This is a genomic window from Arthrobacter sp. P1_B3 (assembly GCF_056406615.1).
Genome location: NZ_JBFTZV010000011.1, coordinates 1 through 56,254, shown reverse-complemented (window position 1 = coordinate 56,254; position 56,254 = coordinate 1). Strand labels below are relative to the sequence as shown.

Annotated in this window: 53 protein-coding genes, 1 tRNA gene and 2 riboswitches (1 of these 56 cut by a window edge); of the genes, 20 read left to right on the top strand and 34 right to left on the bottom strand. The window is 67.0% G+C overall.

Annotated elements, in window-relative coordinates; all coding sequences use genetic code 11:
• The 3 genes from AC1D2F_RS13465 to AC1D2F_RS13455 all read right to left on the bottom strand — a co-directional run.
• Positions 1-193, bottom strand: the 5' portion of a protein-coding gene (locus AC1D2F_RS13465) for a Cgl0159 family (beta/alpha)8-fold protein (RefSeq protein WP_364747600.1). It extends 788 nt beyond the left edge of the window; 193 of the gene's 981 nt are visible here — the first part of the coding sequence; its start codon is at positions 191-193; the stop codon falls past the left edge of the window.
• Positions 190-1,191: a 5-dehydro-2-deoxygluconokinase gene (iolC, locus tag AC1D2F_RS13460; RefSeq protein WP_476966923.1), complete on the bottom strand. Its 1,002-nt coding sequence runs from the start codon at positions 1,189-1,191 to the stop codon at positions 190-192. The genes AC1D2F_RS13465 and iolC overlap by 4 nt, the downstream gene beginning before the upstream one ends.
• Positions 1,192-1,404: 213 nt before the next feature.
• On the bottom strand, positions 1,405-1,809 hold the full coding sequence (locus tag AC1D2F_RS13455) for a tautomerase family protein (protein ID WP_364747598.1): 405 nt from the start codon (positions 1,807-1,809) through the stop codon (positions 1,405-1,407).
• Positions 1,810-2,078: 269 nt separating this feature from the next.
• Between AC1D2F_RS13455 and AC1D2F_RS13450 the strand changes: the two genes are divergently transcribed.
• Together AC1D2F_RS13450 and AC1D2F_RS13445 are read left to right on the top strand one after the other, a co-directional pair.
• Positions 2,079-2,441: an ArsR/SmtB family transcription factor gene (locus AC1D2F_RS13450; protein WP_476966922.1), complete on the top strand. Its 363-nt coding sequence runs from the start codon at positions 2,079-2,081 to the stop codon at positions 2,439-2,441.
• Complete coding sequence (locus AC1D2F_RS13445; protein ID WP_476966921.1) at positions 2,438-2,920, top strand: SRPBCC family protein; 483 nt, start codon at positions 2,438-2,440, stop codon at positions 2,918-2,920. The genes AC1D2F_RS13450 and AC1D2F_RS13445 overlap by 4 nt, the downstream gene beginning before the upstream one ends.
• A 196-nt stretch (positions 2,921-3,116) precedes the next feature.
• Here AC1D2F_RS13445 and sucD read toward each other — a convergent pair whose 3' ends face one another.
• From sucD to AC1D2F_RS13425, 4 genes are all read right to left on the bottom strand, one after another.
• Positions 3,117-4,019 (bottom strand): succinate--CoA ligase subunit alpha, encoded by a 903-nt coding sequence (gene sucD / locus AC1D2F_RS13440; RefSeq protein ID WP_018776033.1) that lies wholly within the window; start codon positions 4,017-4,019, stop codon positions 3,117-3,119.
• Between the two features lie 12 nt (positions 4,020-4,031).
• On the bottom strand, positions 4,032-5,201 hold the full coding sequence (gene sucC, locus AC1D2F_RS13435; RefSeq protein WP_476966920.1) for an ADP-forming succinate--CoA ligase subunit beta: 1,170 nt from the start codon (positions 5,199-5,201) through the stop codon (positions 4,032-4,034).
• 404 nt (positions 5,202-5,605) lie between these two features.
• The gene (gene pcrA / locus AC1D2F_RS13430; RefSeq protein ID WP_414645543.1) at positions 5,606-8,119 is read right to left on the bottom strand and encodes a DNA helicase PcrA; all 2,514 of its coding nucleotides are present in this window, start codon (positions 8,117-8,119) and stop codon (positions 5,606-5,608) included.
• A 523-nt stretch (positions 8,120-8,642) separates the two neighbouring features.
• Positions 8,643-9,500, bottom strand: a complete 858-nt coding sequence (locus AC1D2F_RS13425) for an inositol monophosphatase family protein (RefSeq protein WP_476966919.1) — start codon at positions 9,498-9,500, stop codon at positions 8,643-8,645.
• Positions 9,501-9,577: 77 nt separating this feature from the next.
• On the opposite strand from AC1D2F_RS13425, the gene AC1D2F_RS13420 reads away from it, so the two are divergent.
• On the top strand, positions 9,578-10,228 hold the full coding sequence (locus tag AC1D2F_RS13420) for a hypothetical protein (RefSeq protein WP_476966918.1): 651 nt from the start codon (positions 9,578-9,580) through the stop codon (positions 10,226-10,228).
• A 136-nt stretch (positions 10,229-10,364) separates the two neighbouring features.
• Here AC1D2F_RS13420 and AC1D2F_RS13415 read toward each other — a convergent pair whose 3' ends face one another.
• Positions 10,365-11,387: a tetratricopeptide repeat protein gene (locus AC1D2F_RS13415; RefSeq protein WP_229993790.1), complete on the bottom strand. Its 1,023-nt coding sequence runs from the start codon at positions 11,385-11,387 to the stop codon at positions 10,365-10,367.
• Between the two features lie 217 nt (positions 11,388-11,604).
• Here AC1D2F_RS13415 and AC1D2F_RS13410 point away from each other — a divergent pair, with 217 nt between their 5' ends.
• The gene (locus AC1D2F_RS13410; protein ID WP_229993791.1) at positions 11,605-11,754 is read left to right on the top strand and encodes a hypothetical protein; all 150 of its coding nucleotides are present in this window, start codon (positions 11,605-11,607) and stop codon (positions 11,752-11,754) included.
• An 89-nt stretch (positions 11,755-11,843) separates the two neighbouring features.
• Here the strand turns inward: AC1D2F_RS13410 and AC1D2F_RS13405 are convergent, their stop codons facing one another.
• The 3 genes from AC1D2F_RS13405 to AC1D2F_RS13395 form a co-directional block, all read right to left on the bottom strand.
• Positions 11,844-13,376, bottom strand: a complete 1,533-nt coding sequence (locus tag AC1D2F_RS13405; RefSeq protein WP_476966917.1) for a putative bifunctional diguanylate cyclase/phosphodiesterase — start codon at positions 13,374-13,376, stop codon at positions 11,844-11,846.
• Entirely contained in the window at positions 13,366-13,920 is a 555-nt protein-coding gene (locus AC1D2F_RS13400) for a DUF7793 family protein (RefSeq protein ID WP_364747589.1), read from the bottom strand. The genes AC1D2F_RS13405 and AC1D2F_RS13400 overlap by 11 nt, the downstream gene beginning before the upstream one ends.
• Before the next feature lie 403 nt (positions 13,921-14,323).
• Positions 14,324-15,133, bottom strand: a complete 810-nt coding sequence (locus tag AC1D2F_RS13395) for a DUF998 domain-containing protein (protein ID WP_476966916.1) — start codon at positions 15,131-15,133, stop codon at positions 14,324-14,326.
• A gap of 88 nt (positions 15,134-15,221) precedes the next feature.
• On the opposite strand from AC1D2F_RS13395, the gene AC1D2F_RS13390 reads away from it, so the two are divergent.
• The 3 genes from AC1D2F_RS13390 to AC1D2F_RS13380 all read left to right on the top strand — a co-directional run bounded on the left by AC1D2F_RS13390 (position 15,222) and on the right by AC1D2F_RS13380 (position 16,260).
• Positions 15,222-15,294 (top strand) — tRNA-Arg (locus tag AC1D2F_RS13390).
• Between the two features lies 1 nt (position 15,295).
• Positions 15,296-15,853 carry a DUF6314 family protein gene (locus AC1D2F_RS13385; RefSeq protein ID WP_476966915.1) on the top strand — a complete coding sequence of 186 codons (558 nt, stop codon included), beginning with the start codon at positions 15,296-15,298 and terminating at the stop codon, positions 15,851-15,853.
• Positions 15,850-16,260, top strand: a complete 411-nt coding sequence (locus AC1D2F_RS13380; RefSeq protein WP_229993796.1) for an NUDIX hydrolase — start codon at positions 15,850-15,852, stop codon at positions 16,258-16,260. Before AC1D2F_RS13385 ends, AC1D2F_RS13380 begins: the two co-directional genes overlap by 4 nt.
• A 75-nt stretch (positions 16,261-16,335) precedes the next feature.
• Here AC1D2F_RS13380 and AC1D2F_RS13375 read toward each other — a convergent pair whose 3' ends face one another.
• Entirely contained in the window at positions 16,336-18,246 is a 1,911-nt protein-coding gene (locus AC1D2F_RS13375) for an ABC transporter ATP-binding protein (protein WP_476966914.1), read from the bottom strand.
• Positions 18,243-19,910 (bottom strand): ABC-F family ATP-binding cassette domain-containing protein, encoded by a 1,668-nt coding sequence (locus AC1D2F_RS13370; protein ID WP_476966913.1) that lies wholly within the window; start codon positions 19,908-19,910, stop codon positions 18,243-18,245. The genes AC1D2F_RS13375 and AC1D2F_RS13370 overlap by 4 nt, the downstream gene beginning before the upstream one ends.
• A gap of 277 nt (positions 19,911-20,187) precedes the next feature.
• Between AC1D2F_RS13370 and AC1D2F_RS13365 the strand changes: the two genes are divergently transcribed.
• The 3 genes from AC1D2F_RS13365 to AC1D2F_RS13355 are packed head-to-tail and all read left to right on the top strand — an operon-like array spanning position 20,188 to position 22,449.
• A complete protein-coding gene (locus AC1D2F_RS13365) occupies positions 20,188-20,934 on the top strand; it encodes a hypothetical protein (RefSeq protein ID WP_364747577.1) in 747 nt (248 codons plus the stop codon).
• On the top strand, positions 20,931-21,662 hold the full coding sequence (locus AC1D2F_RS13360; RefSeq protein WP_229993800.1) for a hypothetical protein: 732 nt from the start codon (positions 20,931-20,933) through the stop codon (positions 21,660-21,662). The genes AC1D2F_RS13365 and AC1D2F_RS13360 overlap by 4 nt, the downstream gene beginning before the upstream one ends.
• 43 nt (positions 21,663-21,705) lie before the next feature.
• Positions 21,706-22,449 carry a hypothetical protein gene (locus AC1D2F_RS13355; RefSeq protein ID WP_229993801.1) on the top strand — a complete coding sequence of 248 codons (744 nt, stop codon included), beginning with the start codon at positions 21,706-21,708 and terminating at the stop codon, positions 22,447-22,449.
• A gap of 244 nt (positions 22,450-22,693) precedes the next feature.
• On the opposite strand, the gene AC1D2F_RS13350 is transcribed toward AC1D2F_RS13355, so the two are convergent.
• The 9 genes from AC1D2F_RS13350 to AC1D2F_RS13310 form a co-directional block, all read right to left on the bottom strand.
• Positions 22,694-25,729, bottom strand: a complete 3,036-nt coding sequence (locus AC1D2F_RS13350; protein ID WP_476966912.1) for an alpha-mannosidase — start codon at positions 25,727-25,729, stop codon at positions 22,694-22,696.
• An 89-nt stretch (positions 25,730-25,818) separates the two neighbouring features.
• On the bottom strand, positions 25,819-26,691 hold the full coding sequence (gene fdhD, locus AC1D2F_RS13345) for a formate dehydrogenase accessory sulfurtransferase FdhD (protein ID WP_476966911.1): 873 nt from the start codon (positions 26,689-26,691) through the stop codon (positions 25,819-25,821).
• A gap of 100 nt (positions 26,692-26,791) precedes the next feature.
• Complete coding sequence (locus AC1D2F_RS13340) at positions 26,792-28,315, bottom strand: molybdopterin molybdotransferase MoeA (protein ID WP_476966910.1); 1,524 nt, start codon at positions 28,313-28,315, stop codon at positions 26,792-26,794.
• Complete coding sequence (locus AC1D2F_RS13335; protein WP_229993805.1) at positions 28,312-28,599, bottom strand: DUF6457 domain-containing protein; 288 nt, start codon at positions 28,597-28,599, stop codon at positions 28,312-28,314. Before AC1D2F_RS13335 ends, AC1D2F_RS13340 begins: the two co-directional genes overlap by 4 nt.
• Positions 28,600-28,620: 21 nt before the next feature.
• On the bottom strand, positions 28,621-29,298 hold the full coding sequence (gene mobA / locus AC1D2F_RS13330) for a molybdenum cofactor guanylyltransferase (RefSeq protein WP_476966909.1): 678 nt from the start codon (positions 29,296-29,298) through the stop codon (positions 28,621-28,623).
• Between the two features lie 61 nt (positions 29,299-29,359).
• Positions 29,360-29,860, bottom strand: a complete 501-nt coding sequence (locus AC1D2F_RS13325) for an HNH endonuclease (RefSeq protein WP_229993807.1) — start codon at positions 29,858-29,860, stop codon at positions 29,360-29,362.
• Positions 29,861-30,079: 219 nt separating this feature from the next.
• Complete coding sequence (locus AC1D2F_RS13320; RefSeq protein ID WP_229993808.1) at positions 30,080-30,838, bottom strand: NlpC/P60 family protein; 759 nt, start codon at positions 30,836-30,838, stop codon at positions 30,080-30,082.
• Between the two features lie 295 nt (positions 30,839-31,133).
• A riboswitch (cyclic di-AMP (ydaO/yuaA leader) is annotated at positions 31,134-31,303 on the bottom strand.
• 137 nt (positions 31,304-31,440) lie between these two features.
• On the bottom strand, positions 31,441-32,262 hold the full coding sequence (locus AC1D2F_RS13315) for a M23 family metallopeptidase (protein ID WP_229993809.1): 822 nt from the start codon (positions 32,260-32,262) through the stop codon (positions 31,441-31,443).
• A 4-nt stretch (positions 32,263-32,266) separates the two neighbouring features.
• A riboswitch (cyclic di-AMP (ydaO/yuaA leader) is annotated at positions 32,267-32,486 on the bottom strand.
• 145 nt (positions 32,487-32,631) lie between these two features.
• Positions 32,632-33,327 carry an iron-dependent transcriptional repressor DtxR gene (locus tag AC1D2F_RS13310; protein WP_229993810.1) on the bottom strand — a complete coding sequence of 232 codons (696 nt, stop codon included), beginning with the start codon at positions 33,325-33,327 and terminating at the stop codon, positions 32,632-32,634.
• Between the two features lie 359 nt (positions 33,328-33,686).
• On the opposite strand from AC1D2F_RS13310, the gene serC reads away from it, so the two are divergent.
• Entirely contained in the window at positions 33,687-34,817 is a 1,131-nt protein-coding gene (gene serC / locus AC1D2F_RS13305; protein ID WP_476966908.1) for a phosphoserine transaminase, read from the top strand.
• Positions 34,818-34,882: 65 nt separating this feature from the next.
• Here serC and AC1D2F_RS13300 read toward each other — a convergent pair whose 3' ends face one another.
• From AC1D2F_RS13300 to AC1D2F_RS13290, 3 genes are read right to left on the bottom strand one after another with little or no spacing between them, the layout of a single operon-like run.
• A complete protein-coding gene (locus tag AC1D2F_RS13300) occupies positions 34,883-36,226 on the bottom strand; it encodes an MFS transporter (RefSeq protein WP_476966907.1) in 1,344 nt (447 codons plus the stop codon).
• A 44-nt stretch (positions 36,227-36,270) separates the two neighbouring features.
• Positions 36,271-36,939 carry a DUF3027 domain-containing protein gene (locus tag AC1D2F_RS13295; protein ID WP_476966906.1) on the bottom strand — a complete coding sequence of 223 codons (669 nt, stop codon included), beginning with the start codon at positions 36,937-36,939 and terminating at the stop codon, positions 36,271-36,273.
• Positions 36,940-36,947: 8 nt separating this feature from the next.
• Complete coding sequence (locus tag AC1D2F_RS13290) at positions 36,948-37,331, bottom strand: cold-shock protein (protein WP_476966905.1); 384 nt, start codon at positions 37,329-37,331, stop codon at positions 36,948-36,950.
• Between the two features lie 177 nt (positions 37,332-37,508).
• On the opposite strand from AC1D2F_RS13290, the gene AC1D2F_RS13285 reads away from it, so the two are divergent.
• From AC1D2F_RS13285 to AC1D2F_RS13260, 6 genes are all read left to right on the top strand, one after another.
• Positions 37,509-37,742, top strand: coding sequence for a hypothetical protein (locus AC1D2F_RS13285; RefSeq protein ID WP_229993814.1), 234 nt, complete (start codon positions 37,509-37,511; stop codon positions 37,740-37,742).
• A gap of 10 nt (positions 37,743-37,752) precedes the next feature.
• Positions 37,753-40,242: a helicase-associated domain-containing protein gene (locus AC1D2F_RS13280; RefSeq protein WP_476966904.1), complete on the top strand. Its 2,490-nt coding sequence runs from the start codon at positions 37,753-37,755 to the stop codon at positions 40,240-40,242.
• The gene (locus tag AC1D2F_RS13275) at positions 40,239-41,885 is read left to right on the top strand and encodes a DNA repair helicase XPB (RefSeq protein WP_229993816.1); all 1,647 of its coding nucleotides are present in this window, start codon (positions 40,239-40,241) and stop codon (positions 41,883-41,885) included. Before AC1D2F_RS13280 ends, AC1D2F_RS13275 begins: the two co-directional genes overlap by 4 nt.
• Before the next feature lie 108 nt (positions 41,886-41,993).
• Complete coding sequence (locus AC1D2F_RS13270; RefSeq protein WP_229993817.1) at positions 41,994-42,704, top strand: response regulator transcription factor; 711 nt, start codon at positions 41,994-41,996, stop codon at positions 42,702-42,704.
• A 2-nt stretch (positions 42,705-42,706) separates the two neighbouring features.
• Entirely contained in the window at positions 42,707-44,173 is a 1,467-nt protein-coding gene (locus AC1D2F_RS13265) for a sensor histidine kinase (protein WP_229993818.1), read from the top strand.
• A 198-nt stretch (positions 44,174-44,371) separates the two neighbouring features.
• Positions 44,372-44,659 carry a WXG100 family type VII secretion target gene (locus AC1D2F_RS13260; protein ID WP_026538909.1) on the top strand — a complete coding sequence of 96 codons (288 nt, stop codon included), beginning with the start codon at positions 44,372-44,374 and terminating at the stop codon, positions 44,657-44,659.
• A gap of 13 nt (positions 44,660-44,672) precedes the next feature.
• On the opposite strand, the gene AC1D2F_RS13255 is transcribed toward AC1D2F_RS13260, so the two are convergent.
• The 6 genes from AC1D2F_RS13255 to AC1D2F_RS13230 all read right to left on the bottom strand — a co-directional run bounded on the left by AC1D2F_RS13255 (position 44,673) and on the right by AC1D2F_RS13230 (position 50,527).
• On the bottom strand, positions 44,673-45,698 hold the full coding sequence (locus AC1D2F_RS13255) for an RNase H family protein (protein WP_476966903.1): 1,026 nt from the start codon (positions 45,696-45,698) through the stop codon (positions 44,673-44,675).
• Positions 45,699-45,844: 146 nt separating this feature from the next.
• The gene (gene groL / locus AC1D2F_RS13250) at positions 45,845-47,482 is read right to left on the bottom strand and encodes a chaperonin GroEL (RefSeq protein ID WP_229993821.1); all 1,638 of its coding nucleotides are present in this window, start codon (positions 47,480-47,482) and stop codon (positions 45,845-45,847) included.
• A 295-nt stretch (positions 47,483-47,777) separates the two neighbouring features.
• Positions 47,778-49,046, bottom strand: coding sequence for an ABC transporter substrate-binding protein (locus AC1D2F_RS13245; RefSeq protein ID WP_229993828.1), 1,269 nt, complete (start codon positions 49,044-49,046; stop codon positions 47,778-47,780).
• A gap of 59 nt (positions 49,047-49,105) precedes the next feature.
• Positions 49,106-49,309 carry a cold-shock protein gene (locus AC1D2F_RS13240; protein ID WP_026266832.1) on the bottom strand — a complete coding sequence of 68 codons (204 nt, stop codon included), beginning with the start codon at positions 49,307-49,309 and terminating at the stop codon, positions 49,106-49,108.
• A gap of 158 nt (positions 49,310-49,467) precedes the next feature.
• Complete coding sequence (locus AC1D2F_RS13235) at positions 49,468-50,091, bottom strand: LytR C-terminal domain-containing protein (RefSeq protein WP_229993822.1); 624 nt, start codon at positions 50,089-50,091, stop codon at positions 49,468-49,470.
• 94 nt (positions 50,092-50,185) lie between these two features.
• Positions 50,186-50,527: a DUF3263 domain-containing protein gene (locus AC1D2F_RS13230; RefSeq protein ID WP_414645538.1), complete on the bottom strand. Its 342-nt coding sequence runs from the start codon at positions 50,525-50,527 to the stop codon at positions 50,186-50,188.
• Positions 50,528-50,660: 133 nt separating this feature from the next.
• Between AC1D2F_RS13230 and AC1D2F_RS13225 the strand changes: the two genes are divergently transcribed.
• Together AC1D2F_RS13225 and AC1D2F_RS13220 are read left to right on the top strand one after the other, a co-directional pair.
• A complete protein-coding gene (locus AC1D2F_RS13225; RefSeq protein WP_229993823.1) occupies positions 50,661-51,443 on the top strand; it encodes a uracil-DNA glycosylase in 783 nt (260 codons plus the stop codon).
• A 50-nt stretch (positions 51,444-51,493) separates the two neighbouring features.
• Positions 51,494-52,333: a siderophore-interacting protein gene (locus tag AC1D2F_RS13220; RefSeq protein WP_229993824.1), complete on the top strand. Its 840-nt coding sequence runs from the start codon at positions 51,494-51,496 to the stop codon at positions 52,331-52,333.
• A gap of 231 nt (positions 52,334-52,564) precedes the next feature.
• On the opposite strand, the gene AC1D2F_RS13215 is transcribed toward AC1D2F_RS13220, so the two are convergent.
• Together AC1D2F_RS13215 and AC1D2F_RS13210 are read right to left on the bottom strand one after the other, a co-directional pair.
• Positions 52,565-54,061 carry a threonine/serine exporter family protein gene (locus AC1D2F_RS13215; protein ID WP_364747549.1) on the bottom strand — a complete coding sequence of 499 codons (1,497 nt, stop codon included), beginning with the start codon at positions 54,059-54,061 and terminating at the stop codon, positions 52,565-52,567.
• Positions 54,062-54,120: 59 nt separating this feature from the next.
• Complete coding sequence (locus tag AC1D2F_RS13210) at positions 54,121-55,194, bottom strand: lipid II:glycine glycyltransferase FemX (RefSeq protein ID WP_364747548.1); 1,074 nt, start codon at positions 55,192-55,194, stop codon at positions 54,121-54,123.
• Positions 55,195-55,308: 114 nt separating this feature from the next.
• Here AC1D2F_RS13210 and AC1D2F_RS13205 point away from each other — a divergent pair, with 114 nt between their 5' ends.
• Positions 55,309-55,875, top strand: a complete 567-nt coding sequence (locus AC1D2F_RS13205) for a TspO/MBR family protein (RefSeq protein ID WP_364747546.1) — start codon at positions 55,309-55,311, stop codon at positions 55,873-55,875.
• A 39-nt stretch (positions 55,876-55,914) separates the two neighbouring features.
• On the opposite strand, the gene AC1D2F_RS13200 is transcribed toward AC1D2F_RS13205, so the two are convergent.
• On the bottom strand, positions 55,915-56,254 hold a 340-nt coding region (locus AC1D2F_RS13200; protein WP_476966902.1), incomplete at its 5' end, for an L-serine ammonia-lyase, iron-sulfur-dependent, subunit alpha.

Genomic DNA, 56,254 nt, shown 5'->3' with positions numbered 1-56,254 from the left:
GGGCCCCGCGGGCGGGGTGGTCGGCCGCGACGATGAAGTTCTGCCGATGGGCCCTGACGCCGGGGTGGCGGCGGCGTGCCTTGGCGGCGCGCGCAATCGCTTCCGGGTCTTCGAGCCGGATGATGCTCAGGTGCTCGTAGCGGCGGGGATCATCGTTCACCGCGAGGGCGGCGGAGGCGGTGTGGACACTCACAGTATTGCTCCTTCGGTGGCGTAGGTGCCCGGCACGAGGCGGCCGCGTTCGGCGAGCAGGCCGGTGACTTCCTCGGGCGTCGGCATCGCGTCGGCGCAGGACAGGCGGGAGGCGACGAGGGCGCCGGCGGCGTTGGCGAAGTCGAGCACCTGGGCGAGCGGCCAGCCGGAGAGGAGCCCGTGGCAGAAGGCCCCGCCGAAGGAGTCCCCGGCTCCCAGGCCGTTGACGGTTTCCACCGGCACGGGGGCGGAAACCACGCGCTCGGTGCGGGTCTTGGCCATGACCCCTTCCGGGCCCAGCTTCACGACGGCGATTTCGACGCCGGCGGCGAGCAGGCGGTCCGCCTGTTCGTCCGGGGTGCCCTCGCCGACGGCGACGGCGCATTCCTTGTCGTTGCCGATCGCGACTGTGACGTGCGGCAGAATCTTGGCGACCTGCTCCCGGGCTTCTTCCTCGGAGGCCCAGAACATCGGGCGGTAATCGAGGTCCAGGATGGTGAACTGTCCGGGCTTCAAACCGGTGCGGGGCCGCGCCTCGTGGGCCGTGAGATGGGCGGTCCGGCTGGGCTCCTGGCAGAGGCCGGTGACAGTGGACCAGAAGATTCCGGTGTCCCTGATGGCGTCCAGGTCCAGCTCCTCGGCCTTGATCTGCAGGTCCGGCGCCGTGGGAACGCGTCCGTAGAAGTAGAGCGGGAAGTCTTCCGGCGGCTTGATTGCGCAGAACGTGACCGCGGTGGGCCATTCCTTGACCGCCGTGACGAAGGAGTCGTCCACGTTGAACTTGTGCAGTTCGCGGTGCAGGTATTTGCCGAAGGCGTCGTCGCCGGTGCGGGTGATGACGGCGGTGCGGCGGCCATGGCGGGCAGCGGCGACCGCCACGTTGGACGGGGATCCGCCAAGGTACTTTCCGAAGGACATGACATCCTCCAGATCCACCCCGATGTCGTTCGGGTAGATATCAACACTGATGCGCCCGATCGTGAGCAGTTCGTGGGTCACGGTGATCGTGGACCTTTCTGGTGTGAACTCGGTACCTTTGCGCAGCCGGAGCTTCGGTGATTAGGGGCCGGCGTGAGCCGGGCCACAACCACTACTTTGCCTTAGAATCCATGTACTGTCAAAGGTTTGTACTGACATATTTACAACATGACACAGAGGGCTGGAATTGCTCCGTCGCGCCGGTGTCATTGCGGCCGGGGAAGCGCCCTGCGGCTACCTGCCGGGGACTCCAAGTTCGCCGGTGACATACTGGGCCTGCCCGAAGCCGAACGACCAGTCGCCCGCGGTGTTCTCGACATATCCGATGAATACGTCCTCGCCGGCGACCCCCACAGCGGCCAGCCTGTCCGCAATGGCGGCATACAGGGACTGCTTGGTTGGCTGGCTGCGCCCGGCCTGGGTGAATATCTGGATCATCACCACATCCGGCGTCCGCTCGAAGCCGAGCCCGGCATCCTGGGCGACAATCTGCCCGGCGGGGTGTTCCGTCAGCACGTGGAAGTAGTCCCGCTCCGGAATGCCAAATTCGGCCACGATGGCGGCATGGATTCCCTGGCTGAGGCCGCGAAGCTGCTCCGCAGTGCGGCCCTGGTTGACGTCGATTCGCACGAGAGGCACTCGCATCTCCTTCGGTAGTTTGTCCTGACATACTAACAAAGTAATTCGGAGCTGCGCAAGGATTCCGGAGCAGCACACAGCCACGCGGGTCACGCAGCGCCCGTTCCACCAGCCTGGACAGGAGCTAAGGATCCCCGCATTGGGTATTGCGCAGAGGTGAAGCCGGGCGTAGCGTTAACAACCTAAAGGTTGATCAATGAATTCGTTGATTACCGCCCTATGTTGATTACCGCCCTATTCGGCAGACACCGAGGAGGTGGGGACACCAAGTGGATTCCAGCGACGACGGCGAGCTCGACGCGGCGTTCCTGGCCCTCGCCGATCCGGTCCGACGCCGCATCATTGCCCGGCTCAGCCGGGGTCCGGCCACCGTCAATGAACTGGCGGAGCCCTTCGCGATCACCAAGCAGGCGGTCTCGAAACACATCCAGGTCCTCGAGCAGGCGCAGCTTGTCACGCGCACCCGTGACGCCCAGCGCCGGCCTGTGCACCTGAACCCCGCACGGCTGGAAGCGCTCACCGCGTGGATCGATCAGTACCGGCTGGTCCGCGAGCGGCAGTTCCGCAGCCTTGACGCCGTGCTTGAAAATCGCGCCGCCCGAGGCGGCACACAGGCAAAGGATGCATCATGAGCAACGCACTGAAACTGACCATCCCCGAGGGGCTGCCCTTCATTGACTTCGAGCGCGAGTTCGACTTTCCCGTGGCCGAGGTCTTCCGGGCACACAAGGACCCCGAGCTCGTTGCCCAGTGGCTCGGGCCGCGGCAGATGACCATGAGCGTTAGCCATTACGACTTCAGGACAGGCGGCGGCTACCGCTACACCCACACCGCGCCGGACGGCAGCGCGTATGTTTTCAGCGGCGTCTTCCACACCGTCCGCGAGAACGACTTCGCCGTCCAGACCTTCGAGTTCGACGGCTACCCAGATGTGGTGAGCATTGAGTTCCTGACTTTCGAGGACCTCGGCGGTGGCCGTTCGCGGCTCAGCGCCCGCGCGGTCTACCCCAGCATGGAGGCGCGCGATGGCATGGCGCAGTCCGGGATGGAGGGCGGCATGTCCGAAGGCTACGAACGGCTTGAAGAACTCCTCACTGGGGCAAAGGTCTAGGACCGCAGGGGCTGGACCCAAAGACTCAAAAAGTTCGACGGCGGCAGGCGCCTTCGCCGGGAAGGTGGCCTGCCGCCGTCGTACTTAAAGCCGTAGTACTTAAAGAGGCAACGCGGGGTCACTTCGCTGCCCATCCCACCGAGTGGAATGAACCGCAAGTGACCCCGCGTTGCTGTGGTGCTGTGGTGCTTCGGACCTAGAGGGTCGCGAAGACCTCGCGCAGGAGCTTGGCGGTCTCGGACGGCGTCTTGCCGACCTTGACGCCGGCAGCCTCGAGGGCTTCCTTCTTGGCCTGGGCGGTGCCCGCGGAACCCGAAACGATGGCGCCTGCGTGGCCCATGGTCTTGCCTTCCGGAGCGGTGAAGCCGGCCACGTAGCCAACAACCGGCTTCGTGACGTGTGCCTTGATGTAGTCCGCGGCACGCTCTTCGGCGTCGCCACCGATTTCGCCGATCATGACGATCGCCTTGGTCTCCGGGTCGGCCTCGAACGCTTCGAGGGCGTCGATGTGGGTGGTGCCGATGACCGGGTCGCCGCCGATGCCGATGGCGGTGGAGAAGCCGAGGTCGCGCAGTTCGTACATCATCTGGTAGGTCAGGGTGCCCGACTTGGAGACGAGGCCGATGGGGCCCTTGCCCGTGATGTTCGCCGGGGTGATGCCGACGAGCGCCTCACCCGGGGTGATGATGCCGGGGCAGTTCGGTCCGATGATGCGGGTGACCTGCTTGCCGTTGGCGTCGACCTTGGACTGGGCCAGCGCCCAGAACTCGGCGGAGTCCTGGACCGGCACGCCTTCGGTGATGACCACGACGAGGCCGATGCCGGCCTCGATGGCTTCCACGACAGCGTCCTTGGTGAATGCCGGCGGCACGAAGACGATGGAAACGTCAGCGCCGGTCTCCGCCATGGCTTCCTTGACGGTGCCGAAAACGGTGATCTCGGTGTCGCCGTGCAGGACCGTGGTGCCGGCCTTACGGGCGTTGACGCCGCCAACAACGTTGGTGCCGGCCTTGAGCATCAGGGCGGTGTGCTTGGTGCCTTCGCCGCCAGTGATGCCCTGGACGATGACCTTGGAGTCCTTGTTCAGATAAATAGACATAGTCGAGTCCCTCTACTTCGCTGCGTTGGCGAGCTCGGCAGCCTTGTCGGCGCCCTCGTCCATGGTGGCGGCCAGAGTAACCAGCGGGTGGCTGGCCTCGGCCAGGATGCGGCGGCCTTCCTCAACGTTGTTGCCGTCGAGGCGGACTACCAGCGGCTTGTTCGCGGAGTGGCCCAGCTCGGCCAGTGCACCGACGATGCCCTTGGCGACGGCGTCACAGGCGGTGATGCCGCCGAAGACGTTGACGAAGACGGACTTGACTTGCGGGTCGCCCAGGATGACGTCGAGGCCTGCTGCCATGACCTCGGCAGAAGCTCCACCGCCGATGTCCAGGAAGTTGGCGGGCTTGACGTTGCCGTGGTTCTCGCCGGCGTAGGCAACGACGTCGAGGGTGGACATGACCAGGCCGGCACCGTTACCGATGATGCCGACTTCGCCGTCCAGCTTGACGTAGTTGAGGTCCTGCGCCTTGGCCTTGGCCTCGAGGGGGTCAGCAGCGTCCTTGTCTTCAAGGTGAGCGTGCTTGGGGTGGCGGAAGTCGGCGTTCTCGTCGAGGGAGACCTTGCCGTCGAGGGCAACGATGTCACCAGCACCGGTCAGGACCAGCGGGTTGACCTCCACGAGGGTGGCGTCTTCCTTCTTGAAAACGTCCCAGAGCTTCAGGATTACGCTGGCGACCTTGCCGCGCAGTTCCTCAGCGAAGCCTGCGGCGGCGACGATTTCGTCGGCCTTGGCCTGGTCGATGCCTACGGCCGGGTCGATCGAGATCTTGGCCAAGGCTTCGGGGCGCTCAACGGCGAGCTGCTCGATTTCCATGCCGCCTTCAACCGAGCACATGGCCAGGTAGTTGCGGTTGGCCCGATCCAGAAGGACGGAGAAGTAGTATTCCTCAGCGATGTCTGCGCCCTGGGCGATCATCACGCGGTGAACGGTGTGGCCCTTGATGTCCATCCCGAGGATGTTGGTGGAGTGTTCAAACGCTTCGTCAGCGGTCTTCGCGACCTTGACGCCGCCGGCCTTGCCGCGGCCTCCGGCCTTGACCTGCGCCTTTACGACAGTTACGCCGCCGATTTTCTCGGCAGCTGCCTTTGCTTCTTCAGGGGTGTGCGCCACGATGCCAGCAAGCACGGGTACACCGTGCGCCTCGAACATATCGCGCGCCTGATATTCAAACAGGTCCACGGTTTAGTGTCCTTCTACGTCGAAGTAGTTTCTGTACAGCCGGACCCCACGTACTCGCGGTTACCGGGCTGCGGAATAAACGCACCCTGCGACAAGCTTGGAAACGAGCCACACGGCGCAATGCTCCTTTGGGAACTCTAGTCCTTCGATCGGACCAGCCCGTTCCAGAGTACCGGTTATGTGAGTAAGGACACTATTCTATGGAGCGTAGAAAAACCGCTAGAATACGGGGTTTTTGGGGTGTCCGACGGCGTGCCGAAGGCCTGCGCGGCCGTGGCAGATGCGCGTTCGTAACCTCGGCGGGAAGAGGGCGTCGGCGGCCAGAACCGGCTTCCGGTGCCGGCGCGGACTGGCCTCCCGGCTCCGCCGTGCGCGTCCAGCTAGGCGTCCAGCTGCGCGTTCAGCTAGGCGTCCAGCTTGGTCAGCGGTGCGTAACGCAGCAGCAGCCGCTTCTCGCCGACGTCGAACTTCACCTTGGCGACCGTCTTGTCCCCGGCGCCCTCCACCGCCAGGACGGTGCCGTTGCCGAAACTGGTGTGGTTGACCTTGTCCCCCACGCTGACGGCGACGACTTCCTTCTGCGGCTGGACCCGGTTCTTGGCCACCGCGGCGGGAACATCGGCGTTGAAGCCCGCGGACGGGCTGGCACCGGCGCCGCGGGCGGTCCCGGCGCCCCAGAACGATCCGCCGTAGCGGCTGGAACCGATCCCGGCACCGCTACCCCATCCTCCGCTCTGGCGGCTGGCGCCTTCCCGCTTCCATTCGACGAGCTCGGCCGGGATCTCCTCGATGAACTGGCTCGCGGGGTTGTACTGGCTCTGGCCCCACATGCTGCGCACCTCGGAGCGGGTCAGGTACAGCCGTTTCCGGGCCCGGGTCAGGCCCACGTAGGCCAGCCGGCGTTCCTCGGCCAGTTCCTTGGGATCCGTGGCGGAGCGCTGGTGCGGGAACAGCCCGTGCTCCATGCCGGTCAGGAACACGACCGGGAATTCCAGGCCCTTGGCGGTGTGCAGGGTCATCAGGGTGACGACTCCGAGCCGCTTGGCTTCGGCGACGGCGGCCGCCAGGTCTTCGGCGTCACCGCCGGGGGCGTCCGGGATCTGGTCGGCGTCGGCCACGAGGGAGACCTGCTCCAGGAAGGCTCCGAGGGAGCCTTCGGGGTTGTCGCGTTCATATTCGCGGACGACGGCGACCAGCTCGGCGAGGTTTTCCACCCGTGATTCGTCCTGCGGGTCGGTGCTGGAGCGCAGCCCGGCGAGGTAGCCGGTCTGTTCCAGCACGGCTTCCAGCGCCGCGGCCGCGCCGGAGCCGGAGGCCACCTCGGCGAGGTCGTCGAGGAGCTTCACGAAGCCCAGCACGGCGTTGACCGAACGGGTCGCCATGCCGGGGGCCTCCTCGGCGCGCCGCGCGGCGGCCATGAAGGAGGTGCGCTCACGCTCGGCCAGGGCCGCCACGGCACCCTCGGCGCGGTCGCCGATCCCGCGCTTGGGTTCGTTGAGGATGCGGCGGAGGTTGACGTCGTCGTCCGGGTTGACCAGAACCCGCAGGTAGGCGAGGGCGTCCTTGATCTCCTTGCGCTCGTAGAAGCGGGTGCCGCCGACCACCTTGTAGGGCAGGCCCACCCTGACAAGGACGTCCTCGATCGAGCGGGACTGGGCGTTGGTGCGGTAGAAAATGGCGACGTCGCCGGGGCGCAGGTTGCCCTCGTCCTGGAGCCGGTCGATTTCCTTCGCGATGAACTGGGCCTCGTCGTGTTCGTTCTCGCCGACGTAGCCGACGATCTTTTCGCCGTCGCCCTCAGCCGTCCAGAGCCGTTTCTCCGGCCGGTTGGGGTTGCGGGAGATCACCGAGTTGGCGGCGCTGAGGATGGTCTGGGTGGAGCGGTAGTTCTGCTCGAGCTTGATGGTGCGGGCGTCCGGGTAGTCCTTCTCGAACTCCACGATGTTGCGGATGTCCGCGCCGCGGAAGGCGTAGATGGACTGGTCTGAATCGCCGACGACCGTGAGCTCGGCGGCGTCGGGGCCCTCGCCGACGATCTCGCGCACCAGGGCGTACTGGGCGTGGTTGGTGTCCTGGTATTCGTCCACGAGGACGTGCCGGAAGCGGCGCCGGTAGGAGTCGGCGAGCGCCGGGAAGGCCCGGAACATGTAGACGGTCTCGGCAATCAGGTCATCGAAGTCCATCGCGTTGGCCTGGCGCAGGCGCTGGGTGTATCCCTTGAAGACCTCGGCGACGGCCTGCTCGAAGGGATCGTTGTAGTTGGCGCTGGAGGAGTAGCTGTCGGCGTCGATCAGCTCGTTCTTGAGCGCGGAAATCTTGTGCTGGATGGCCTTGGGCGCGAAGCGCTTAGGGTCGAGGTCCAGGTTCTTGGCGACCAGCGTGATCAGGCGCAGCGAGTCCGCGGAGTCGTAGATCGAGAAGTTGGAGTTGAGCCCGACGTTCTTGGCCTCGCGGCGCAGGATCCGGACACAGGAGGAGTGGAAGGTGGAGATCCACATGGTCTTGGCCCGGCCGCCGACCAGCGCCTCGATCCGTTCCCGCATTTCGGCCGCGGCCTTGTTGGTGAAGGTGATGGCCAGGATCTCGCCGTGGTGCGCCCGCCGGGTCGCGATCAGGTAGGCGATGCGGTTGCTGAGCACGCGCGTCTTGCCCGAGCCCGCACCGGCCACAATCAGCAGGGCACTGCCGGCGTGCTTGACCGCTTCCTCCTGCTGGGGGTTCAGCCCTTCCAGAAGTTCGCCGGCGTTCGGGAGCCGCGGGGCGTCCCGGTCCCTCTCGTGGCCGCCCTCGGCGCTGTTTGGGCCCCAGCCGGGAGCGGAACCCACCGCTGCCGCGCCCGTTCCGAGGGACGATTTTGTGGCTGCCGCCGTCCTGGAGGCAGCTTGGAAGGGTCCGTCGGCGTAAGGGTCAAACAACATATCCATGGTGTTAACAAGTCTAGGCGGTGCCACTGACAGCGGCGTCCGCCCCTCGGGACATGCCCTCCCCTGCCCCCGCCCGGTGGACATAATCCCCTTATGCCCAGCCCTTACCGCGAAGAATGAGCATGCCCCACGGACACGGCACTGTGGGCATGCCCTCCGGACACACCACCGCGGAACGAGCATGCCCTCCGCCGCCCGTGCCCAGTGGACATAATCCCCCTATACCCAGTCCTAACCGCGAAGAATGAGCATGCCCCACGGACACGGCACGGCGGAGCGAGTATGACCTCCGCCGCCCGTGCCCAGTGGACATAATCCCCTTGAGCCCAGTCCTGGCAGCGAAGAATGGGCATGCCCCACGGATACACCATCGCGGAACGAGCATGCCCTCCGCCGCCCGTGCCCAGTGGACATAATCCCCCTATGCCCAGTCCTGGTCGCGAAGACTGAGCATGTCCCCCGGACTCCGCACCGCGGCACGGGCATGTCCTCCGGCCAGGTCCTGCCGGCGGGAAGCCTAGCCGACGGCGCCGGAGCTGAGCGCGGCACGCAACTGCCGCACCGCCGTCGTACCTCCCGCGATGAACCAGTTCAGTCCGTTAACGCGCACGACGTCGGTCGCCCCGCCCGCCGCTTCTACGATGGCCTTCCCGGGCAGCCAGTCCCATTCAGGGCAACTGTGCTGGAACCAGCAGCCGAGCTGCCCGTCCGCCACCCGGCCGAGGTCGCAGGAGCCGGACCCGAACATCCGAAGTGCGGCCGCCGACGTCGCGGCTGCGTGCCAGGGCATGGCACACATTGGATCGGCAAGCCACGTCGGGTGGATGTACGTTGCCGCGCCGAGTTCAGACACCGGGGTGTCAGAACGCCCCGTGCCGCCGGACGCGCTGGGGAGGAATGTGATCAGTTTTTCGCCGTTGAGCGTGGCCGGCCGGGACGTCCCGCCCAGCCAGAGTTTGTCCTCCTCCGGCTGGAAGATGGCGCCGAGCCCTGCACCGGAGGAATCCTTCAGGGCAATGGCCGAGCACCAGTACGTGGATCCGTGCAGGAAGTTGAATGTCCCGTCGACGGGATCAATGACCCAGGTCCGGCCGCTGCTGCCCGTCACGGAGGCGCCCTCTTCGCCCAAAACAGAGTCATTGGGCCGGCAGCGCCGAAGCTGTTCCAGCACGTAGGACTCGGCGGCGTGGTCGGCCGCGGTGACCACGTCCGAGACCGACGTCTTCTGCCTGCCCTCAAGCCCCGCCTGCCGCATCAACAGCGCCAGCGTGCCGGCCTCGCGGACCAGGGCCTCGGCCAGTTGGTAGTCGTCCAGTGACGGGTCGAGATCTGCGGTGCTGTGCCGGCCAAGCCGGTGTTTTCCTAGTTCGGTCACGCGTTCCAGACTATCGGCGCCCGCTGGCACTGAACAGCCGGCGCGGGAGGCTGTGCAGGACGGGCGATAATGGAGCCATGGCCAAGACACCCGCGCAGCGGATCAAAAAGCACGGCGCTAACGCGGCGGTCCCCCAGCACCATCTCCCGCCGGTGATCAATCCCACCACCAACCGGACACCGCAGAAGGCACAGAGCAACAGCAATCTGATCGTGATCGCCGGCGTCGTGGCCAGCCTCTTCCTGTTCTGGTATCTGCACCTCCTCACCCTCAACCAGCTCACGCAATTGTCGGACGGCCTGGCAATGCCGGACTCGTTGATCGGCGGATTTGACCAGGGGTTCGTGGAGCAATTGCGCGCGGCCATGGACGCCGACGCCGTGGGCCAGCTGAGCTACGTCCACAAAACGGCCGGGATGCTCTTCCCGCTGATCTTTGGCTTCACCTGGCTGCTGCTGATCGGAACCAACGTGGCCCGGAAATCCCTGCGCTGGGCGCTGTGGTCGCTGCCGCTGCTCTTTGCGGCGGTCAGGCTGTGGGGCAACACAGTGATCGATGCAATGATGTCGGCCGGAAACCTCGACGGTGGTCAGGTGGCACTGGCGTCCATGCTGACCGTGGCCGGCTGGGTACTCCTGGCGCTGAGCCTCGTCGCCGGCGGTGCGGCCGTCTTCCTCGGCCGCAAGGCCTCCGCTGCTTCCCCTGCCGCGGGACATGCCCAGCCGTAGCCGCGGCGGCTGGAGTCTTCCCTTGCACCTGACCTCGGGCGCGGGACATGCCCAGCCTTAAGCCCGGCCGGTGGACACCTTGCCATTATGTCCAGTGCTCACGTCCAGCGGAGGGCATGTCCACCTCAGCGCAGGGTCAGGGCACGTCGTTCAGGAATTCAAGGGCCTGCTCCGCACGTTGCGGGGCTCCTGATTTCTCAAAGTGGTCGGCGGCTTCCATCAAGTACTTCCGGGCCTCGGCCCGGTTTCCCAAGGCGGCGTGGGACCGGCCCAGCAACAGAAATACCTCGCCCAGAATTTGCGGTGATGTTTTCTCGGGGACCGGGAAGATGCTCTCGAGGGTGTCGACCGCCGCTTTTTGGTCCCCGGCAAGGAAATTCCAGTGTCCGCGGTTTAGTTTGAGCAGTACGTGATCTTCCTCAGTGCCGCCAATGACGTCGGTGGCCAGCTCAGCGCGTTCGATGCAGCGCAGGGTGTCCGCGTCCGCAACATCGGCTGCGAGCCGCATGGCCGCGGACGCCTTGTTGAATTTTGCCCAGACAGTGAGGTTTCGGGCCGGTGAAAAGGTGGCAGCGGCGAGCTCGTGATAGTGGAGCCCCTCGGCGACTTTGCTGCAAAGGAATGCGACGTTTCCAATGACCCAGTACGCCTTACCTACGATTTGGTCATCAACTTCGCCCGAAATGATGTCGGCCATGACGAGGCTTTCCGCCCACGCTTCGTCAAGCCTCCCGCTGTCGGCGAGAGCCGCAATGAGGGCCTGCCGGGCCTTGACCGCGATTTCTACGTCGTCCTCGTCGTCCATGAGGTCCGCAGCGATCCTGGCCTCGTCGGCGGCCTCTTCGAGCAGACCCATGCCCCGGCGGGTCAGGGCCAGGAGGATATGTACCTGGGCCTGGAGCTGCAGGTTCCCGTCCCGGGGTTCAGCAATCAATGTGGCGGCAAGTTCCGCGCAAGCTTCAATTTCTCCGGCGGCAATGAGGCTCTCGGCCCGGAACAACGTCATGTGCCACCACGAAGACGAATCACCTTCGGCACTGGCAATGTCTGCCGCCGCCTGCGCGGCATTCGCGGCCTCGCGGAAGTCGTGGCTGGACCGGAACTCGCGCGCCTGCAGCTCTGCAGCGGCGTACGAGGGTGAAACGGAGCTTTGTTGCATGTCCCAATTATCCGTTGCCGCGGGAGCGGAAACGAACAAACCGCGCAAGCAAGACCTGCGCAGTATTGACTCAGGACTTCCGCAGCTTCGCGCGAATATCACGAATCCGCTCGCAGCGGAACGAATCGTTACCCAACGGCGTGTCGTTTGGCCCTATACTAAATCTGCACCACAAGTCACACGCGTCACATCAGCCTCTTACGTATCAGGAGTCCTTATGAAGAAGACCCTCGCAACACTCCTCGTCGCCGGTGCGCTGGCAGCCGCGGGCATGTCCGCCTCCGCAGCGATTTCTGCTGCAGCCGACACCTCCGGCCAGAGCTCCGTCGCCGCTATCGGTTGGTGGCCGGACTCCATCAAGAAGTAACGGAGACTGCTTTGACAGGCGGCGGGTGCTGGAAGTGATTCCGGCACCCGCCGCTGCTTAACTTCCGAAAATAACCATCAAGACCGGCGCTAAGAACCGAATTTACCCCGGTTGATCAGCGCCATAATCTCCTCCGCCGGTGCCGGCCGGCCGAAATAGTAGCCCTGGCCGCTGCCGCAGCCCATCTCCCGGAGCACATCGGCTTGCTCCGCCGTCTCGATGCCCTCGGCCAACGCTTTGAGGCCGCAGGCGTGGATGAGGTGCAGCACCGCGGCCACAAAGTCCCGCTGTTGCTCGTCGGCACCGAGGCCGCTGATCAGGCTTCGATCGATCTTGACCACGTTCACCGGCAGCTTGCGCAGGTAGCTAATGGAGGAATAGCCGGTCCCGAAGTCATCGATTTCAAGCTGCACGCCGAGGCGCCGCAGGCCGTTGAGCGAATACTGGTCGACGTCCCCGCCGTTGACGGCCATAGACTCCGTCAGCTCCACGATCAGGTTTGATGCGTCGACGCCGGTTTCCCTGAGGATGTCGCGCACGTGTTCGATCAGTTCGAGATTCTGAAGTTCGGTGGTGGAAATGTTGACGCGGACGTTGAACGCGCTGTCCACCTGCAGATCCTGCTGCCATTTGCGCAATTGACGCACGGAATTGCGCAGTACCCAGTGGCCCAGGTCCACAATCATGCCGGTTTCCTCGGCCAGGGGAATGAACTGGTCCGGCATGAGGAGACCACGCTCCGGGTGATTCCACCGGACCAGCGCCTCGACGCCCTCGATTCGGCCCGAGGCGAGGTCCACCACCGGCTGGTAGTGCAGGGTCAGCTGGTCCTGCCGGATCGCTTCGCGCATTTCCGTGACCATGACGCTCTGCAACCGGCGGGCGTACAGCAGGGCCGGTTCGAACACTTTGATGCTGCCGTGCGGCTGGGCCTTGGCCGCGTACATGGCGGTGTCGGCCTCCATGACCAGGTCGTCCACGGACTGGCCAGGTTCCGCGATCCGCAGGCCGATGCTCGTTCCGCACGTGATTTTCAGGTCCCCGACGGCGAGGCTCTCGCTGAGCGCCGTGAGGATCCTGTTCGCCACCCTGCGTGCCCTGACCAGATTTGACTTCGGCAGCATGACGGCGAATTCGTCGCCGCCGAGGCGCGCCACAGTATCCGTTTCGCGGACGGCGTCCTGGAGCCGGCGTGCGATGACCCGCAGCACGTCGTCGCCGGCGCTGTGCCCGAGCGTGTCGTTGATGCCTTTGAAGGAATCGAGATCGAGAATCAGCAGTGCCGGGGGCATCTCGCCGCGCGAGGACTCCGCCAGGGCATGGCTCAGGGCCGAGTTCAGTGCCGTCCGGTTGGCCAGTTGGGTCAGGGGGTCGGTGAGCGCCATGCGTTCGAGTTCCACCTGCGCCGCTCGCAGCATGGCCGTACGGCTTTCGACCCGCTCCTCCAGCTCCTGGTATATGGTCTGCAGGTCATCGGCCATCAGGTTGATTCCGGCAATGACGGCGGCGACGTCGTCGCGGGCTCCGGAATGCGGGATCCTGGTGCTCAGATCGCCTCCGGCGATCCGCACGATGCCTTCTACGAGGGCATGCAGCCTGGGGTCCGGCGCCTCATTCTTCACGGGTGTACTGCCTTAACCATTCGACGGCCGCGGATTCTGAGGTGAAGAACTGCGCGGGGATCGTCTCGCTTCTGGACCGCAGGAGATAGTGGGCAATAACCCGGTCCACGGGGCTCTCGCCCACCAGGGCGAACGCTGTCGCCGCTATGGAACCGCTGTAGACCTGCCGCGCCTCAATACTGACACCGACGACGCCGGTGATCACCAGGAGCACCGGCATCCGCCGTCCCGCGGCGAGCGTACGGACGGTGTCACCGGCGATGCGCGCCTCCGGACCCTCGATCTCCTCGTTGGCGGGCAGCAGGACCTCGATGATTCCGCCGTCGATCATCCGTACGCCAATGGCACGGGCCGCGGCGCCGTCAACACCACCGTCCACATCACGGTCCGCGAAGGCCCCGTCGATCGCCCGGGGCGCGGCCACAGCCGCCACTCCCAGGCCAGCGCCGGCTGCGGCACCGGCTGCCTTGTCCGGCAGCTGTCCGTCCGGCAGCTGTCCGTCCGGCAGCCGCCCCTCGGGCCCGGCCAGGGCCTCGAGCGTCATCGCACCGCAATTCGACGGCGGCGGCCGGTGGAGCCCCGGAGGTCACGGTTCAGCCGTCGGTCGCCGTGGTAAGGAATCGTTTCCCCGTCGACTTCCTCGGTTGTCTTGGCAATCACGGGGTGCTCCTTCACTTTCTTGGGCCGGGAACTGACATACACGGAACGCCCCTCGGCCCCCCATTGCAGGGGCCGGACCGCAACCTTCTGTTCGGTTGTCACGCTCTCCGCATCCAAGCGCGGCAAGACAAGCTGCTCTGGCATTCGTCCCCATAAGACTGCAAAGTCGGCATACTGGCGTGCGCCGACGGCAAATCCCGCACGCCCGCACCGGAATGTTCCGGTGAGTGCCCTCATGATAATGCAAGCTCAGACGGTTGCCAGTCATCAGACACACAGGAAATGCCTCAGCGGGCCTGGGCCCGGGCCAGCTTGCGCACTGTGCGTTCGTGCTGGACCCGCTGGGCGATGACCAGTCCGGCCGCGGCGATGCCAAGCGTTATGGGGTAGCCCATGAGTCGCTCCAGGGCGCCGGGTTCAGGCACGTGCATGCCCGTCAGGCCGCCCGCAATGAGCGCCGCCAGGGACACGGCGCCGCAGGCAAGAATGAACCACCCGAGCGGCGTCTGCCGCAGCCAAAGCCAACCGAGGACCAGGAGCGCCAGGGCACCGGCCGCGAAGTACATCAGGGCGCCGGCCACGTGCCAGGCTGATCCCGTGTCTTCAGGCACCAGCCCCACGATGACCGTTCCGGCCCCGGCGGTGCCGGTCAGCAACCGTGCGGCGCCTGCTGCCAGCGCTCCCGCGCCCCAGCCCGCCCGGCCGTGCGCCCGGGCAGTCATCCGGCCCGGCATCCGGCCGCGCCTGAGGGGCACGCCGGGCCGCGCGGCACAGCACAGAAGCGCAGAGCCGAGCAGGAGCGCACCGACCACCATGCCAAGGCCTTGGACCACAAAGGAGGCGTTCATCAGCAGATGCGCCGGCGAGCAGACGTCCCGGCCGTCGAAATCCCCGCACTCCAAAGCACCGAGGTCGCTGATGTAGCCGGTGCGGCGGCTGTATTGTTCCGCTCCCGCCCAGGCGCCGATCACAGCCGCCTCCGCCACGAAATACTGCAGCACGCTCAGCTTCGCCAGGGCCCCGACGTAAAACCGGGTCGCGGCCACGTCCGGGTAGTAGAGGGCTCCGGCGGAAAGCTCGGTGGTTCCTGCAGTCATGCCAAGAGCGTAGTACGCGCGCTCACCTTGTATGCTTATATCCGTGTCCGACCGGACCGGCCCCCTGGCCGCCCGCACGCGGATGCCCGCCCTCGTAGCTCAGTGGATAGAGCACGGCTCTCCTAAAGCCGGTGTCGTTGGTTCGATTCCAATCGAGGGCACTTGAACATTCCTGCCCCGGACGAAACCCCGGACACGGGTCCGGACTTTGACCTCCGCGCCTACCTGCGCGGCTCCTGGTCCGTCGACCGCACCCTGCTGGACCGCAGCACCGGGACCAGCGGAACCTTCACCGGCGTCGTACGCTTCACGGCCAACGACGACGGCGGCCTGTTGTGGCGTGAAGAAGGCACCGCACGCTGGGCGTCCGTGGGCGGCGCGCCGTTCACCGGGCCGGCGAGCCGGGAATATCTGTTGCAGCCGGCGGACACGCCCGATGTTTTGGACGTGTACTTCCCGGACGGCCGCCCGTTCCACCGCATGGGCTTTGCCGGGGAGGCCAACCAGGACGTGCACTGGTGCGACCCTGACACCTACCGCGTGACGTACAGGTTTCTCGGGCCGGACGAATGCGGCTACCGCTGGGACGTCACCGGGCCCGCCAAAGACCAGTTGCTGGAGTCCGTCCTGCACCGGCTGGAAGCAGAACCAGACGAAGCACCCGACGCAGCAGGCGACGTAGCACCTTACGCCGCTCCGGACGCAAGGCGGGCTGAGTGAACCCGCGCATTATCGTCTCAGCCGTCTGCGTCTTCGATCGCTCCGGACGCCTCCTGACCGTCCGGAAACGGGGCACCGACAAGTTCATGCATCCGGGCGGCAAACCCGAGCCCGGCGAAACGGCGGCCCAGGCAGCGGCGCGTGAGCTCCAGGAAGAGGTGGGGATCGTGCTGGCCCCGGACCGGCTGGACCTGCTGGGCTGCTGGCTGGCGGATGCCGCCAACGAGGCAGCCACCCAGATTGAGGCCACCGTCTTCACGGCTCCGGGGGTGTGGAGCGCCCGGCCGTCGGCGGAAATCGCCGAGATCCGCTGGCTGGACCTGGCCGCCGAGCTGCCTGGCGACCTCGCCCCGCTGCTGACGGACCATGTGCTGCCGGCCCTGTCCGCCAAACCGTCAGCGGGCTAGGACCCGTCCCGCACTGGCCCCAAACACCGGCCCCCAAACACGCTGCCAAATGCCGGCCCCAAACACCCCGGCTCATTACCCGGGCACAGCCTCCTGGGCCACCGCGCTGGCCTCGGAGAACTGCGTCCGGTACAGCTCCGCATAGCGGCCCTCCGCGGCAAGGAGCTCCTTGTGGGTACCGCGCTCCACGATCGAGCCGTCCTCCACCACGAGGATCGCGTCCGCTGCGCGGATCGTCGAGAGCCGGTGGGCGATCACGACGGCGGTGCGGCCTTCCAGCGCGGCGCCCAGTGCCTCCTGGACGGCGGCCTCGTTGGTGGAGTCCAGCGCGGCGGTGGCCTCGTCGAGGATGACCACCCGCGGCTGCGCGATGAGCAGCCGGGCGATCGTCAGGCGTTGCCGCTCGCCGCCGGAGAGCCGGTAGCCGCGCTCCCCCACCACGGTATCCAGGCCATCGGGCAGGGACATGATCATGTCTTCGAGCCGGGCACGGCGCAGCGCATCCCACATCTGCTCGTCGGTGGCCTCCGGGCGGGCCAGGCGCAGGTTGGAGGCGATGCTCTCGTGGAACAGGTGACCGTCCTGCGTCACCATGCCGAGGGTTGCCCGCATCGAGTCGAACGTGAGGTCGCGGACGTCCACGTCCGTGCCGGGCGCGGTGCCGCCGAAGCGGATGGCGCCCGAGTCGACGTCGTACAGGCGCGACAGGAGCTGCGCGATAGTGGACTTGCCCGCTCCCGAGGAGCCGACGAGCGCAACTGTCTGCCCTGGCTCCACCCGGAAGCTGATGCCGTGCAGCACTTCCTCGCCGCCGCGGGTGTCCAGGGTCCGCACGTCCTCCAGGGAGGCCAGCGAGACTTTCTCCGCCGAGGGGTAGGCGAAGCGGACGTTGTCGAACTCCACCGAGAGCGGACCCGGCGGGGATGCCACCGCGTCCGGCTTCTGCTGGATGAGCGGCTTGAGGTCCAGGATCTCAAAGACGCGTTCGAAGCTGACCAGGGCGCTCATAATCTCCACCCGTGCGTTCGAAAGTGCCGTGAGCGGCGCGTAGAGGCGGGTGAGCAGCAGCGCGAGCACCACGACGTCGCCCGCGTTCAACTGCCCGGCGAGGGCGAGCCAGCCGCCCAGGCCGTAGACCAGCGCAAGGGCCAGCGCCGAGACCAGCGTCAGCGCCGTGACGAAGGTGAACTGCAGCATGGCGGTGCGGACGCCGATGTCCCGGACCCGGCCGGCCCGGAGGGCGAACTCGCGGGACTCCTCGTCGGGGCGGCCGAAGAGCTTGACGAGAGTGGCGCCGGGTGCGGAGAAGCGCTCGGTCATCTGGGTGCCCATGGTGGCGTTGTGTTCGGCGGCTTCGCGCCGCAGATCGGCCAGTTTGGAGCCCATTCGGCGTGCGGGGATCAGGAAGATCGGCAGCAGGATCATGGCGAGAACCGTCACGAGCCACGATTTGTTCAGCATCACGGCAAGGGTCAGCGCCAGGGCCACGACATTGCTGACCACGCCGGAGAGTGTGCCGGCGAAGGCCGACTGCGCGCCAATGACATCGTTGTTCAGCCGGCTGACCAGGGCCCCGGTCCGGGTCCTGGTGAAGAAGGCGATCGGCATCTTCTGGACGTGGTCGAAGACCTTCGTGCGCAGGTCCACGATGACGCCTTCACCGATGGTGGAGGACAGCCAGCGGGTCACAAGGCCCAGCCCGGCCTCGGCAACCGCGACGATGGCGATCAGGACGGCCAGCCAGAGAACCGTTCCGACATCCGCATGGGCGATGATCTCGTCGACCACCTGCCCGGCGAGGACCGGGGTGGCAACGGCCAGGACGGCCATCACAATGGACAGCAGCACGAAGGCGATCAGCCGGCTGCGGTGGGGGCGGGCAAAACTGAAGACACGCTTCAGCGTTTCCTTCGAGAACGGCTTGGACCCGCTGGAGGCGCGGGTGATGTTGTAGAGGGAGCTCCAGGCAACCCGGTCCATGCTCATTTGGTGTTGCCTTTCGGGGCATCGGCGTGCAGCTCGGTGACGACGCCGTTCTCGACGTTCCAGCGCGCGTCAAGGTGGACGTTTTCCAGCAGCCGGCGGTCGTGGGTGACCAGCAGCAGCGCGCCATCATAGCTGTCGAGGGCTTCCTCGAGCTGTTCAATGGCGGGAAGGTCGAGGTGGTTGGTGGGTTCGTCCAGCACCAGCAGGTTGACGCCGCGGGCCTGCAGCAGCGCCAGGGCGGCCCGGGTCCGTTCCCCCGGGGAGAGGGAGTCGACGGACCGGTTGGTGTGATCGGCTTTGAGGCCGAACTTGGCCAGCAGGGTGCGCACCTCCGCCGGGGTCTGATCGGTCAGTACGGCTTCGACGGCGTCTGCGAGCAACAGCTCGCCGGCCAGCAGGCCGCGCGCCTGGTCGATCTCGCCGACGGCCACGGACGCACCCATGGAGGCGTCACCGGAGTCGGGCTGCTGGACGCCGAGCAGGAGCCGGAGCAGGGTGGATTTGCCGGCGCCGTTGGGGCCGGTGATCCCGATCCGCTCCCCCGCGTTCAGCTGCAGGTTCACCGGGCCCAGGGTGAAGTCGCCCTGCTGCGCGACGGCGTCGCGCAGGGTGGCCACGACGGCGCTGGAGCGGGGGGCCGCCCCGATGCTGAACTGCAGCTGCCATTCCTTGCGCGGCTCTTCAACTTCTTCGAGCCGGGCGATGCGGGACTCCATCTGCCGGACCTTCTGGCCCTGTTTCTCGGAGGACTCGGTGCTGGCGGCACGCCGGATCTTGTCATTGTCCGGGTTTTTCTTCATGGCGTTCCGGACGCCCTGGGAGCTCCATTCGCGCTGTGTGCGGGCCCGGGAAACGAGGTCGGCCTTGGTGTTGGCGTACTCCTCGAAGCGTTCCCGGGCGTGCCGGCGGGCGACGGCGCGTTCCTCCAGGTAGGCCTCGTAGCCGCCGTCGTACACCGCCACGGAGTTCTGCGCGAGGTCCAGTTCCACGATGGTGGTGACGCAGCGCGCCAGGAACTCGCGGTCATGCGAGACCAGGACGGCGCCGCCGCGCAGGCCCTGCACGAAGGCCTCGAGCTTGGCCAGCCCGTTGAGGTCCAGGTCATTGGTGGGTTCGTCCAGGAGCACGATGTCGAACCGGCTCAGCAGCAGGGCGGCGAGCGCCACGCGGGCCGCCTGGCCGCCGGACAGGCCGGTCATTCCGGCGTCCGGCCCCACCTCGAGGCCAAGGTCCGCCAGGACGGGCGGGATGCGGTCCTCCAGGTCGGCGGCGCCGGAGGCCATCCACCGGTCGAAGGCCAGGGAGTAGGCGTCATCGGAGCCGGGAGCGCCGGAGCCCAGCGCCTCGGCGGTGGACTCCATCTCCATGGTCGCCTGCGCGCAGCCTGTGCGCCGGGCGATGTAGCCTGCAACCGTTTCGCCGGCAATTCGTTCGTGTTCCTGCGGCAGCCAGCCCACAAAGGCGTCGGCGGGGCCCAGGCTCACTGTGCCTTCCTGCGGATTGTCGACGCCGGCCAGCAGCCGCAGCAGGGTGGATTTGCCGGCACCGTTGGCGCCGACGACGCCAACGACGTCGCCGGGCGCTACGGTCAGGGACAGCTTCGAGAAGAGTGTGCGGTGATCGTGACCACCGGAAAGGTCCTTGGCAACAAGGGTTGCAGTCATTAGTTCATCCTCTCACTGCGGCCCAAACGGGCCGTCCCGACTGGGAGAAACCGCCCGTCGCGGCTGGCCGAAAACCAGCCGGGCATAGAAGAACCCGCCGGTCCGGACTTGGGGGGTGTACGGACCAGCGGGTTCGACCATTTAGCATAGTTGAATTAGGACCTCACGTAAAATCCCAGCCCACACCTCCACACCGCTTCCATCCCCCGCCCCAATCGCCGCTGCCCCACCGCATGACAGTAGCCATACTGCCCGTCGACTCCGCAGGAAGCCCTAGATGCCACTACCCGCAAAGGCGTTCCAACTCTGGCTTCACCGGGTTGCCCCGTCGGCGAGCACAGCCGATATCTGCAGGATCTCCGGGATCAAGCGCACCACCCTGGCCCAGCAGCTGGTGCGCGGGAAAGTGGCCGAGACCACCCTGGTCAGCATCAGCCGGGCCCTGGACTTGAGTCCGCTGACGGAACTGGCTTCCTTCGACCACTATGCGGAACTGGCCGCCCCGCCGCAGCCGCCGACCCCCGCCGAGCTTGTCAGCCAGGTTGCCACCATGGACCTGTTGCGCGCGGTCATTTCCCGTTCGTCCCCGGCCTACGGCGGCTACGGTGACCATGGCAGCTCCATGACTCCGCCGCTGAGCCCCGCCCCGCACGCCACTTCTGTCCGGAACTGGGTGGACGCGATTGACGACGGTGAGTTGCGCCACCGGGTTTCGGCTGCCACCGGCGTGGCACCCCAGAACTATTCGGCCCAGCTCACGGCCAACAGGCTGTCCCCCGAGCTGGCGGTCGCGACTGCCCGCGCGGCGGGCGTAGGATTCACGGGCGGGCTCGTCGCCACGGGCTTGATAACCGAGGATGAGGCCGGCTGGATGCCAGGGGCGAAGCAGGCCGCGCTCGATGCCCTCTCCGCCGGAGACCTTAGCGCCCTGGCCGGGGAGCGTCTTCAGGCGCTCGGAAAATCGCTGCGGCGCCATGAGCAGGAGCAGGCACAGACAGAAAAAATTTGGGAGAACCTCGGATGATCGCGATCCTGCAGTGGACCACGCTGGCGGTGTGCGGCGTCGTCACGCTCGCCCGCGTGCCCAGCGTCCTCCGCGGTGTGAACCGGTCCCTGTTCGCCATCTTTGCGCTGATGACCCTGGCGATCCTGCTCAGCATCGATGCCCCGTACCTGGCCGTGGACCAGATCCTGGGCGGCATGAACATCGCCAACGTGGTGCTGCGCTTCGTCATTTTCGCCGCCATCTTCTTTCTTGGAGTCCGGGTGGCCCGGGGCTTCAGCGCGGACGACGCCCTGCGGCTCATCACCGGTCCTGTTGGAATTGCGGTAGCCGCAGCCGCCTCGGCGGTGGTGGTGCTGGTCTTCCTCACAATGGACACCGCCGGCTCCTCGGCGGGGCTGGTCGCCCTGTCCGCCAAGGATGACCGTAATGCCGCCTTGGTGGAGTACTACGGGGCCGCCGGGCGCCTCTACCCGGCGTTCATCACCGTGGCCCTGTTTCCGGCCATGGTGCGGACCCTGCGCAGCGGCCTCCCCGTCCTGGTGCGGTCCAGCGCGGCGTTGCTCGCGCTGGGCACCGTGGCCATCTCCCTGAGCCTGCTCTCCCCGGTCATTCCTCCGTCCCTCGGATTCATGCGGTTCGTCTTCAACTACTCGGCCGTTCTGTGCCTGGTCCTGGGACTGTCCCTGATCTGGTTGGCCAAGACGCTTGCGAAGCGGGCGCCGAAGAAGCAAGCTGGCATGACCTGACCATCTCGGGGCTGAGCAGGCAAGTGACGTGGGAGAACCCGGAATGATTGCAACCCTCCAGTGGGGCACGCTGATCATCTGTTCCGTGGTGCTTCTCCTCCGCGTTCCGGATGCGATCCAGGGGCGGAACAGGACCGTTTTCTGGATCCTGGTTCTCGCGACCCTGTGCAGCCTGCTCTCGGTGCCCGGCCCCTACGAGGCGATCGACGCGGTGCTCGGCGGTTGGAACCTCACCCACCTGATCCTGCGCTTCCTCGTGTTCGCGGCGGTCCTGCTGGTCGGTCTGCGCGTCGCGACCGGGCTGGCCGACCCCCGCGGCTACCGCCTCGTCGCGGGCCCGGCCGGGCGCTGGGCCCTGGCCATCAGCGCTGCCGCCGTGGCGGTGACCTTCTTTCTCATGGACACCCGCGGGTCCTCGGCCGGCATGCTGGACATCACGGACAACGGCGGACCCAATGCCGTCCTGGCGCCGTTCTACGCCGCGGCAGGACGTACCTATCCTGCCTTCGTCTCCCTCGCCCTGCTTCCGGCTTTGCTGGCCACCACCAGGAGCCAATTGCCGCGGCTGGTGCGTGCCGCGGCCCTCCTGACATGCCTCGGCGCCCTCGCCACCGCCTGCAGCGTCCCAGCCTCCTTCGCACCTGGCCCCTGGTTCCTTGCGCAGCAGACGGTCAACTATTTGGCCGTCCTGGGCTACGTCCTGGGTCTGGGACTGTTCTGGGCTTCCGGGCTCGCCGCCAAGGAATCGCGTAACGCTCGCGCAACATTCCGCAAGAACAAAGGGTAAGGCATTCACAAAATCATTAGACCGTGAAAGAATCATGAATGTGTGAAAGCGGCATTCGCTTCGTGTACGGAAGTCAGCCGTGCGAAGCAGAGGCAGCCGTCCAAGCGCCATTGGGGGGATGAGTGGTAGCGGTCCGCAAGGACCGCTCCCACTCAGCCTGTTTAAGGGGTTTTCCGGTGTGGTCCCTGCTGTTTTGTCCCTGCTGTTTTGTCCCTGCTGGGGGCTGGGACCACGGCCCTGCCTGTCAGCGCACAAACCTCAGCGTGACCAGCTGGAACGGCCGCAACGTGAGCTCCGCGGAATCGAGGCCTGCCCTCACGCCCGGGGCGTCGACGGGCCGTTCCAACAAATCCACGGCGTGCAGCCCGCGGACCGGGAAGTTGGCCTTCAGGAGGCCTGTGGATCGTTCCCCCAGCGATTCGTACAGCCGGACTATTACGTCGCCGGAGCCGTCTTCAGCGAGTTTGACCGCTTCAATGACGAGGGCCGGATTGAACACGGTGACCAGCGGCTCCACCCCGTGGGCCCCTTGCACCACGCGCGGGGCCAGATTGGTGCGGTAGCCCTCCTCGACCGCGTCCGCGATGGTGGCGCCCGGCCGGATCGTGACGTGCAGCTCGTGCCTGCCCTGGTCCGCGTACGGATCCGGAAACTTCGGCGCCCGCAGGAGCGAGACCCGCACCGTGGTGGTGGTGCCGCCGTCGGCGCCCCGGACGTTGCGGGTGACATCGTGGCCGTAACTGGAGGCGTTGGAGATGGCCACCCCGTAGCCCGGCTCGGCGACGTGGATCCAGCGGTGGGCGCAGATTTCGAACTTCGCGGCCTCCCAGGACGTGTTGACGTGGGTGGGGCGGAACACGTGCCCAAACTGCGTCTCGGCCGCCGAGCGGTCTGCCCTGACGTCCAGGGCGAAGCCCAGCTTGAGCAGTTTTTCGCTCTCGTGCCAGTCCACGAGGGTGGTGATCGCGAGCGAGTCGGCGCCCGCGGCGAGCGCTATCCGCTGGGTCACGGGCGAGGAGCCGGCCATGCGCTCCACCACCACGACGGCGCTCGGGCTTTCCCCTTGGGGGCCGGGCTCCAGACTCACCGAACGCGCCTCGACCAGTCGGACAACGTTCCTGCGGTAGAAGGCGTCGATGTCCCACGCGTCCCATTCATTCGGCGTGTCCCGGTGCAGCTCCAGGAGGTTGCCGAATTCTCCGGGAGCAATCGCGTCGCGTCCGGTGCCACGGTCTGTGAGCGAGGCCAGCAGTCCGTTGGCGTCCACGACGGCCCGGATGATGCCGTTGTCCAGGATGTAGCCGCCGTCTGCTTCGGTGACCTCGACCGGCTGCCCGGGCCGGACCGGCTCGGCAGCGGCCAGGGCAGGCACGCCCTGGCGCTCCTGCGGGGCAGCGTTGAGGAGGAATTCCCGGCTGCCGGTGCCGAGGGCTGCGGCCGCGGCGTCCGTGATGATCGCCTCCAGCCCCCGTTCGACGGCGGCATAGTTCCGTTCGGCGTCCTGGTGGACCCACGCGATGGAGCTCCCCGGCAGGATGTCATGAAACTGCTGCAGCAACACCAGCCGCCAGAGGCGCTTGAGCTCCGCGGCAGGGTAGCTGTGCCCGGAACGCACGGCAGCGGTGGCACTCCAGAGTTCGGCCTCCCGGAGAAGGTGCTCGCTGCGCCGGTTTCCCAGCTTGGTCCTGGCCTGGCTGGTGTAGGTGCCGCGGTGCAGTTCCAGGTACATCTCCCCCACCCAGACCGGCAGGGGCTCATACTCGGCCTGGGCCTGGCCAAAGAAGCTGGCTGCCGAGCCGATCCGCACTTTCGGGGATCCTTCCAGGTCGGCCGTGCGCTGCGCCGAGGCCAGCATCTCGCGTGTTGGCCCGCCGCCGCCGTCGCCATATCCGAACGGAACCAGCGAGGAGCCTCCGCGTCCGTGGTCCCGGTAGTTCCGCTCTGCGTGCGCCAGGTCCCGGGCACTGAGATCGGAGTTGTAGCTGTCCACCGGCGGGAAATGGGTGAACACCCGGGTGCCGTCGATTCCCTCCCAGTTGAAGGTGTGGTGGGGCATCCTGTTGACCTGGTTCCACGAGATCTTCTGGGTGAGGAACCAGCGGCTGCCTGCGGCCTTGATGATCTGCGGCAGGGCCGCGGAATACCCGAACGTGTCCGGGAGCCACGCTTCCTCGCATTCCACGCCGAATTCGGCCAGGAAAAAGCTCTTGCCCTCGAGGAACTGCCGTGCCATGGCCTCGCCGCCGGGCATGTTGGAGTCCGATTCGACCCACATCCCGCCGACGGGAACGAACCGGCCGCCGCGGACTTTGTCCCGGATGCGCCCGAAGAGCTCCGGATAATACTCTTTCATCCACGCGAGCTGCTGGGCCGAGGAACACGAAAAGGTGAAATCGGGATACTCGTCCATCAGCGCGACGACGTTGGAGAACGTCCGGGCGCACTTGCGGATGGTTTCCCGTACCGGCCACAACCAGGCCGAATCGATATGGGCGTGGCCTGTGGCCACGAGCTGGTGCGCCGAGGCGTAGGCCGGCCGGGCCAGGACGTCGGCGAGGGCGGCCCGTCCGGCCTCCGCGGTACCGCCAACGTCGTCGGGGTCCATGATGTCCAGCATGCGTTCGAGCGCCCGCAGGATTTCGTGGCGGCGGGGCAGGTCCATGGGCAACTCGTGCATGAGCCCGGCAAGGGTGAGGATGTCCTGCTGCAGTTCCCATACCGTCTGGTTGCGTTCAGCGATGGCGATCATGCCGAGGCGGTACTTCGGTTCGCTGCCCGACGTCGCCTTGTCGCCGTAGGGAGTGGCGGCGAATGTCCAGTTCTGGGACAAGTCGGGGTTGGCCGCGGCTTCGACGTAGAAGTCGACAGCCATGCCGGTGCCCAGGAGTTTGAGCGGAATGTGCTGGTTCCGAGGCGAAATCGCCTTGATAATGGTCCCGTCGGACCGCCAGGCAATGCCTTCGCACTGGAAGCCCGGGAGCTCGCCGCTGAATCCCAGGTCCACGAGGATTTCCACCGACGTGGCCGCCGCGGTTCCCCAGGTGTCCGGCACTTCACCCCGGAGCCGGAGCCACTTGGTGCTCCACGGGCGGCCCCAGGCCGCGCCGTGTTCCTGCGGTGTGAACTCGTGCCGCAGGGCGTCCAGCACCGGCACGGGTTCGTCCGGCGCGTCCCAGCTGCTCAGGGTCAGCGGGACGCTGCGCGGGTAGACCGCGGGGGCGACGCGGTCACGCAGAAAGCGGTCCAGCCGGACTTCCGTAAGACGGCGGTCATCGTGCAATGTGTTCCTCTTCAGCGCTGGCGGTCCGATTGGCTCCAATCGATGGATAAAACTTACGCCGCGGGGAACCTGTTGGCCAAGTGTTGCCCCTAGCCGGCCGCGGGGGCCGGGACCGCGACGCGCTGCTGGCCCGCATACACGTTCAGGCTGGTCCGGCGGCTGAACCCGGCCAGGGTCATCCCGCTGGCCTCGGCCAGCTCGACGGCCAGGCTGGAGGGGGCACTGACAGCGGCAAGGACCGGGATCCCGGCGAGAGCTGCCTTTTGGACGAGCTCGAACGATGCCCTGCCGGACACCTGCAGCACGGTGCCCCGGAGCGGCAGCAGGCCTTCGCGAAGCGCCCAGCCCACCACCTTGTCCACCGCGTTGTGCCTTCCGACGTCTTCGCGGAGGCACAGCAACTCCGCCGAGCCGTCGTCGGCGATCCTGAAGAGTCCGGCGGCGTGCACGCCGCCGGTGGCGTCAAAGACCTCCTGGGCGGACCGGAGGGTGTCCGGGAGGCCCGCGAGCGTTTCCACGGGAACGGTCAGCGGATCCTGTGCCGGGCTGTAGTGCGAGGACTTGCGCACGGCATCGATCGAGTCCGTCCCGCAGATGCCGCAGGAGCTGGAGGTGAAGACGTTTCGTCCGGTCTCGGGCCGGACGACGTCGGGCCGGAGTTGAGCCTCCACGACGTTGAACGTTTGGATGCCGTCGGCGTCTTCGCCGGCGCAGAACCTGAGCGAGACCAGCTGTTCGGGAGCCCAGATGATCCCCTCTGAGACGAGGAACCCTKCGACGAGGTCGAAGTCATTGCCCGGCGTTCGCATGGTGACGGAAAAGGACATGTCTCCGAGCCGGATTTCCAGCGGTTCCTCGACGGCAAGGACGTCCTCCCGGTGCCGGACAGGGAATTCGAGGGCCTGAGGGGACCCATCCAGGACGATCTTGTGCACTTTGCGGCGTTGCGTGACACGGCCCATCCGGTGCTCCTAAGCAACATGTTGTGCGGTTGTCGTGATTCTTTGGCTGGTTCCATCATTGTAAGTGCCTGATCCTGAAGCCAGCGCAGGGGGCCAGGGCTCAGCCCAGGAGGGCACTCCAGTCCACCGGCCCGTCGCTGGCCGCGGCTTTCCTGGCGGTCCGCTTCGCGGCCGGCTTCTGCGCGGCGGAGGCTGCCGCCGGGTCCGGTAGCGGCGTCCCCCAAGGGAGTGCGAAGGCGGGGACCAGTTCCCCCAGCTGCACGCCATGGGGCGGGACCACCAGCACGCCGTCGGCGGCTGCCAGGCCCCGCATCATTCCCGGGCCGGTGTGCTGCGCCGGCGACGCCATGCCATAGAGCAGCCGGAAGGGCATGAGCCGTGTCCGGCCGGGATCGGCGTCAATCGTCGAGCCGCAGGGCACCTCGCCGAGCGGGGGAATTGGTCCGTGCCCCAGGGCCGCCAGGAGCGGGGCCCCGATCGTGGACAGTGCCATCATGGCTGCGAGCGGGTTCCCTGGCAGGCCGAGGATGTACCTGCCGTCCGGCAGCTCGGCCAGCACGGCGGGATGGCCCGGGCGCATGGCGACGCCGTCGATCAGCAGGCGGCCGCCGAGTTCGGTGACCGATCGGCGGAGGTGGTCCGTTCCGGAGCGACCCGTGCCGCCGGTGGTGATGACGACGTCGGCAGGCAGGTTTTCGGCGGCAGGATCGGTGTCCTCGAGCGCGGCGAGCCATTCGGCGTAGGTATCCCCGATTTTCACTTCTTCGGTGCAAATCCCGCCGAGCATTCCCACCACGGCTGCCAGTTGGGGTCCGAAGGTGTCCCGGACCTGCCCGGGTGCCGGCACCCCGGACGTCACCACCTCCGAGCCGGTGAAGACGAGCCGCACCAAGGCCTTGCCGAGCACCGGAAGGGTGTCGCTTCCGGCCAGCGCGGCGAGGGCCAGGTGGGCGGGGTTCAGGACGGTGCCGCCCTTGATCAGGACGTCTCCGGCGGCGGCTTCCTCCCCCGCTTTCCTGATGTGGTCCCCGTTCCGCGGGTCCCCCGGTTTCGCGTTGCCGCCCAGTTTCAGGACAGGCAGGCCGTCCTCGTCGGCGTCGATGATGCCGCTCTCGCTGCGCAGCACCGCCTTGGCCCCGGCCGGAATGAGGCCTCCGGTGGCAATCGGACTTGCCTGATGCGGTGCCAGCAGCTGGTTGGGTTCGGCCAGGATCCACGGACCGCTGCCGTTGACGGCCCAGCCGTCCATGGCAGAGGAAGCGTAATGGGGCATGTCCCGCAGGGCAACGACGTCCGCTGCGAGGGTCCGGCCCAGCGCCTGCCGGAGCGGGACGGGGGCAGCCGGGATGGGAACGGCGCAGTCGAACGCGAGTTGGCGGGCCTCCTGCCACGTGTGGGCCAGGTGCCGGTGCGGCTCCCCCGCCGTGTCCTGGCCGGCAGTGTCCTCGTCCGTTGAATCTTCGTCCGTTGAATCCGGGTCCGTCGGGTCCGGGCCCGCCGGGTCCTGGCCCGCCGGGATGGGAGGGTCTGCGGGGCCCTCCGTGAAGCCCTCTCTGAGGCCGTCTTTACCGCCGTCGCTGCCTGGGACAGTGGGTCCGCTGCCGTCCGGGGCCGCCGCCGTCATGCCCCGGGGGCTTCGGCGGCTGCGTAGTCCTTGGCGAGCCGGCGCGCCACGGCCATCGCGGACTCCATGGACGCGGAGTCCGTGGCCTGCCCGGAGCCGGAGGCCAGACCCGCGGCAAAGCCGGCAATGAACGTCGTCAGCGGCGCCGCCGGGCGCACCACGGAGTGGGCAGCCACCCCGGCCAGGGCGAGGACCTCGTTCACGTCAATCTCAACGTCTTCCAGCTCCAGGGCCTGGAGCAGGGCACGGCACCAGTCTTCCAGCGTTTCATCCTGGCTTTTCACCGTTTGCCTCCATGGTCGAGTTCAGCTGCGGAGTTCCGGACCGGCGCCCGGACCGCGGTCTGGAAGCCTACCGGAAACGCCTAATGCGGACGCGTCATCCCAGGTGTCGACATCATCCGTGGAACCGGGGGGAACGCGAACTTCCCGCACGTCCAGCCTAGCAAGAAGGGCGAAGACCGACGCGTTTTCCAGGCTGCCCCTGGCCGCGGCGTCCGCAACACAACGTTGTAGCGCAGCTGTGCCATAAAACCCCGCGAGTGGTTGCTTCCGGCCTTCGGCCGAGACGGCCATGACGCCGTCGCCCCCGTCCCGTTCCGGCGCAACTGCAACAGACGCGGCCAGCGATTCGGCCAGGGCGCGGACTGCCTCGGCCGAGCGCGGCATGTCACAGGCAAGGACCAGGGTAAACGGCGCCGCCGCGGCTGCCCCGTGCCGGCCGGGGTGGTCCGCGTCCAGCGCGGCCAGTCCCGCGGCGATGGCTGCGGCCGGCCCCGCGAAAGGCGGGTCTTCCCTGCAGCTCAGCACGCCCCCGGGCAGGTCCCCGGGGTCAGGACCGACGACGACGGTGCGCCCTGCCCCGCCCGCGGCGCGCAGTGAGCGCTCAAGGAGGGTGGCGCCGTCGTAGATCAGCCCGGATTTGGGCACGCCGCCCAGGCGGGAGGACCGTCCCCCGGCGAGAATAATGGCATCGAACTCCACCGGTTCAGCCTAGCGCGGCGCCGGCTGCCGCCGAATCAGCCATGAACTGCCCGGCAGCAGTTCAGGCAGCTGACTCAGGCAGCAGGAACGGGTCCCAGGCCGGCGTCGGCTTCTCGAGCTCCTTGATTTGCCAGATGGCGCCCTTTGGCGGGCCCGGAACAAAACCGATCTTCCAGCCCATCTCCGCCGGGGTGTGGTCGCTCTTGGCGTTGTTGCACCGCAGGCACGCCGCCACCAGGTTCTCCCAGGAATCGGCCCCGCCCCGGGATTTTGGCTGGACGTGGTCGATGGTGTGGGCAGCCTTGCCGCAGTAGGCGCAGCGGTGGGCATCGCGGCGGAGCACGCCGCGGCGGCTCACCGCTGTCATGGTGTTGTACCTCGGCCGGATGTAGCGGTTCAGCAGGATCACGGACGGGCGGCCCAGAATATCCTGGGGGCCGACAACGGGGTCGTCCCCTTCGGCCACCACGCTGGCCTTTCCGGTTAGGACAAGGACGAGCGCCCGGCGGAAGGTGATGACCGCCAGGGGTTCATATCCAGCATTCAGAACGAGAGTGCGCATCCGCATACCTCTTCACGGCCGCACCCGCCAGCGGCACGAGGGCCGGCTGCCCTCTGCATGGTCGGGCTATGGATCGACAACACAAGAGTAAACACTCAGGTGCCGGATCACCGAATATTTTTTCACGGGCGCAGTCTTCAGCGCGGAAAGTTCACGGCGCGGCAACGCAAAAGACCCCCGCCAAGAGGCGGGGGTCTTTCGAAGGTGCTGGGATCTTGCTTAGGCGCCGACGCGGATGAAGACCGGGCCGGAGCCGACGTTTACGCTGTACAGCGCGGTGGTTCCGCCGTTCCAGCCGCCGTGGACTGCCATGCCGTTGCCGACGTAGACCGCGATGTGAGCCATGCCCACGCCGCCGTTCTGGTAGTAGGCGAGGTCGCCCGGGCGTGCCTCGGCGGCGCTCACGGTGCGGCCCAGGGACAGGTAACCTGCCGGCCAGCCGTGGTAGTGGATGCCGGCCGCGGCCAGCGCGTTGGTGGCGAGGGCGGTGCAGTCCTGCGCCACGCCGATCTGTGCGTAGGCAGCGGCGGCGATGGTTGCGCCGGAGCCGCTTCCGATGCCGGCGGGAGCCTGGGCAGCGACGCCGCCGCTGACACCAAGCTCGGTGCCACCGGCGCGGGAGGCGTTGGAATCCTGGACCTGCACGACGGGCTTGGGGGCCTCGACGACGGGAGCCGGCGACGTGGTCACAGCGGGCTTCTCGTAGGAGATCGCGATGGTGGAAGCGGCCGAGATTGTGGCCGGAGCGGCGGACTGGACTTCCAGGGCCGAAGCGGAGGTGGATTCGCGCTGAACATTGGTCTCAGCAGCGTTGGCTGCGATTCCACTGGTCAGAACCAGACCGGAAGCTGCGGCGATGACCGCGGCCTGACGGCCCACGCCGCCGGCGTTGTCGCCGACAGCCTTGGCAATAACAGCCAGCGAGTTGGTCTTGGTGACCTCGGCGCGGTGCCGTGCAACAGTTGCACGAGTAGTCATTAAGTTCTCTCTTTCGTGATCCTTGGACCGCGCGCTTTCGGGCACGGACTGAGGACGCTCCGGCATCTTGGGGGTACGCCGGATCGCCCCGAAATGGGTTACTTAGCGAAGGGTGTACTGCGAAGACGCGCCAAAAGCGGAAACTGCATGCTGTCCGGGCTCGGTAGAGAATGAGCCTGCGGAACGTGATCCAATCCGGGCGCCGGCAAGGGCGGCACGTGATGTGGATTCCAGCGGGCTCAAAAGAGCCTCGCCGGTGCGCATGCGCGCAGAATTGTGGCGTGAAGACACGAAAGTAGCCTCTCCCAATGCCTACGAGGTGAGCTGTCGGATTCGGATGGGAGTCACCCGGCCGCGCTGCTTCCTGGGAAGCTTTGCGACTTAACCCCAAGGCCTTCTTTCGAAGGCCAAAATTGGTTCCCCCGCCCCTGCCAGACGATGTAATGCGAACGGACCTTGAGCGGTGGCAGAGCTAGGCAATCCACTCAAGAGCGCCAACTTCGGAAAAGTTGGCGTGCTTCAAACCCTACAGGAGTCCGGACCCAATGTCACATTCAGATCACGGCGTGTCACAAGAATCTGAGAGTGGTCCATCGTCTTTGTTAGAGCCAGCCGAGGGGGTCAACGACGTCGCCGTTGACCATCACTTCAAAGTGGAGGTGGCAGCCCGTGGAGGCGCCGGTGGTTCCGCTCATGGCGACGACGTCACCGCGCGATACCTTCTGGCCGACCTCGACCGAGGCAGAGGACAGGTGGTTGTACGTGGTCTCCAGGCCGTTGCCGTGGTCGATGACCACCCGGTTTCCACCGCCGAAGGGATGCCATCCATTGAAGGTCACGGTGCCGCTGGCGGCTGCATGGACCGCCGTGCCGCACTGGGCAGCGAAATCCTGGCCGCGGTGGAACTCCCCCGCGCCTCCGGTAATGGGGCTGACGCGGTAGCCGTAGGGCGAGGCCGTGACCAGCTGATCCAGCGGCCCGCCAAGTGTGCCCGCCGATGCGGCGCGGGTGATGCTGCCCACAGACTGGGCGCTCAGCAGCTGCTTGAGCTTCCCGTCCGGATCGCCTTTCGTGGTGACGGCAGTGCGGCTGAAGTCGACCTTTGCCGCGGCAGCGGCGGTGACATCCGGCTGAACGGCGGCCGAGAGAGCGCCGGATCCGCCGGGATTGGAGGCCATCACGGGGCTCGTGACGGGGACCGTCACGGTGAGAACCAGACCAGTTGCGGCCAGGGCGATCCCGGCTTTCTGCCCGACTCCGCTGGCCGAGGCAAACTCCGTTACCTGACGGAACGGACTGCGCCGGCGACGCCGTTCATCGCGGTGCGCGTCGCGCGGGCGTTCGGCCATATGCGCGACGACGGGACGCGGCTCCGGAGCGGGACCGGTCGCGCGGCGACGGCCCCTGGCGGTCTGGGTGGTCAAGAACGGTTCCTCTCTGGAGAGCCTGCGAAGTTAGCTGTCCGATTCGGGTCAGAGAGATCAAAGACCCGGTCCGCCGTTGCAAGCAGCCAGGCACAGGGGTATCCCCAGGGGATCCTTCGGTGGAAGCTGCTTGCCGCTGACGGACTTCACCCCAAGGCTGCTTAAGTAGCAGCCGAAAGTGGTTCCCCCGCCCCTGCCAGAAGGTGGTTCAGCGACTGATCCGCTGGCAGGGCTCGGCTTCGGATCAGGTAACGCTTTGGTATCGGTACTGGCCACTAACTATAGGGGATTAAGCCGCCCGGTGATAAATCCGTAATCGCAACTGTGCAGAACTCATGGGTCGTCCCACAACCGGCCCGTTGCGGCCGGTCAGGCGACCGTTACAAAGACGTGCGCGGCAACCTCGGGCGGCAGTTCCAGGGCACCCTCGATATCGGGGACGCGGACCGAGATGTACTCCCCCACACGCTCCAGCGAGACCAGCGCGCCAGGCCGGATTCCGCCTTCGTCGAGCTGGGCCAGAAGCTCCGGCTCCACCTGGATCGGCTCCGCGAGCCGGTTGACCGTGATCCGCGAACCCGCACCGTAACCGGCCATGGCCTCCAGGAGGTTTACCGCCCTGTCCGCGGGGGCACCATTGGGCACCCCGCCAAGATCTGCCAGCCCCGGAATGGGGTTTCCGTAGGGCGAAACTGTCGGGTGGTTGAGCATCTCGAAGATTCGGCGCTCGACGCGTTCGCTCATGACATGCTCCCAGCGGCACGCTTCCTCATGGACGTAGGCCCAGTCGAGTCCGATCACGTCCGCGAGCAGTCGTTCGGCGAGGCGGTGCTTGCGCATGACACCGATGGCGCGTTTCCGCCCGGTTTCGGTCAGTTCAAGGTGCCGGTCACCGGAAACAACCACCAGCCCGTCACGCTCCATGCGGCCGATGGTCTGGGAAACGGTGGGGCCGGAGTGGCGGAGCCGTTCGGCGATGCGGGCACGGAGGGCAACGATGTTTTCTTCTTCAAGTTCCAGAATGGTCCGAAGATACATCTCCGTGGTATCGATCAGATCCGTCATTCAGCTCAGCTCCTCGAGCGCAGTCCTTGCGTCATTCCCACCGTACCGCGTGCGGGCTGCATGCAGGATGCGCCCTGGCGGGATCCGCCGTACGTTCGCATGCCAGCCTAGCCTATTTTGAATTACTCCGGATAATTTTCGTTCGGCCCGGGACTGCCCTCCCGGCGCCCGTAGGCCGGCAGCCCCCGGCGTCTCAATGACCTGACTGTGACAGGCCTTTTCCGTATCGCCGGGACCCGTCAGGCAGAATGAAACAGGCAAAATAGAACAGGCAGAATGAAAAAGGGGTGTCCGTTGTAGCCATCCCTGCCAGGCCACCTCCCAGCCACGCTACGAACCCGCCGAAAATTGGAGCCACTGTGAGCGACACGAGCGTCACGATCCCCGCCAACCTCCTGCCCAAGGACGGACGGTTCGGCGCCGGCCCGTCCAAGGTCCGACCGGAACAGATGGACGCCCTCGCCGCGGCATCGGCGAAGCTGCTGGGGACCTCGCACCGCCAGGCACCGGTGAAAAACCTGGTCGGCTCGGTACGCAGCGGCCTCAGCGAATTCTTCCGCGCGCCCGAAGGCTATGAAGTCGTGCTCGGCGTGGGCGGATCCACCGCTTTCTGGGACATCGCCAGCTTCGGACTCGTTGAGAACAAGGCGCAGCACCTGTCCTTCGGCGAGTTCGGCTCGAAGTTTGCCTCGGCCACGAACAAGGCGCCGTTCCTCGCCGAGTCCTCCATTATCAAGGCCGAACCCGGCACCCGCCCCTCCGCCCGGGCGGAGGCCGGCGTCGACGTCTATGCGTGGCCGCAGAACGAAACCTCAACCGGCGTGGCTGCCCCCGTCCAGCGCGTGGCAGGCGCCGACGAGGGGTCGCTGGTGCTGGTGGACGCGACCTCGGCCGCGGGCGGGCTGGACGTGGACGTGGCGGAATCCGACGTGTACTACTTCGCGCCGCAGAAGAACTTCGCGTCCGACGGCGGCCTGTGGCTGGGCCTGTTTTCCCCCGCGGCGCTGGAGCGGGCGGCACGGATCAAGGCCGGCAACCGCTGGATCCCCGACTTCCTGGACCTCCAGACGGCGATCGACAACTCCCGGCTCAACCAGACCTACAACACCCCGGCGCTGGCCACCCTGGTGACCCTGGATGCCCAGGTGCAGTGGCTGAACGCCAACGGCGGCCTGGACTTCGCAGCCGCCCGGACCGCGGATTCCGCCGGCCGCATCTACCGCTGGGCCGAGGCATCCGGCTACGCCACGCCGTTCGTGGCCAAGGCCGAGGACCGTTCCAACGTGATCGCCACGATCGACTTCGACGAATCGATCGATGCCTCCGCCATCGCCAAGGTGCTCCGCGCGAACGGCGTCGTCGACACCGAGCCGTACCGCAAGCTGGGCCGGAACCAGCTGCGCATCGCCACCTTCGTGGCGATCGAGCCGGACGACGTCTCGGCACTGCTCGAGTGCATCGACTTCGTCGTGGCTGAACTGAAAAAGTAGCCTCTGCGCCCGGCGGCGCCGTCACGGCCCATGAGAACTCAGGCCGCGGCGGCGCCGTCATCGTTTCAGGCCGGTCCGCCCGGCTGCACATTCTGTTGTGAGCCGCGCCGCGCACCCGATTGGGAACCAGGGCTGGCGCCGGCTGGACCGGTCCCGCTTTCGACGTGGAAGTACCGCAGCCCGCGCGCGCGACGGTTGAAGTGGAGCCGCAGGTGCTTCGCCCGGATGATCCACACCAGCCCGATCAGGGCCGCCAGCAGGCCGGCGCCCGCCGCAACCGCCATGGACCAGCGGGGGCCGGCGGTGTTTGCCACCCAGCCGACGAGCGGCGCCCCAATGGGAGTTCCGCCCATGAAAATTGCCATGTAGAGGGCCATCACCCGGCCCCGCATTACGGGGTCCGTGGTGGTCTGGACGTACCCGTTGGCGCTCGTCATCATGGTGATGGCGAACAGACCCACGGGCACCAGTGCGACGCCGTACCAGAAGTAGTTTGGGGCCATCGCGGCGATGCCGGAGGTTACGCCGAAGGCCGCTGCCGCCCCGAAAATGACCCGCAGCCGGGGCTTGCCGCGGCCGGCGGACAACAGCGCCCCGGCGACGGAGCCGATTGCCATGATCGAATTCATCAGGCCGAAGGCCCCCGCGTCGAGGCCGAATTCCTTACCCACCATGGCCGCAATGAACAGGGCGAAGTTCAGCCCCAGGGTTCCCACGATGAAGATCGCTACGAGCACCACGACGAGGTCCGGACGGAACCTGACGTAGCGCAGACCCTCCCGGATCCTGCCCTTGCCCGCCCGTGCCCGCGGCAGCCGCCGCAGCGACGCGGCCGGGATTTTCGCCAGGCTCAGCAACATGGCCACAAAGGTGAGCGTGTTGATGAGGAAGACCCAGCCGGGCCCGACAACGGCAGTGAGCACGCCGGCGACTGCCGGGCCGATCATCCGGGCGACGTTGAAGGAAGCACTGTTGAGGGCCACGGCATTGGGGAGGTAGTCGTCCTGGACCAGTTCCGAGACGAAGGTCTGCCGCACGGGAGCGTCCAGGGCGGAGACCAYCCCGAGCATTAGGGCGAAAGCGTAGACGTGCCAGAGTTGCGCCGCGCCCGAGACCACCAGGATGCCCAGTCCGGCGCTCAGCAGCGCCATTGCGGACTGGGTCAGCACCAGGAGCCGCTTACGGTTGAAGCGGTCGGCGAGAAGTCCGGCCACGGGCGCCAGGAAGAGCTGCGGGCCCAACTGCAGGGCCATCGTGATCCCCACCGCCCCGGCATCGTGCGCCGTCAGGTGGGCGAACACCAGCCAGTCCTGGGCGGTGCGCTGCATCCAGGTGCCAATGTTGGAGATGAGCGCACCGATGAACCAGATGCGGTAGTTCAGGATGTGCAGGGACTTGAACGTGGACATCAGCCCCAGCCCTCCCCAGACACGCTCCCGGACGTTTTCAACCGTTAGTCGGCCTCGCCCGCAGAGCGTTCCCGCTCGTCGTCGTCGGTCTCCGAGGCGCCGGGCTCGGCAGCATCCTGGTCGGCAGTACCCTGCTGGTCTGTATCCTGCGTATCCTGCTGGTCAGTATCCGACTGGTCTGTAACCTGCTGGTCAGTATCTTGCTGGTCTGTATCTTGCTGGCCTGGGGCCGACGCCGGCGACGGCGTTGGGGAGCCGGACGCCTCGTCGGCGGCCTCGTCATCTTGTGCGTCTTCCGGGCGGACCCGCTCAGCCCACGGAATCCACGCCGGCGCCAGGACGGAGTCTTCGGAGGGCAGCAGGCCGAGTTCATCCACCGTGACCACCTTGGACCGCGAGTTGCGGGTCAGTACGGCGTACCACTGCCAGCCCAGGTACCCGGGCAGCCTGGATTCGAAGAGATGGGTCACCAGGCGGTCGCCTTCGCTGCGGGCACCGATGTGCTCGCCGATCTGCTCGGCGGGAGCAATGCCTTCCACCGCGGTACGGGCGACGTCGACGGCGGCGGCCAGGAAGGCGTCCGGCTTTCCGGTGCGCCAGACGGGCACGCCGGCGCGCGGGCGCGTTCCCTGCTTTGAGCCGGCTGTCTTGGATCCGGCAGGCAGGGTGGATCCGGCATCCGGCGCCGGCAACCGATCAGGTTCCTGAGTCATCAAGAGCCTTATACGTCCAGCTCGTCGGCAACCTTACGGAGGGCCGCTGCGATCGCCTTGCCCTTGTTGCCTTCCGGGTACTTGCCCGCGGACAGGGTCCCGGACAGGTTGTCCAGCACACTGACGAGGTCCTGCACCAGCGGGGCAAGGTCCCTGGCACTGGGCCGCTTTGCCTTGGCGATGGACGGTGTCTTGTCCAGCACGCGCAGGCCCAGGGCCTGGGCACCCTTGCGTCCGTCGGCTACACCAAATTCAACGCGCGTTCCGGCCTTGAGCTCCGCGACACCCTCGGGCAGCGCGGACTTGGGCAGGAAGACCTCCTGGCCGTCCTCGCCCGCGAGGAATCCGAAGCCTTTTTCCTTGTCATACCACTTGACCTTGCCGGTAGGCACGTAATCAACCTTCTTCGTTCTGCGGGGACACGGCCGGCGGTCACCGCATCCGCATGGATACGCGGGTTCAGGGTATGACTGCCCGGACCGTGTTGGTCTGTACCTCCAAGGTTATCCTGCCTGGTTCACTTTAGCGGCGTGAGGCGCGGGCGATGCTGGACTGTTAGCGTTGCCCACATGACACTCACGCGTTACCGGCGGCCTCTGATGATCATCGCGGCCACCCTTGCTGTGCTGTCCCTTGCCGCCGTCGGCGCTGTCATGGCCATGGCCTTCAACAATGTCGTGGCGCCCGCCTGGATTACCTCAACGGCCCTCTACGGGCTCCCGGTGGCATTCCTGCTCATGCTGGCGCTCGTTGTAGACGCGGTGGCCGCACGGCGCCGCCCGCGCGGGCCCGGCGAAAGGTAACGTTGGAGCGATGTCCCTCATCCGCGCGCTGAGCAAGGAACTTCAGGCACGAAGCGACGAGTCGCTGCGTGCCCTGTTCTCCGCGCGGCCGGACCTGATTTCTCCCGGCGTCCCGGACTTCCCCGCCCTCGCCGCCCGTGCCAGCGGACGCGTCAGCGTCCAGCGGGCGCTCGAGCGGCTTAACCGTCCACAGATGCAGGTCCTGGAAACCCTGCACCTGTGCACCAACGCCGATACCGGGCACAGCGCCTCGGCGGCGATGCTGAAGAAACTGATCAACGGCTCCTCGGCTGCCGCCATCGACCGGCTCCTCCATTCCCTGCAGGACCTGGCCCTCGTCCACCGCGCCGATCCCCCGCACGGTGCCGCCCCCGCCGCCGCCAAGCAGCGCCACTACCTCCCGGTGGGCAGCCTCAAGGATGTGATCGGCATCTACCCGGCGGGACTGGGGCGCAGCTACACCGAACTCGTGCGGCTCCAGCCGGCCTTTGCGCAGCGCGTGGTGCAGCTGGTGGGGGAACTGCACCGTGCCGGGGCGTCCATCTCCCCCGCCACGACGCCGATGGAAGCGGCCCTGTCGCTGCAGCACTGGACGGCAACACCGGAATCGCTCCAGCAAATCCTGACCACCGCACCGGATCGGACCGCCGCCCTGCTGGCCCGGTTCGGAAACTGGGCCATGGGCGCCGTTCCGCAGGCGCAGCGCCGGGCTTCCGTGCTCCACGAAAGCGCCGACGTCGGCCCCGTGGACTGGCTCCTGGCGCGGGGGCTGCTGGTGCCGCTGGACGCCGCCCACGTCGAACTGCCGCACAGCGTCGGAGTGTCGCTGCGCGGCGGGTTYGTCATCGAGAGCTTTTCCCTGATGCCGCCCGTCCCCCACCTTGGCCACACGAGCGCAGGGCTGCGCCGGAACGCCGCCTTGGGCGCTATTGCCGAGACGCTGCGGCTCGTGGGCGAAGTGCTCTACACCGTGCGCGAACAGCCCCTGGCGACGCTGCGCAGCGGAGGCGTCGGGGTCCGGGAGATGAAGCGGCTGGCGGATTCCCTGCGGATCGACGTGCACGAGGCCGGCGTACTCGCGGAGTTCTGCGGACTGGCCGGTCTGCTGCGGCTGGACGTCGACAGTTCGGCGTGGGTGCAGCCGCCGCAGCTGGAGTGGCTGGCGCTGCCGCGGCAGGAACAATGGCTATGGCTGGTCAATGCCTGGCTGGCCAGCGAGCGCGCGCCGTCCCTGGTGGGCCAGCCCGTGAATGCCGCCGGCCCGGCCGGCCATCGGGGCGCGGCCGGCACCACCATCAATGCGCTCTCTGCCGAGGCGCAGCGGCCCGACGCCCCGGTGGTCCGTAAACGGGTCCTGGAAATCCTGAATGAACTCACCCTCGAAGCCGCGGCGACCGACGGGCAGGCCCCCGTTCTCGATGCCGCCGCGGTGCTGGAGCGAGCCGAGTGGACCCAGCCCCGGATGGCCCGGCGCTTCAGCTCGCTGATCCGCGGCATCCTCACCGAGGCCGAGATGCTTGGCCTGATCGGCTCCGGGGCGCTCAGCCAGCTGGGCGCCGCGATCGCCGCCGAACAGCCGGATGATGCGTTGGGGATCCTGGGCGAACACCTGCCGGCAGCCCTGCAGCATGTGCTGCTGCAGGCGGACCTGACGGCGGTGGCTCCGGGTTACCTCGATCCCGAACTGAGCGAACGGCTCCTGACCATGGCCGCGGCCGAAGGGCAGGGCCCGGCAACCATCTACCGTTTCTCCGTCGCCTCCGTCCGCCGGGCGCTCGACGCCGGCCAGGACGCAGCGGCGATCCTGGACTTCCTGCGCCAGCATTCCGCCACCGCGATTCCGCAGCCGCTCCAGTACCTCATCGAAGACACCGCCGCGCGCCACTCCCGGCTCCGCGTGGGGACAGCAGCCAGCTTCATCCAAAGCGAGGACGACTCTGCCTTGCTGGAACTGCTCAACGCCCCGGCCGCCGCCAGCCTGGGGCTGGTGCGCATCGCGCCCACCGTGGTCGTCTCACACTCCGCACCCCGGGAAACCGCCCAGATCCTCAGAGCCCTGGGTCTCGCCCCCATCCTGGAGGAAGCAGCATCCGCCGTCGTCCGGCTGCGCCGCAGCACCCCGGGTCCCGGCAGCGGCCGGCCCGTCTACACCGCCCCGCGGACCGCTCCGCCGGAAGCCGACATCGACGCCCAACTGGCCGTGCTGCGCGGTGACGGGTCCCGGGCACCTGGCTCCGGCGATCACTCGCCGGCGGCTGCCCCTGGCAGCGAGGAAGCGACCCAGCTGGGGCTGGAGACCCTCCTGAAAGCGATCCGCCTCCGGCAGCGTGTGGTCATGAACGTCGTGGACAGCATGGGGAATGCCAGCCGCGAGACGGTTGTTCCGGTAGCTGTGAATGGCGGGCGGGTGCGCGTGTTCGATCCGGTCAAGGAGATCGAGCGGGTCCTGTCCATCCACCGGATTATCGACGTAGAAGCTACAGAGGAATTGTTCCAGTGAATGACGGGCCCCTGATCGTCCAGAGCGACAAGACCATCCTGCTGGAGGTCGACCACGAACTCGCAACCGAGGCCAGGCACGCCATCGCGGCGTTCGCCGAGCTGGAACGGGCCCCGGAGCATGTGCACAGCTACCGGCTGACGCCGCTGGGTCTGTGGAATGCCCGGGCGGCCGGACTGGACGCCGAAAAAGTGCTGGACACCCTGCTCACGTACTCCCGGTTCCCCGTGCCGCACTCCCTGCTGATCGACGTCGAAGAGACCATGTCCCGGTACGGCCGGCTCCGGCTGGAAAAGGACCCGCAGCATGGCCTGGTCATGCGCACGTCCGACTACCCCGTGCTCGAGGAGGTCAGCCGTGCCAAGAAGATCGCCCCACTGCTCGGGCCGCGGATCGACGGCGAGACCGTGGTGGTGCATTCCTCCCAGCGCGGCCAGCTCAAGCAGCTGCTGCTCAAGATTGGCTGGCCGGCCGAGGACCTCGCCGGCTACGTGGACGGCACGCCGCACCCCATCATGCTCAACGAAACCGGCTGGAAGCTGCGGCCTTACCAGCAACTGGCGGCGGAGAACTTCTGGGCCGGCGGCAGCGGCGTCGTCGTCCTTCCCTGCGGCGCCGGCAAGACGCTGGTCGGGGCGGCCGCCATGGCCACAAGCTCCACCACCACGCTGATCCTGGTGACCAATACTGTCGCCGCGCGGCAGTGGAAGGACGAGCTCATCAAGCGCACGTCACTGACCGAGGAGGAGATCGGCGAGTACTCTGGCTCCGTCAAGGAAGTCCGTCCGGTCACGATCGCCACCTACCAGGTCCTGACCACGAAGCGCGGCGGCCTGTACCCGCACCTGGAGCTCGTGGACGGCAACGACTGGGGTCTGATCATCTACGACGAGGTCCACCTGCTGCCGGCACCGATCTTCCGGATGACGGCCGACCTGCAGGCCCGGCGCCGGCTGGGGCTCACGGCCACGTTGGTGCGGGAGGACGGGCGGGAGGGCGAGGTCTTCAGCCTGATCGGTCCGAAGCGCTACGACGCGCCGTGGAAAGACATCGAGACCCAGGGCTACATCGCCCCCGCCGATTGCGTGGAGGTCCGGGTGGACCTGCCGCGCGAGGAACGGGTGGCCTATGCCATGGCCGAGGACGCCGACAAGTACCGGCTGTGCGCCACGTCAGAGACGAAGACCCGGGTGGTGGAAGAACTTGTCGCCGAACACGCCGGCGAGCAGCTCCTGGTGATCGGGCAGTACATAGACCAGCTCGACGAGATCGGCGAACGCCTGGGCGCGCCGGTGATCAAGGGCGACACGTCGGTCAAGGAACGCCAGCGGCTCTTCGACGCCTTCCGCGCAGGCGAGGTGCAGACCCTGGTGGTGTCCAAGGTGGCCAACTTCTCAATCGACCTGCCCGAGGCGTCGGTCGCGATCCAGGTCTCCGGGTCGTTCGGTTCCCGCCAGGAGGAGGCCCAGCGCCTGGGCCGGCTGCTGCGCCCGAAAAAGGACGGCCGCTCCGCCAGGTTCTACTCGCTCGTGGCCCGGGACACCCTGGATCAGGACTTCGCCGCGAAGCGGCAGCGTTTCCTCGCCGAGCAGGGCTACGCCTACCGGATCATGGACGCCAAGGACGTCGGCACCGCCGGATAGGCGGGTGCCGTCCCTGGTGCGTGCCCCGGCGCGGCCGCCGGGGCACGGCCCATGCAACACACATCTGCCATTCAGAAAACTCCCAGAGTCTGGGAGCATCATGGGAACATGAAAAAGAACGGACCCGAAGCCAAGCTGCTCGTCGTCGATGACGAACCGAACATCCGCGAGCTGCTGTCGACGTCCCTGCGCTTCGCTGGTTTCGAGGTTGTCTCGGCCGGCAGCGGGCGTGAGGCACTGGCCGCCGCAGAGCTGCACGCCCCCGATCTGGCAGTGCTGGACGTCATGCTGCCGGACATGGACGGCTTCACCGTCACCCGCCGCCTGCGCGCCGCCGGCAAGCACTTCCCCGTCCTGTTCCTCACGGCCAAGGACGACACCGAGGACAAAGTCACCGGCCTGACCGTGGGCGGGGACGATTACGTCACCAAGCCCTTCAGCCTCGACGAGGTGGTGGCCCGCATCCGCGCGGTGCTCCGGCGCACACAGCCCCAGGTCGACGACGACGCCGTGATCCGGGTCGATGACCTCCAGCTCGACGACGACGCCCACGAGGTCCGCCGCGGTGGCACCGTGATCGAGCTGTCGCCCACCGAGTTCAAGCTCCTGCGCTACCTCATGCTCAACCCGAACCGGGTCCTGTCCAAGGCCCAGATCCTCGATCACGTGTGGGAGTACGACTTCAACGGCGATGCCTCGATCGTGGAGTCCTACATCTCCTACCTGCGCCGCAAGGTGGACATCGATCCCGATGCGCCGGCACTGATCCAGACCAAGCGCGGCGTCGGCTACGTTCTGCGGACTGCCGAGAAGCGCTGACCTTGTTGCACCGCTGGAAATCGGCCTCGCTGCGCTCGCAGCTCGTGGCCATCATGATGGCGCTCATGCTGGTGGCCCTCACGGCCACTGGTGCGGGCACGCTGACGCTGCTGCACAGCTTCCTGCAGGGACAGGTAGATGACAAGCTGCGGGCCGCCGTCGAATCCGTGCGGCTGGAGAAGTCCTTCACCCAGCTGCAGGAGACCAGCTCCACCGTTCCCACCGACTACTCGCTGATGCTCTTCAGCCCGGGCCTGCCGCCCATTCCGTTCGGCGGCGACAAGGACTCCCACCCCGCCATCAGCACCTTTTCCACGGTCGAGGCCCGGGAACGCCAGCAGGTACCCTTCCAGGTCCCCGGCTCCGAGGGCGGCAACTGGAGGGTTGTGGCCCTGAGCGTCGTGGACAACAACCAGCGCAGCGCGGTCGTCGTCATCGGGTTGCCGCTGGACCCCGTCGATTCCGTGATGGAACATGCCGCCCTGGTGGTGGTGGGGGTGGGCCTGCTGACACTCGTGCTGGCGTTCTTCATTGCCACCTGGACCGTCTCGAGGTCCTTCCGGCCGCTGGCCCGGGTGGAGAAGACGGCCGCCGCGATCGCCGCCGGAGACCTCTCCAGACGTGTGGAAATCGAAAACCCCAATACCGAAGTGGGGCGGCTCGGGAGCTCGCTCAATGCCATGCTCGCGCACATTGAGACAGCGTTCGCCGCCCGGATGGCGTCCGAGGCACGGATGCGTCGCTTCGCCGCCGACGCCTCGCACGAACTGCGGACCCCGCTGGTGACCATTCGCGGGTTCTCCGAGCTGTATCGGCACGGGGCGCTGTCCACCCCGGAAGACGTGGCCACGGCGATGGGGCGGATCGAAAGCGAAGCCAAGCGCATGGGAGCCATGGTGGAAGACCTGCTGCTGCTGGCCCGGATCGATGAGCAGCGCCCGCTGCAGCAGAAACCCTCGGATCTGCTGCTGCTGGCTAACGACGCGGTGGTGGACACCCAGGCGAGTGACCGCAGCCGCACCATCACCCTCTCCGGGCTCGACGGGGCGGCCCCGGCGCCCGCCCCGGTCCTGGGCGACGAAGCCAAGCTGCGCCAGGTGGTCAGCAACCTGGTCGGCAACGCCCTGCGCTACACGCCGGAAGGTACTCCGATCGAAATTGGCGTCGGGACCCGGAGCGCACCGGACGGAACACGGCAGTCCGTGATCGAGGTCCGGGACCACGGACCGGGCGTCCCGGATGAGGAAGCGGCCCGCATATTCGAACGCTTCTACCGGGCGGACACCTCCCGGACCAGGGAGACCGGTGGCAGCGGACTTGGCCTGGCGATTGTGGCCGCAATCGTCGGTTCGCATTCCGGGTCCGTGCGGGTCGGGGAGACTGACGGGGGCGGTGCCACGCTGGTGGTCAGCATCCCGTTCCTGGACGAAGACGCCAAGGAACTGTCCACAGCCGATTTGTCCACATAGGGCCCGACGGCGGTGTCCGGCCGGTGCACTGCCCGCCTACGCTCGGGGTGTCCGGAAAATCCGGACGAGGCAGCCGCTCCCCCACAAGCCTTCACCGCAAGTTCTCACCGCAAGTTCTCACCGCGGACCCCCGCGGCTGACGTTCACCGTGCTCCGCCGGGCCGCGGCTGCCTCCCCGAACATTCGAGAGGCATTCCCATGAGCATCATCTCCGTCGACACGGAACTCCTCCAGCTCAAGTCCGCCAACGTGCAGGCCACAGTGGAGCGGATCAGCGCGGACGTCCACGCCATGAAACGAGGGCTGGACGAACTCCAGGGCAGCTGGCGGGGCTCCGCGGCGACAAACTTCCAAACCCTGGTCGCCGAGTGGACACTGACCCAGGGCAGGGTCGAGGCCTCCCTGGCGTCCATCAACCTTGCGCTGAATTCCGCCGCTGCCACCTACGCGCAGGCTGAACTGGGCAATGCCCAGCGCTTCACGTGAGCCTCACACGGTGTCAGGCCTCGGGTGTGCCCTGATGGAAGCGCAGACGCCATTGCGCGCCTTCAAGGACCCACAGGGAGCTGCGCAGGGCTGATCCCTCGCGGGTGTGGCTGCGGTAGGTCAAGAGCATGGTCTTCTCGCCCAGCCGGTCCGCGCCCAACAGTTCCAGGTCCACAGGTCCGCCCGGGTTGTCCTCCAGTGACATCATCATGGCGTCGCGGGTCCAGATCCGGCCGGAGCTGCCGATTTCGGTGAAGTCCGGATGGAGCAGGACGCCTGTGCGGCCCACGTCCGCCCGGGTTTCCGGGCGGAGCAGTTCCCGCTCAAGAGATTCGACGACGGCTTCGGGGCTGGTCTCCGCCAGGGCCGCCGGTTCTTCTTCGAGTTCGCTGAAGAGGTCCGGTTCGTCGTAGGCCCCCGGTGCGCCAAAGAGTTCCTGCTGGCCGGAAGGCGCCGGGGCTGCCGGTGCCCGGGTTGCGGCCTGCGATGGGGCGGGTTGTGCTGGGGCCGTCCGCGGGGCGGCCTGCGGCATCATGGAGTCCGCCTGGCCTGCCGACGGCGTCCCGCCCTCCGGCGTCCCGAACCCGGGGCCCTGCCGGACGGCCACGTCCTGCTGGTACGCCGTGGCCGCTGCCCGGGCGCGGACGTCTGCCGCTTCGTTGAGCTCGTGCCCGGCATGACCCCGCACCCATTCGAAGGTGTACTTGCGGCCCACGAGCGCCTGGTCGATTTCCTTGAGGAGGTCCACGTTCAGCACCGGCTTGCCGTCGGCCTTGCGCCAGCCCTTGCGTTTCCAGCCCGGCATCCACTTGGTCACGGCGTTGATGACGTACTGGCTGTCGCAGAGGATCAGCAGGTCTTCCCCGGGTACGTGTGCCGTCGCCCGGAACAGGTCCAGCACCGCCATCAATTCGCCCTGGTTGTTCGTGCCGTGGGGCCAGCCACCGGCCCGCCAGCAGTCGTCATTCACGTACCAGGCCCATCCGGCCGGGCCGGGATTTCCTAAGGCCGAACCGTCGGCCGCTGCTGTAATCGTCACTGACCTATCCTGCCAGAGACTGCCGACACCCAGCGCAACGGCTGCGGGAGGGTGCTGGCCGGAGGCTGCGTTAAACCGGCAACGGCGGCCCCACCCGAAGGTGGGACCGCCGTCGTCGAACAGCCGGTGGAGGCTGGCGCGGGTGGTTAGAAACCGCCCATGCCGCCCATGCCGCCCATGTCGTCGCCGCCGCCCATCTGGGCGCCAGCCTTCTCGGGCTTGTCAGCTACAACGGCCTCGGTGGTGAGGAACAGGCCGGCAATGGAAGCCGCGTTCTGCAGGGCAGAGCGGGTTACCTTGACCGGGTCGTTGATGCCGGCGGCCAGCAGGTCGACGTACTCGCCGGTGGCTGCGTTGAGGCCGTGGCCTGCGGGCAGGCCGCGGACCTTGTCCACTACGACGCCGGGCTCGAGGCCGGCGTTGAAGGCGATCTGCTTCAGCGGGGCGTCGATGGCAACGCGGACGATGTTCGCGCCCGTTGCCTCGTCACCGGAGAGCTGCAGGTTCGCGAATGCCTTGGCGCCAGCCTGGATCAGGGCAACGCCACCGCCGGCGACGATGCCCTCTTCGACAGCAGCCTTGGCGTTGCGGACGGCGTCCTCAATGCGGTGCTTGCGTTCCTTGAGCTCGACCTCGGTTGCGGCGCCGGCCTTGATGACTGCAACGCCGCCGGCCAGCTTGGCCAGGCGCTCCTGCAGCTTCTCGCGGTCGTAGTCGGAATCCGAGTTCTCGATCTCGGCGCGGATCTGGGACACGCGGCCGGCGATCTGGTCGGCGTCGCCTGCACCTTCGACGATGGTGGTCTCGTCCTTGGTGACAACAACCTTGCGGGCCTTGCCAAGGAGTTCGAGTCCGGCGGTCTCAAGCTTGAGGCCGACTTCCTCGGAGATGACCTGGCCACCGGTGAGGATGGCGATGTCGGCCAGCTGCGCCTTGCGGCGGTCGCCGAAGCCCGGGGCCTTGACGGCAACGGACTTGAAGGTGCCGCGGATCTTGTTGACGATCAGGGTGGCCAGGGCCTCGCCCTCGATGTCTTCGGCAATGATCAGCAGCGGCTTGGAAGACTGCATGACCTTTTCCAGGACAGCAACCAGTTCCTTGACGTTGGAGATCTTGGAGTTGACGATCAGGATGTACGGATCCTCAAGGACCGTTTCCTGGCGCTCGGCGTCGGTGACGAAGTAAGCCGAGATGTAGCCCTTGTCGAAGCGCATGCCTTCGGTCAGCTCCAGCTCGAGGCCGAACGTGTTCGACTCCTCGACCGTGATGACGCCTTCCTTGCCGACCTTGTCGAGGGCTTCGGCGATCAGGGCGCCGATCTCGTTGTCGCCGGCGGAGATGGACGCGGTGGCGGCGATCTCTTCCTTGGTCTCGATTTCCTTGGCGGAGGCCAGGAGCTCGACGGTGACGGCGTCAACAGCCTTCTCGATGCCGCGCTTGAGGGACAGCGGGTCAGCGCCGGCCGCGACGTTGCGCAGGCCTTCCTTGACCAGGGCCTGTGCGAGCACAGTTGCCGTGGTGGTGCCGTCGCCTGCGACGTCATCCGTCTTCTTGGCAACTTCCTTGACCAGCTCGGCGCCGATCTTCTCGTAAGGATCGTCCAGCTCGATCTCCTTGGCGATGGAAACACCATCGTTGGTGATCGTGGGGGCGCCCCACTTCTTTTCGAGGACGACGTTGCGTCCCCGCGGGCCGAGGGTGACCTTGACGGCGTCGGCGAGGATGTTCAGGCCCCGCTCAAGACCGCGGCGTGCCTCTTCATCAAATGCAATGATCTTGGCCATAACGGCAGTAGTCCTTTCGGGACAGTCGTTAAGAATGAACCTTCGCTGTGGTGCCCGCGACGGACGATCCCTACCCCGCGGCCTCTGTATGCCGCTGGGTCCGGGATCTCACCCCAGCAAGGTGTTCCTTTAGCTCCTGGACCGGCTGCCCCACTTCGCGGCCGGGCGGACCGGGCGTCGTGTTAGCAGTCAGTGCGCTGGAGTGCTAAATCAATAATTAGCACTCCCCCGGGGAGAGTGCAAGCAGTGCCCGGCCCGAACCGCCCGCCACGCGGGCACAATACGCTAGGAGCGATCAGCCGCCACTGCTGCTGGCGGTCTCCATGCCACTCATTGTGGGCAGGTTGTCCTCGCCGTAGGTGTAGACCCTGTGGTTCGCTTCGGTGATGTCGCCGTGGGAATCAAAGTTGATCCGTCCGGACTGGCCGTCATAGTCCGGGCGCTTGCCTGCCCGGAGGACGTCGACGCAGCCCTTGTAGCTCGTGCACGGCTCGCTGGCGGGCTGGCCGCCACCCGCGGCATTACCGCCTGCTGCCGCAGCTCCGCCGGAGACAGCCACGAGGGACGCCGCGATGGAGGTTCCGGCGTCGTCTTCCGCCGCCGCGGCAGCGACGGCGGCGAGGATGACCGCGTCGTACGTCTCGGCGGCAAACACCATGTCCTTCAGTCCGGGGTCAACGGCAACAAGGTCCTTCTGGAAGGCGGCCGAGGGGAACACGCCGGGCAGGACCCCGCGCGCGCCGTCGAGTGCCCGCGCGCCCAGGCCGGAGCCATACCGGCTGACTGCCGCGTCGCTGAGGACAAGTTTCTTGCCGGCGAGGCCGGCATTGTTCAGTTCGGCGATGGCACCCTGCGCGCCGTCGCGCGAGACCAGGACGACGGCGTCGGGATTTGCGGCCTTCGCGGTGGCGGCGGCCTGCTGCGCCTGGCCGGCGGTGAACTCCGCGTCCGCCACGACTTCCAGTCCGGACTGTTTCGCCGCACCCGCGACGGCGGCGGCGACATCCTTGCCGTAGGCGCCGTCCTCGTGCACCACAGCCAGGGTCTTGGCGCCGCCGTCCTTGGCCAGCTTGGCGAGGACAGAGGCCTGGGCGACGTCGGCCGCCGAGGTGCGGAAATAGTAGCCGCCGCTCTTGTAGTTGCTGAGCGCGCTGGCAGAGTTGGCCGGTGAGATGACAGCCACCTTGGCGTTGGCCAGCACGTCGATCGCGGCCGGGGCACGGCTGGAATCGGTCGGACCGATAACGACGTCGGCCTTGGCGGCAACCAGCGCTTTCGCCTGGGCGGCGGTGTCAGTGCTGATGGTTTCCGGCAGCAGCTCCACCGGTTTGCCTTTGTGGCCGCCGGCGGCGTTGATCTCCTTGACGGCGAGTTTGGCCGCCGCGAGCTGTGGGGCGTTGAGGAAGTTCTGCCGCCCCGTGTTGTCCAGGATCAGGCCGATGCGCAGGGTGCCGTCACCGCTCGCGTCTGCGCTGGCCACGCGGGCGCTGCCTGCAGGACCCAGGCAGCCCGTCAGGGCCACGGCCGCGAGTGTGCCCGCCGCCAGGGCGCGGCCCAGCGGCAAAGCTCCTTCCGGACGCCCTGCCGCGTTCCGCGGGGCGTTCTTGACGGCAACCAGTGCCACTAGGCGGGCCGGACGCTTTCAGCCTGCGGGCCCTTTTCGCCCTCGCCGACTTCCAGCTCCACCCGCTGGCCCTCGTCCAGGGCGCGGTAGCCTTCCCCGACGATCGCGGACCAGTGCACGAAGACGTCGTTCTCGGAACCGTCCACGGTGATGAAGCCGTAGCCTTTTTCGGCGTTGAACCATTTGACGGTTCCCAGTGCCATGGTGTCCACACTTTCAGCTAGCTTGCGTGCGGCCCACCTCGATGTGCACCGCGGACTGCGAAGAGAAATCCGCAGATACTGTACCCACAGCGTCCCTCAGGAACGCCGACGGCGGGCAGGTCCTCCCCCGAATAGTTATTGAGGCGTAACCGGAATAGTTACTGGAAGCCGGGGCCGAGCACAACCACAAGGGGCAAGTTGAACTCGGCGGAGTCCACGAGGGTGTCGATGCCCAGGAGCGTTCCGAGTGCCTCCGCGTTGCCCTTCTGTTCCACGCCGCTGTAGAAGATCACCGACGTCTGCTGCGGGACGCCGCCCCAGTTGCCCGTCTGGCCCAGGATCCAGCCGTCGGAGCTGATGGTGCCGCCGACCCGGTTGGCGAGGCCAGCGGTGGTGGTCCCGTTGTAGACCGTCACCGGCGCCGTCTTGTCCACACCGGCGGCAGTGGCGCTGGGCGTCGCTGTGGGTGCTGCCGCGGGGGCTGTGGCGGCAGGTTCCGTGCTGGCCGGCGCCGGGCTCGTCGGCGCGGGGCTGGGGCTCGCGGGGCTCGTTGCGGACGCGCTGGCGGTTGCGTTGTCACCGACGGCCGCGGCCTGGCCAGCGGAGAATCCGAGCTTCGGCAGGATCAGGAACGCCACCAAGCCGATGGCCAGCGCTACGAAGCCGGCCGCCAAGATGGGGGTCAGGCTCCGGCTGCGCGATTCGGCGACGGCCCGGTGGACACCCTGCCGGGCAGAGGTCTCCGGGACCCGATCAAATTCATCCCGAGCGTATTTGGTCATGGTAAAACGACGTCCTTGCTGATTTCAGACGGGGTGCCCGAGGCCGGAAGCGGGCGCAACAGGACGTGCGCATCCGGCTGCGCGTGACGCGACTTTACGAATCTGTTCCCAGACGACGGGCAGTGCGGGCACGTTGGCGTGATGTACGTAGTCTACGCAATCTCTTGACCAGCATGGGATCGTGGGCCAGCGCATCCTCGGTATCAATCAGGGCATTGAGGATCTGGTAGTAATGCGTGGCGGAGAGATCGAACAGCTCGCGGATGGCCTGCTCCTTTGCCCCTGCGTACTTCCACCACTGCCGCTCCAGGGCCAGCATCTGTTGGTCGCGGGCGCTCAGCGGAGACTCCGCGGACACCTCGTCCAGGCTCGTGCCGGCAGCGGAGAATCCGGCAAAATCCCCCGCGAGCACGTGCTCTTGCGCTGCTTCGGCCACGACACACTCTCCCTGTTTGCTTCCGAAAAACCGGCTGGATCCGGTAAAAAGCCATTCCCATGCTACGGCCGAATGACAGGGTTGTCATTCGGCGGGGTGCCGGGGCGGACTTCGTCTGCGGAAGAATGGGGCTGTGGCTGATTCCGAGTTTGATTCCGACGCGCTGTTCGAGCTGGAACCCGCCGCCGACGGCCCCAGCTTCGCGGACCTGGCGCGCCGGCCGCTGAGCGAGCTGGTCGCTCCGGACTGGGCGGAAGCGCTGGCGCCGGTGGAGGCACAGTTGCGGGAGGCGCTCACCTTCCTCGCCGGCGAAGTGGCCGCCGGGCATGGCGTGCTGCCGTCGCCGCCAAATCTACTGCGGGCCTTCCGTCAGCCGCTGGCTGGTGTCCGGGTGCTGGTGGTCGGACAGGACCCCTACCCGACGCCGGGGCACGCCGTAGGGTTGTCCTTCGCCGTGGACGGCGCCACCCGGCCGATCCCCCGCAGCCTGGCGAACATCTACAAGGAACTTCAGGCCGATCTGGGCGTCCCGCCGCGCGTCCACGGGGACCTTGGCCGCTGGGCGGAGCAGGGCGTACTGCTGCTGAACAGGGTGCTCAGTGTCCGGGCAGGCGCGGCGGGCTCGCACCGGAACAAGGGCTGGGAGGCCGTCACGGCGGCCGCCATCCGGGCCGTCGCGGACCGCGCATCCGCCGCCGGCGCGGGCCGTGCTCCCCTGGTGGTGATCCTGTGGGGGAAGGATGCCGAGTCCGTGCGGCCACTACTGGGATCCGCTGCCGTGATCGCCAGCGCCCACCCCAGCCCGCTCTCAGCCTCGCGCGGTTTCTTCGGGTCCCGGCCCTTCAGCCGGGCCAACGCCCTGCTGCAGGAACAGGGCAACGGGACGGTTGACTGGGAACTGCCGCCGCTGCCGTAACAGGCTTCCGGCCGGGAGCTCCGGCCAGGGTTCTTGGTTAGGCTTACCTCATGACCTCCCTCCCCGCCGCCACTACCGCATCCCGGAACTCGCGTCCCCAGACCGATTTGACGGTCCTGCGCAGGGAACAACTCTCCCCGCACATGGTCCGGATCATCGCTGGCGGCCCTGGCTTCGCCGGGTACGTCAACAACGACTATGTGGACCGATACGTCAAGATCGTGTTTCCGCAACCCGAGATCGAGTACCCGGAGCCGCTGGACCTTTGGGCCATCAGAGAAGCCATGCCGCGCAGCCAATGGCCGCACACCCGGACCTACACGGTCCGGTGGGTGGACACGGCGGCGCAGGAACTCGCCATTGATTTTGTGATCCACGGCGACGAAGGCCTCGCTGGCCCCTGGGCGGCCTCGGCCCAGCCCGGCGATCGCCTGACGTTTACGGGCCCGGGCGGCGGTTACAACCCGGATCCGGCGGCGGACTGGTACCTGTTTGCCGGCGATGAATCCGCGCTGCCGGCCATCGGCGCCGCGATCGAATCCCTGCCGGAGGATGCCCGCGGCCTCGCCCTGCTCGAAGTGGACAGCGACGCCGACATCCAGGCCATCGCAGGGCCAGCCGGCGTCGAACTGCGCTGGCTGCTGCGCGGTGGCGTCCCCGCCGGAGAGAGCGAGCTGCTGGTCACGGCCGTGCGCGACGCCGAATGGCCCGGGGGCCGGGTGCAGGTCTTCGCCCACGGCGAGCGGGGCTACATGAAGGGCCTCCGGGACGTCCTCTACGTGCAGCGCGGACTGGAGCGGGCCCAGGTTTCCCTCTCGGGCTACTGGGCCAAGGGCCGTGTGGAGGACGACTTCCAGGCGGAGAAGAAGCTGCCCATCGGGAAGATTTAGCCGGGAAGATTTAGCAGGCAAGATTTAGCCGGCAAGGTCCAGCGGCAACATTTAGCGGCAAACAAAATGTCGCCGAATTTCCCCACGTTTGCCGCCACGACGCCGGGACACGCCAGCATGGCGCGACGACCCGCCGTCGGAATCTGGCAAAGGCGGGGAAATCCGGCAGGGCAGGGACACGGACGGCCCCGGCGCCGGAGGCAAAACCCGCCAGCCGCGTTCGCAGTCTGCTTAGCGGCGGCGGGCCCTGCGCCGCTCGTTGCTCGCCAGGCTCCGGGTCAGGGGCCGCGCCAGGGTGTCACCGAGCACGATGCCTGCAGCGACTCCGAGCACGATCGCCCCGGCGTTGAGCATCCCGCCGGCACCCATAAGAATCTCCGATTCCTCAATGGTCAATACATACATGGACCGGAATATAGTGAGCCCCGGGAGCAGGATGAGGGCGGCGGGGACGGCCACGACCAGCTGGGGAGCACCCATCCGGAGGGCCACCACACGGGCCAGGAGGCCGATCACCACAGCGGCGAGGGCCGGCGCGAAACGGGACCCGATGCCCAGGGCGTCGCCGCCGATCAGGACCAGATAGCCCACCACGCCCACGGCCGCCGTCGGCAGCAGCAGCTTCCAGCTGGTCTGTTCGGTGATGCCGATCATCAGCACCGCAATGGCGATCAAAATGACCACCACCCACAAGTCGTACGCGGGCGGGAATGTTTTGGTGACGTCTATTGGGTCCATGCCGGTCATGTCTCCCACGACAAACCCGACGGCAATGCCGGCCACCAGCGCCCCGAAGGTCAGCATGGTGGACAGGAACCGGCCGGCGGCCGTGACCGGGAAGCCGTTGATCGCATCCTGCACCGAGGACACTAGGCGTCCCGTCGGCAGGAGCAGCAGGATCCCGCCGACCACCACGATCTCGGGGGGAATCTGCACTCCCAACGGGGTGCCGAAGCGCCACAACAGCAGGGCGACGATGGTCACCAGGAACGAACACGAGGCGATGATGAAGAAGTCCGGGGTGCGCCAGCGGCCCAGCTGTCGGGCCAGCAGGCTCACCAGCAGGTTGGAGAGGAACGCGACTATTGAGGCACCCAGCCCGCCGCCCAGGACGCCGACGAAGACGGCAGAGAACACGCCGAAGGCCACAGTGACCATCCACCGCGGGAAAGGCTTGGGGCTACGGGTAATGTCATCGAGCCGGCGCGCGGCTTCCTCGCGGCCGACGCCGCCGGCCACGATGTCCGTCACCAGCTGGTGCACCTGGGAGAGGCCCGCATAGTTGTTGGTCCAGGACCGTACTACGCGCAGCAGCGAGATGGGCGTCTGGTCTCTCGGGGCATAGTTGATGGCCACCGACTGGTTGGTGATGTCCACCTCGATGTTCTTAAGCCCCAGCGCGGCGGTGATCGCGATGATGCTGGTCTCAACTTCGAGGGCACCTGCCCCGTACCGGAACATGGATTCGGCCAGTTTCAGGGCGAAGTCGATGGTCTTGCGGGCTGCGGCGTCCACCCCGCCGACCTGGATCATCGGGTTGGCGTAGGGGCTGCCGGCGAGCCGGTCCACGATGCTCATCGGCGCCGTCGGCGGGTTTTCGCCCTGGACCAGCCGGCGCAGCATCCTCTTGGCCGCGGCGTTCTGGCGCACCTGCGTTGCCGACATCGGCTGCGTCCGGGGCAGGCCGTCCGTGGGCGGCCTGCGGTGGCCGTCGTTTCCGTTGTTCATTCCGGCCTCCTCACTGTCCTAGGCTGTCCTTGCCTGTCCTTGATTGTCTTTGTCTCGGGTTAGTAGAACTGCTGGCCCGTGCGCCGGGTGTAGAGCTGGCGTGCCACGCGCTCCCCCGCCGTCAGCCAGGCCTTGTACTTCAGCGGGCTCAGGACCTGGTCATAGCAGCCGACGAAGTCGGTCACGGTCTTGCTGAAGCTGGTCTTGAACAGGCCCAGCCCATGGAACGGGTTCGAGGTGTCCTTTAGCTTGTTGCTTGGCGGGGTGCCGCAGAAGTCGTATTCGGTGCAGCCGAGTTCCTTGACCTGGCTGATCGCAGTCCACTGCACAAGGTGCGAGTCGCCGTACTGGCCGCGCTTCTGCAGGGAGCCGCCGTCTTTGTACGTTCCCTTGCGGCCGTAGTTGATCACAAACGCGCCAACCGAGGGCACGTCGTTTTCGTACACGAAGAGCAGCCTGCCCTGGTCACGGGCCAGGAAGTTGCTCCAGAACTGGCGGTAGTACTCGTACTCGCGCACCCGGACCTGGGATTTGGCCTCCACCGTGTTGGTCATCAGGGCATACATGGCCCGGAAGTTCTCTTCCGTGGGCTCGACGTTGTGGACTTCCACGCCCTCGCGGATGGCGCGGCGCACGGCGTTACGGCCCCGGGAGTGGAGATTGCGCAGCAGCTGGTTTTCCTCGGGCGCAATATCGAGCAGCGCAGTGGAGTCGTTGGGTTGCAGGTTGTGAGTCTTGACCAGGCCTGCCCCCTCGACGACCCGCGCGGCGTCGTCCGACAGGACAATATCCGGCTCGATCTTGATCGCGAAGACGCCCAGTTTGGCCCTTTTCACGAAGTCCGCGTTCGCCGCTGCGATCCCGGGGATGTCCTCGACGGACGCCACATCGGGTCCCTTGATCAAGTACCAGAGCTTGCCGAGAAGCGGAAACGACTTTTCCAGGATCAGGTTGTAGCTCGTGTAATCGGCCGACTCATAAACAAGGTGCAGAGGCCTCCAACCAAAGTGCTGCTTGACCTCGGCGAACGCTTCCGATTGAAGGAGGTTGCCGCCATTGGGGTTCGCGGTGACGTGGGCATCCCAGTTGTCAATCTCCTCGGCAGAGGCAAAGCGGGCAGTGAATTCACGCAAGGGTGCGGTATCCAATCATTGCGGTACGAGCTTCGGCGGCATGCGGACATGCAGCCTCAAGTCTATCGGCCCGGACCCTGCCGCCGGTCCGGGCAAGGCGGTTACGCTGGTCTCATGCAGGCTCAGCAACAACCGTTGGAAGGCCGTCCCGGGGCGCACGGCGGCCGCTCCCGAGGTGCCGGCAGAGGCGCCGGCAGCGGCTCCCAGGTGATCGCGCTGCTCCTGTTCCTCGGCGCGTCGGCCCTCGTTGCGGCCCTCGGTGGCCTGGCCACGGCCAAGCACGTTAACGGCTGGTATGCCTCAGCCGACACGGCGCCCTGGTCCCCGCCCAACTGGGTCTTCGGTCCGGTTTGGACGATCCTGTACGCCGCCATGGCGGTCGCGGCGTGGCTGGTCTGGCGCAGCCACGCCGAGGGGTCCAAGGCGGCCCTGACGGCTTACGGCGTGCAGCTGGTGCTGAACCTGCTCTGGACCCCGGTCTTCTTTGCCCTGTACCCGGTGCTCGGGACGCCGGCGCTGTGGATCGCGTTCGGGATCATCGTGGCATTGGCCGTAGCCGTTGCCGTTACGGTGGTGCTCTTCGGCCCGATCAGTCGGACGGCAGGACTGCTGATGCTTCCCTACCTGTCCTGGATCGTGTTCGCGTCCTCGCTGAACCTATGGGCCGCCCTGCATAACTAGCGCCAGTTCAACTAGCGCCTGCCAGCCGCAATCAGCTCCCTAGCACTCCACCACGTTGACGGCGAGGCCGCCCATGGCCGTTTCCTTGTATTTGGAGCTCATGTCCTTGCCGGTTTCCCGCATGGTCACGATGACCTCGTCGAGGGAGACCCGGTGCGTGCCGTCGCCCCAGAGCGCCATCTTGGCGGCGTTGATGGCCTTCGCGGCGGCGATCGCGTTCCGTTCGATGCACGGGACCTGGACCAGCCCGCCGATCGGGTCGCAGGTCAGGCCCAGGTTGTGCTCCATCGCGATTTCCGCGGCGTTCTCCACCTGCGCCGGCGTGCCGCCCATGACCTCGGCCAGGCCGGCGGCCGCCATCGAGGACGCCGAACCCACC

Excerpts from the sequence above, each read along its gene's own strand:
- AC1D2F_RS13445 (WP_476966921.1), top strand. The coding sequence starts at position 2,438 with ATGAGCAACGCACTGAAACTGACCATCCCCGAGGGGCTGCCCTTCATT.
- sucD (WP_018776033.1), bottom strand. The coding sequence starts at position 4,019 with ATGTCTATTTATCTGAACAAGGACTCCAAGGTCATCGTCCAGGGCATC.
- pcrA (WP_414645543.1), bottom strand. The coding sequence starts at position 8,119 with ATGTTGTTTGACCCTTACGCCGACGGACCCTTCCAAGCTGCCTCCAGG.
- AC1D2F_RS13420 (WP_476966918.1), top strand. The coding sequence starts at position 9,578 with ATGGCCAAGACACCCGCGCAGCGGATCAAAAAGCACGGCGCTAACGCG.
- AC1D2F_RS13415 (WP_229993790.1), bottom strand. The coding sequence starts at position 11,387 with ATGCAACAAAGCTCCGTTTCACCCTCGTACGCCGCTGCAGAGCTGCAG.
- AC1D2F_RS13410 (WP_229993791.1), top strand. The coding sequence starts at position 11,605 with ATGAAGAAGACCCTCGCAACACTCCTCGTCGCCGGTGCGCTGGCAGCC.
- AC1D2F_RS13400 (WP_364747589.1), bottom strand. The coding sequence starts at position 13,920 with ATGACGCTCGAGGCCCTGGCCGGGCCCGAGGGGCGGCTGCCGGACGGA.
- AC1D2F_RS13395 (WP_476966916.1), bottom strand. The coding sequence starts at position 15,133 with ATGACTGCAGGAACCACCGAGCTTTCCGCCGGAGCCCTCTACTACCCG.
- AC1D2F_RS13375 (WP_476966914.1), bottom strand. The coding sequence starts at position 18,246 with ATGAGCATGGACCGGGTTGCCTGGAGCTCCCTCTACAACATCACCCGC.
- AC1D2F_RS13370 (WP_476966913.1), bottom strand. The coding sequence starts at position 19,910 with ATGACTGCAACCCTTGTTGCCAAGGACCTTTCCGGTGGTCACGATCAC.
- AC1D2F_RS13365 (WP_364747577.1), top strand. The coding sequence starts at position 20,188 with ATGCCACTACCCGCAAAGGCGTTCCAACTCTGGCTTCACCGGGTTGCC.
- AC1D2F_RS13360 (WP_229993800.1), top strand. The coding sequence starts at position 20,931 with ATGATCGCGATCCTGCAGTGGACCACGCTGGCGGTGTGCGGCGTCGTC.
- AC1D2F_RS13355 (WP_229993801.1), top strand. The coding sequence starts at position 21,706 with ATGATTGCAACCCTCCAGTGGGGCACGCTGATCATCTGTTCCGTGGTG.
- AC1D2F_RS13340 (WP_476966910.1), bottom strand. The coding sequence starts at position 28,315 with ATGACGGCGGCGGCCCCGGACGGCAGCGGACCCACTGTCCCAGGCAGC.
- AC1D2F_RS13325 (WP_229993807.1), bottom strand. The coding sequence starts at position 29,860 with ATGCGCACTCTCGTTCTGAATGCTGGATATGAACCCCTGGCGGTCATC.
- AC1D2F_RS13320 (WP_229993808.1), bottom strand. The coding sequence starts at position 30,838 with ATGACTACTCGTGCAACTGTTGCACGGCACCGCGCCGAGGTCACCAAG.
- AC1D2F_RS13310 (WP_229993810.1), bottom strand. The coding sequence starts at position 33,327 with ATGACGGATCTGATCGATACCACGGAGATGTATCTTCGGACCATTCTG.
- AC1D2F_RS13295 (WP_476966906.1), bottom strand. The coding sequence starts at position 36,939 with ATGACTCAGGAACCTGATCGGTTGCCGGCGCCGGATGCCGGATCCACC.
- AC1D2F_RS13285 (WP_229993814.1), top strand. The coding sequence starts at position 37,509 with ATGACACTCACGCGTTACCGGCGGCCTCTGATGATCATCGCGGCCACC.
- AC1D2F_RS13270 (WP_229993817.1), top strand. The coding sequence starts at position 41,994 with ATGAAAAAGAACGGACCCGAAGCCAAGCTGCTCGTCGTCGATGACGAA.
- AC1D2F_RS13260 (WP_026538909.1), top strand. The coding sequence starts at position 44,372 with ATGAGCATCATCTCCGTCGACACGGAACTCCTCCAGCTCAAGTCCGCC.
- groL (WP_229993821.1), bottom strand. The coding sequence starts at position 47,482 with ATGGCCAAGATCATTGCATTTGATGAAGAGGCACGCCGCGGTCTTGAG.
- AC1D2F_RS13240 (WP_026266832.1), bottom strand. The coding sequence starts at position 49,309 with ATGGCACTGGGAACCGTCAAATGGTTCAACGCCGAAAAAGGCTACGGC.
- AC1D2F_RS13235 (WP_229993822.1), bottom strand. The coding sequence starts at position 50,091 with ATGACCAAATACGCTCGGGATGAATTTGATCGGGTCCCGGAGACCTCT.
- AC1D2F_RS13220 (WP_229993824.1), top strand. The coding sequence starts at position 51,494 with ATGACCTCCCTCCCCGCCGCCACTACCGCATCCCGGAACTCGCGTCCC.
- AC1D2F_RS13215 (WP_364747549.1), bottom strand. The coding sequence starts at position 54,061 with ATGAACAACGGAAACGACGGCCACCGCAGGCCGCCCACGGACGGCCTG.
- AC1D2F_RS13205 (WP_364747546.1), top strand. The coding sequence starts at position 55,309 with ATGCAGGCTCAGCAACAACCGTTGGAAGGCCGTCCCGGGGCGCACGGC.